The sequence below is a fragment of the Pseudoalteromonas sp. A3 genome (genome assembly GCF_025942345.1).
In the GTDB taxonomy this organism is placed as follows: Bacteria; Pseudomonadota; Gammaproteobacteria; order Enterobacterales; family Alteromonadaceae; genus Pseudoalteromonas; species Pseudoalteromonas atlantica.
The window spans coordinates 57,979-115,649 of record NZ_JAPCKL010000012.1 but is presented as its reverse complement, the minus strand read 5'-3'; the positions used below and the strand labels follow the sequence as shown (position 1 = coordinate 115,649).

Sequence of the window (57,671 nt, the reverse complement as noted above, 5' to 3'; positions counted from 1 at the left end):
CGCGCCTTAATTTAAAACTTAATGGCCGCGATCCAGATGATGCATTTAGCTCAGTGCCATACACTAAAGGTCAGCTATTTTTAATCTACCTAGAAGAAAAATACGGCCGTGATAAGTTTGATGACTTTGTTAAGACCTACTTTAATGAGTTTGCATTTAAATCGCTGACTACTGCGCAATTTGTTACTTACTTAAAAGCCAACTTAATTGAAAAATATCCAGGCGTTGTAAGCATGGATAAAGTGAATGAGTGGATTTTTGAGCCAGGTTTACCAAGCGATGCACCTAACCCAACATCGGATGCGTTTGATAAAGTAGATACAGCAAGCGCAGCATGGTTAAAAGGTGAAACAAGCGCAGCACAATTACCTACGGCTCAGTGGACAGTGCACGAATGGTTACACTTTTTAAATAACCTACCACGTGATTTAAGCTTAGATAAAATGAGCGAGCTTGATAAGCAATTTAACTTAACGCAATCAACCAATGCAGAGCGCGCGTTTGCATGGTTTATGTTAGCGGTAGGTAATGGTTACCAACCTATTTACCCAGCGCTTGATAAGCATTTATCAGGTATTGGCCGCCGTAAATTAATTGTGCCGTTATACAAAGCACTTATTAAAAATGGTAAGCGTGAGTGGGCACATGATGTATACATCAAAGCACGCCCAGGCTACCACCCACTTGCACAAGGCACCATTGACGCTTTATTTGATAAATAAACAATCTGTGCCAACCCTAAAAGTGTTTAGACCTTTAGGGTAAAACAGCAAAACCATTAAAAAAGGCCGATTTATCGGCCTTTTTTAATACTGTAATTTTCTCAAGCTAAAAACTGTAACTAAGTTCAGCGCAGTTAGCGCTTAACATTAGTAGGTGAGATAAGTTTATGATTCAGCGCCTTGGTTCGTTACCTTTTCTAAAAAGGCCTTTCGCTCAGCAATAGTTGCTTGCTGCCACCAAAATTCTAGCATTTGCGGTGCACTTGGCATGCCTTTGCCATTAATAGGCGCAATAGGCTTAATAGGTTGGCTTGGACGCGTTGGACCCGCTGGCACCGTATTTTGTAAAGCAGGCTTTTGACTTGCAAGCTGTGTATTTGAAATAACACTAAGCGGCTGTGCCACAGACGCGCCCTTTGCTTTTAAACTTACCTGTGGTGCCTCAGCAAATATTTTCGCTGATACCGCGTTATCGGCACGATTAAACACCATGTCGTAGTCTTTGTTATCGTCAATAGTAATATCTACCCAAAACGGTTCAGACTCTATTACCTCATGATCGTCAAAGCCTAGCTCGTATAAATCGGTGTATTTTAATTTTAATCGATAAGACCCAGGGGCAAGTTCAATGTCGTCAACGCGGCTAAATAAAGAGCTTTCAATCACTCTTTCGCCGACTTGTAAAGGCACTAACTCTTCAGGAAAGTGAATATTTCCGGCACTTACTGACATACTCATCAATAGTGCCGCAGCTGCAGTTATTAACATTGGTTTACGCATAAAAACTCCTTTATTTGTTTTGAGTTTGACACTGCAAACAAAATTTGTCATTAGTGACTTTAAATTCAACCCTTACACTGAAACGATTATGAGCACAGAAACAATATTTACAAAAATTATTAACCGCGAAATTCCCGCCGACATTATTTACGAAGACGACACCACCCTTGCATTTAAAGATATAAACCCGCAAGCCCCTTTTCATGTGTTAATTATTCCAAAAAAAGCAATTGCTACTATCAATGATATTAACAGCGAAAACTCACATTTAGTTGGAAATTTATACGAGGTTGCTGCTAAATTAGCCAAGCAATTTAACTTTAGTGACGATGGCTACAGAGTAGTAATGAACTGCAATAAACACGGCGGGCAAACCGTGTATCACATACATTTACATATGCTTGCAGGCAAAGAAATGGGCTGGCCTCCGTATCAAGAAGCTAAAAAATTAAAAATTTAATAATAAAAATTCACTGGAATTATTAGTATTTAGCTAGTTACAAATGTTATGGTTTATCATGTATATAAAGTGAAAAATAATTACTTATTTGCAACATTTTATGTTTAAATAATCGTAAAATCGTACTTGTTCACAAGGCGAAACCCGACTTTCTAATACAAAAGGTGTGGAAGTCGTGATAAACTTAACTAGTCAGCTTTATAAAAAGAGTATAAAAACATGAGCAGTTCAGCCTTTTTGTTATTAGATCAAGAGCCAATTAACACCATTGGCATTAACGTTTTAGAACCTTTGTTAAAAACGCAAGGCCTTGACGTAACCACGGGTACAAATATTTTAGATGTACCAGAAGGGACTCGATTACTGTTCATTGAAACATCAAGTAACGATGCATGGGGTAAACTAAAAGAACAGCTAGTTAACCTGCGCACCAAGTGCGATATCGTATTATTTAACCTAGACGAAAACCCAGAGCTCGCTAACCGCGCGCTGTTGAGCGGTATTCGTGGCGTGTTTTATACGACAGATAACGCTGATGTATTAATGAAAGGTATTCGCTTACTTTTAGAAGATCAGCTTTGGTACAGACGTGACATTATGTGTAATGCATTAAACCGCATGCTGCAGTTTAATAAAGACGCACTACACAAGCTGACCGAAGGCGATATAGAGCCAATTAAACTCACTAAACGAGAAAAAGCAATAATCTCGTTAATGAGTAAGGGTTCTAAAAACAAAGAAATTGCTGAAGATTTAAGCATCAGCCCGCACACAGTTAAAACACATTTATACAGCGCATTTAGAAAAACTAAATGTCGTAACCGTATTGAGCTACTATCTTGGGCTCAACAAAACATTCCAGACGAAATTCGTTAATCAATTTCGTAATTTAAAAACAGGCACTTATGGTGCCTGTTTTTGTTTATGCTGCATGCTTGTTAAATTAATCGCTTTTTATTACTCTATTTAAAGTACCCATTGCTGGAACCTCTATGCTCGACTCATTTACCCTCTTTTTTGCCAGCATTGCCGTTATTATTGTAATGACCCTTCTTAACTTTTTAACATGGCGTACCAACAAAAGTACCCCAGGTACTCTGCTTTATATTTTTTACCCGGTTTTATTACTAGGCGCAGTAATTGGCTTTACGCTGATTGGCAAAACACACAACCTTATTGTGATTAGTATTGCCAGCAGTATGATGTTTGGCGCATCAATTGTGCACAGCTTGGCCATATGCCAATTTTTAGATTATCGGGGTATTGGATTTAAGCTATTGTGCTCCTTTACCGCGTTTAGCGCCGTAATGTTGGGGTATTATTCTTTTATTGACCCTTCTTTACGCGAGCGTATTTACGTCTCGGATGTACAGCACATTGCAGAAGCCACTTTTTTGCTGTTTTTATTTATTAAATATGCCCGAAAGCCCTACCCAAATGGCACCATTGTTTACATTTTAATATTAACTTTAGTTGGCCTGAGCTTTATTAGCCGCTCACTATTTATGGTTAATATTGAACAACCCCTGCTATTGCAAAGCCCATGGTTTAGCAGCTTACTGTTTTTAAATGGCGTTATTGCACCTATGTTTTATGCCGCCGGTATGGCGCTTTTGTGTAATGAACGCAGAGAAAAAAACCTTAACAAGCTAGCCGACAAAGCCCAAAAAGATTTAGAAATTAGAGGCCTGTTTTTATCAACGATTAGCCATGAAATTCGCACCCCCCTTAATGGCATATTAGGCAGCGCCCAATTGGTTATGAACCAAAGCACCGATACCCGCAATAAAGCCTATTGTGAGGCCATTATTAATTCAGCCGAGTCATTAAACTTACTGGTTGATAAAGTGCTCGACTACGCAAGCCTAGATCAAAGTGATGAAGCACTTTACGAAGAAGACATTGAATTTAAAACCTGGTTAAACAATTTATGTTTATTGCTCAGCCCATTAGCGGAGCAAAAACAACTTAAGTTTGAACTGGTATGTAATATCCCTGAACAAGCCTGTTACTACTGCGATCAGCAAAAATTAAGGCAAATTATTATTAACCTTGTTGGTAACGCCATTAAATTTACCGACCACGGTATAGTAAAAATTCAGGTTGATTTAATAAGCGACAGGCAACTTGAGCACACCATAAAAATTAGCGTTAAAGACTCAGGCCCTGGTATCGAAAAAGACGAAATAGCCTACTTAACCGAACCCTACGTACAAAGTAGCGCCGGCAAAGAAAAAGGCGGCACCGGCCTTGGGCTTGCCATCACCAGCCGCTTACTAGAAAAGCTAGGCAGCCGTTTAGAAATAACCAGTCAACTAGGCACTGGTAGCGTATTTAGCTTTACCACCACCTTTACGCTAGGGGAGCTTAGTTTGGTAGAGCAGCGCCATCAAAACAAAGACTACTTAACCGGCCTTGAAGTACTGCTAGTCGAGGATTTAGATTTAAATCAAAAAATTGCCATTGAATTTATGGCCGAAGATGAGCATAAAATAAAGCTCGCCAAAGATGGCAAAAGCGCTATTGAACTGCTGCAAACGCATCACTTTGACGTTATTTTACTGGATATGAACCTGCCAGACTTTACCGGCCAAGAAGTATTAAAACGTTTGCAGCGTTTGGAGCATAAAAACCAGCGCACGCCCGTACTGGCTTTTACAGCAAGCTTAAGCCCTGATGAGGTAAAAGAATACTTAGCTCTGGGAATAAAAGACATAGTAGGCAAACCAATTAAGCAGCAAAAGCTTCGCCAAGCACTGAGTGATTCACAATCCAATCAAACTGCAAATATAGCTGTAGAGCTAGTAGACACCTTATACGACGAAACCGCAGCAGAAACGCTAACTAGCTCATTTAGTGAGGATGAAGTGTCGTCGATTTACAATGAATTTGTACTCTCAGCACGGACTAAACTAACCCGATGCCAAGAACTTATTGACCAGCAACCAGAGCAGTGCATTAAATTATTGCACCGCCAAGCAAGCACCGCGCTGCAATTAGGCTTTAACCGTTACGGTATTGAGCTTAAAAAAATAGAGCGCCGCTTGCTTGATAACAAACCCCATAACAACCTGTTAGATGAGGCGTTAGAGCTATGGCAGCGCAGCCTAGAACAATACTTAAAGTTTGTACGTGGGCAGTTGAGTTAGCATTGAAAAGCATATACCTTGGATGCTTTAGTTTATTTATTCAAACCTGGCAACTTCTTCAAAGCTTAGCCCAGTAAAGCCGTGCGCTTGCAAAGCACAAAATAGATTTAGAGAAATGTCTCTATCACTTACACGAGAGTCAAGAACATAAGTACCTTCAAATCGATCCTCTGGAATTTTAAATATACAACTATGCTTTGGTAGTTTTTCTTTTTTGAATACCGCTTTTTGTAATCCAATATTTAAACCTGGTAGCATAAAAGTACTCATTTCAACATCCAAAAATCCCCTTATTGTTCTAGTGACATTATAAAAGTACCAGTTTTCATCACCTACATAGAAAGGTAGTAACTCTCCCGAATCTTCAAAAATATCTGCCAGTTCATTTGCTACGTGCTCTTTTATAGCAAGGCCTTGTAAATTTATTGCTGTAATATCACCTATAGGTGTTTTTTTTTCTTGATTGTAATGCGCACTAAAATTTATTAATGTTGACTCTTTTGATGAACCATCAGGCTTCCATAGGTCAGGCTCACATAAAGATTCGCTATCAGGAAATATGACTCTGTAATGGTTAACGTTTGGCGTGATTTTATAAATAACTTTACTCATTAGTACCCATAAACTCCATTTTGTAGCGATATAGCAATTGATTGTAAAATCGCTGCACATTCACTACGTGTATTTGCTAACGATAGTTGATTAGTAATATTTAGATAATATAACTCTGTATGAATTTTTGCATGATTAGAAGCGTCAGGCATAGCTGGGTGAGGAACGTAGTTTTCGTTCTTTGGCAAAAAGACTCCATTACTTGGATCATCTATTCGAATTTTAAATTTAGCAAGTATCTTTCTAGCAGCTCGCGCCAGCTCATGAGTACCAGATACAATCGCATGGGTAGCCGTATTTGGTGGCTTTTTACCAGCTCCTGTTGCAGACATATATCTTGCCATTCTTTGCGGCCGGTGTTTTTCTTTCAAAAGAGCTTCTGTTGTTGTTCTATTTGCCATCTCTGCATAACGAGAATATGCTAATAAACCAAACTTAACACTCCTAGTAGCTATCTTATTATAAAGGCGAGCAGCATGTTGAGCAATTTCAGCTTCAGTAAGTTTACGTTCGGTCTCTTTTAAAGTTTTCTCCAACTCGTTTGAAATAAGTGTTTCTGAGTCTCTAAACTTATAAATAACACCTGATTCTCTTATACTTTGGCGTAACCCTTGAAGGAGTTCACCAGGTTCTACTTGAACAGCTGTAATCAAAGATTTATCCATGTAACGTCCCTATAATTTTAACTGACAACATAGTATTTTAAATAACTTTTTATTTCAATCAACAACCTCGCTACTTAAGTTTATCACTAGAAAACCACTTTATTTAAATACCTAACCTTCCATACTTATCATCAAAACGCTCTATGTCACTTTCATCTAGTACGGTGCCAGTTTGTACTTCAATGACAATTAGCGGCTCTTTTTGATTGTTCGCTAAGCTGTGTATTTGTTTTGCTGCAATGTAGCAAGATTGGTCGTGGCTAAGTGTTAATGCTTGCTTATCAATACGTACATCGGCAATCCCCGATACCACTACCCAATGCTCTGCACGATGCTGATGGCGCTGCGTTGAAAGTTTAGCCCCGCTGTTTACGGTTATTTTTTTAACTTTAAACCCTGCCCCTGTTACTAAAGTGCGGTAATTGCCCCAAGGCCGATACACAACCTGATGGTGATTGAGTTTATCACTTTGGCTAACCGCTAATTGCTTGAGCAATAAAGGCAGACCATCGAGCTTGTTTTTATTGGCAACGAGGGTGGCATCGTGGGTATGAATAATAGCTAAGTCGCTAACCCCAAGGGTAGCAACGCTGTGATCGTCTTCGCTTAAAACAAAATTATTAGTACTATTTTGCGCGCTATGGCTATCGTTTTCATTATTGCCATGTGCATCTTTTTTAATAAGGCTAGCCAAGGCACTAAAGCTGCCTACATCACTCCAATTAAGAGCAACAGGCAGCACTGCTACATTATTACTGCGCTCTAAAATGGCGTAATCGATAGAGTCACTTGGGCAATTTTTAAGTGGCTCACTTATCGGCCTTGTAAATCCTAAATCGTCAGAGAAATTAGCCGCCGCGCTTACACTGTGTGCAATTTTTGGTGCAAAGCGTTCTAGCTCATTTAAATAGGCTTGCGGTGTAAATAAAAACATCCCGCTATTCCAGCTATAACCGCCTTGAGTTAAATAATGCTCAGCGGTAGCCAAGCTTGGCTTCTCTTTAAATGCAGCCACTTTATAGCAATTTGAGCCTGCTATTTTACTACCTTGCTTAATGTAGCCAAACCCAGTGTGGGGCTGTGTTGGTGTAATTGAAAACGTGACCAGCATACCTTGCAGGGCTAATTCAATTGCATCATTTAGTTTAAGTGTGAGCTCAGTAAAGTTGGATATATGATGATCGGCAGGCATCACCAGTATTGGCCCAGTTATGCCTTGCTGTAAAGCGTAGTGTGCTGCCAGCGCAATAGCCGGCGCGGTATTTTTACCCTGCGGCTCTAACAAAAGTGCATGAGGAGTAGCCTGCGCACTTTGCTCAGCAGCAATAAAGCGGTGCTGTTCGTTACAAACAAGTATTGGCTTTGCAAACCCCTCGCCCGATACACGCGCTAACGTGCTTTGTAATAGTGAGTGTTTGTTATCAAGCAGAGGTAAAAATTGCTTAGGCATAGCTTGGCGAGAAAGCGGCCATAACCGTGTGCCAATGCCGCCCGCTAAAATTACCGGTGTTATAAGGGTTGTATTCATAAAGCCGCCAATAAACATATCAGCGGCTATTTTAGCACTTTATTGGCTAGGCGCTAATGCTTAGCGATTTATACCAAGGTAAACGCGTCGGCATCTAAATAAGCAGGAAACGAGGCTTTAAAATCATCGAGCGGTGCTTTTTCAAGTGTTACGGTAAGTAACTCTTGTGTATTGTCTTTTGCTTTGGCGATCGTATCGCCTTTAAAGTCGTACACAGCCGTGCCGCCATTGTGCGCAACACCATTGCCATCGTCGCCAACACGGTTAACGGCTACTACATAACATAGGTTTTCCATAGCGCGCGCCATTAATAGCGTATCCCAAATATGACGACGAACTGCAGGCCAGTTAGCAACGTTTATCATTACATCGTAATCATTATTGTTGCGCTGAAAAACCGGAAAGCGCAAGTCGTAACATACTTGTGGCAGTAACTTAAAACCGTTAATTTCAAACGTTTTACGCGCTTGTCCTGCGACAACGTAATCGCCCTCACTGCCTAAGCGAAATAAATGACGTTTATCGTAATAATTTACCTCGCCACTTGGGGTCACCCAATAAAAGCGATTCGCTTTTTTATCGCCTTGAGCAACCAAAACCGAACCTGCAATAACGGCTTTATGTTTATGTGCTTGGGTTTTTAGCCAGCTCAGCACTTTGCCATTTTCGGGCTCTGCGCAATCAAGGTTAATAGCAAAGCCTGTGGCGAAGGTTTCGGGTAGTAAAATTAAATCAGGTTGAGCGCTCATCGCTGCTAATTTTTTATCAAACATGGCTAAATTGGCGTCTTTATCAAGCCAATGCAGCGCACTTTGAACGAGTGTAAGCGTTAAAGTTGACATAATATTTGCGCGGCCTCTATTAAGGTTTCATCGTTTTTAGCAAAACACAGTCGAATCACTTTATCATTTGAAGGTTGCTTATAAAACACACTTAAAGGAATAGCAGCAACCCCAGCTTGCTCTACTAACCAGTGGCAAAAATCCACATCATTAAGATCAGACACTTCACTGTAATCGAGCAATAAAAAGTACGTACCTTGGCTTGGTAAAATATTAAAACGGCTGTCACTTAAGTGCTGTGCCAGTAAGTCGCGCTTTTGCTGATAAAAATTACTCAGCTCATCGACATGCTCGCCTTGTTGTTCAAGCATGTCGGCCAATGCGTGTTGTGCAGGTGTAAAGCTTGAAAAAGTAACATACTGGTGTATTTTTCTAAATTCAATAGCAAGCGGTGCAGGCGCAATACAGTACCCCATTTTCCAGCCGGTACTGTGAAATGTTTTGCCAAAGCTTGATATAACAAAGCTTTTTTCACGCAGCTGCTCATCACAAAGCATGCTTAAGTGCTTATCGCCATCAAAGGTAATATGTTCGTAAACTTCATCACTTATTACATATAAATCGTGGTCGCTTACTAACGATTTAAGCGCGTTTATATCATGGCTTTTAAGTATTTTTCCGCTTGGGTTGTGTGGCGTATTAATAATTATAGCGCGCGTGTTTTTGCTCACTGCGCTGCGAACAGTTTGCCAATCAATAGCATAATCGGGTGCATGCAATGCAATATGAACTGTTTTACCGCCAGCAAGCTCAATGGCAGGCTGGTAAGAGTCATAAGCGGGGTCAAACACAATGACTTCATCATCGGGGCGTACTATAGTTTGAATAGCCACAAATAATGCTTCGGTGGCGCCCGACGTTACCGTAACTTGCTCAGCTGCATCAATGTTAGCCGCATATTTACGCGAAACTAAATTTGCTATTTGTTGCTGTAAACGGGGCACACCACTGGATGGCGAATATTGATTAACCCCTTGCTGAACATAAAAATTTAGCTGGTTTTTTAGTAATTCTGGCGCATCAAACTCAGGAAAACCCTGCGATAAATTTATTGCCGAATGCTGACTTGCCAAGCCACTCATTTGGCTAAATATACTAACACTTAAATTTGGTAATTTACTTTCAAACACGACAGGCCCTTAATGATGGTTTTGCGCTTAAAGCGATGCTATCATTGCTTAAAACAGAAGTATAGCCGTCTAAAATTAAATAGCTTTATATCAATTTGCTTAATTAACTGAGCTATTTTGAGGTAGCAAAAACGCAGCTCGCGTTTGGTTTAGCGCCTCAAATGCATTAAGTATTATTACGCATTGGTATTACACTCATTGGTGAGGAATGTATGCACAACAATACCGCTATTTCGCAACTTATTGAAGCCGGAAAATGGATCAGTCAAAAAGGCTGGGTTCCCGCCACCGGCGGAAATTTTTCGGCGCGCACCGCAACAGGGTATGTGGTTACCGCTAGCGGCTTTGATAAAGGTCAGCTCGGTACACACACATTCATTGAGCTTGATCATCAAGGTAATCGCACTAAAGGTGCTGGCAACCCATCGGCCGAAACGCAATTGCACTTAGGCATGTATAAGCTTATTCCGCACGCAAACGTGGTGCTGCATACTCACTCAGTAGCAGCCACCGTACTATCGCGTGTAATTAAAAGCCATGCATTAAATTTAAGCGGTTACGAAATGCAAAAGTCACTCAGTGGGGTAACTTCGCATTTAGATACGCTCAGCATTCCTATTTTTGAAAACGACCAAGACATAGACCGCTTAAGCTTGCTGCTTAGCGATCACCACTTACATACACCCATTGAGCATGCAGTGTTAATTCGTGGGCATGGCGTTTATGTAGTAGGGCGTAATTACAAGCAAGCACTTCGCCATTTAGAAGGGTTAGAGTTTTTATTTAGTTGCGAGCTGGAACGGTTAAAAATAGAAGGTATTGGGGCACAGCTATAATGATAAAAGCAATTTTAACTGATATTGAAGGCACCATAACACGTATCTCATTTGTAAAAGAGGTGCTGTTTCCGTATGCAGCCAAGCAACTAGCAACGTTTATGCGCTTAAACGAAAATAAACCCCATGTCGCTGAGCAAATAGCGGCTGTTAAAGCCATTATTAATGAGCCAGATGCCGATATAGAAAATGTCATTAGCGTGTTACTAAAGTGGATTGAAGAAGATAAAAAAATTACCCCTTTAAAGCAAATACAAGGGCTAATTTGGCAAACGGGCTACGAGCACGGTGATTTTAAAGGCCACCTATACGCAGATGCGTTTGAGTTTTTACAAGCTCAGCATGCTCAAGGCACCGCACTCTATGTCTATTCATCAGGCTCGGTAAGGGCGCAGCAGTTACTCTTTAAATACAGTGACTATGGCGATATTCGCCCCCTGTTTAATGATTTTTTTGATACCAAAGTCGGCGCAAAGCAAGAGCAAGCAGCCTATAACACTATAGTTAACCAGCTCCCTTTTAGTGCTAACGAAATCTTGTTTTTAAGTGATGTGGCAGGTGAGCTTGATGCAGCTAAAGCCGCAGGGCTTAAAACCTTGCACTTAATACGTGATGGCCAAGCACAAAGCGCGCACCCATACGTACATGACTTTAGCACAGTTAAATTGGAGCAATTTGCATGAGCCAATTAACAATTTATGCTAACAACAATCCAAGTAATGCGCTGGTAAACACCCGCGATTTAAGCGAAATTACTCAGCAATTAGCAAAGGTAAATGTACGTTTTGAACAATGGCAAGCAACCGCACCCATTAATGAGCACACCACAAATGAGCAAATTATCGCAGCGTATAAAAATGATATAGCACGCTTAAAAGCGCAAAATGGCTACCAAACGGTGGATGTTATTTCGCTTGCAAAAGGTAATCCTGCAGCGGCACAAATGCGAGAAAAGTTTTTATTTGAGCACACTCATAGTGAAGACGAAGTTCGTTTTTTTGTAAAAGGCCAAGGGTTATTTTGCCTACATATTGATGCCAAAATTTACCAAGTATTATGCCAGCAAGGTGACTTAATTTCGGTCCCAACTCTTACCCCACATTGGTTTGATATGGGGAGCGACCCTGAGTTTACCGCCATTAGATTATTTAATAATACCGAGGGCTGGGTTGCAAAAAGCACCGAGTCTGAAATAGCGAAGCAGTTTCCGTTGCTCGCATAGCAAAAGTAATACGCTCCACAAAGGGATAAGTGGAGCGCTGTTTAAAAACTACTTAAGCGCTGTTAACGCCCCACTCTCTACATCACTTTTATTGTAAACACCGGTATCTAACACCCAAGCTGTTATTAGTTTTGCAGGTGTTACATCAAATGCGGGATTATACACATTGGCATTAGTGGGTGCCCACAGCGCCTCACCAAAACTGCCACTTACGCCGCGTACCTCTGCGCTATTTCGCTGCTCTATTGCTATATCGCTACCGTGAGCTGTTTGTGTATCAAGCGTAGTTAAAGGCGCGACAACATAAAAAGGAATATCATGAAAATGGGCCAATACAGCTAAATTATAAGTTCCCACTTTATTAGCAAAGTCGCCATTAGCAGCAATACGATCGGCGCCTACCACTATTTTATCTACCTTGCCTGCGGCCATTAAGCTTGCTGCCATATTATCGCAAATAAGCGTATACGGTACTTGCCAGCGCTCAAGTTCGAACGCGGTTAAACGCCCGCCTTGCAACAAGGGCCGCGTTTCATCAACCCACACATGTATATTGCCGTGTTGTTGCTGCGCTTTGTAAATAACGCCTAATGCTGTACCAATACCAGCAGTCGCTAATGCGCCGGTATTACAATGGGTTAAAATATTGTCGCCGCTGTTTATAAGCTCAGCTCCGCGCGTTGCCATGCGCTCACATAGGGCAATGTCTTCAATAAAAAGGCGCTCTGCGCTGCACACCACTGCTGCTACAAAGTCATCGCTTTTAAGAGCCTCTCTTAATGTAGCCATACAATGCATTAAATTAACAGCGGTTGGCCTTGTGGCTTCAAGCTCATCAATTGCTTTTGCAAGCGCCGCTTGAGTTCCCCCCTGCTGCGCTAAATGAGCAACCAGCAAACTCGCACCTAAGCCTATTAATGGTGCGCCACGAATTTTTAAACTGATGATCAGCTCCTTCATCGTCTCAACACTATGGCATTCGTGCCATACCTGCTGATGAGGAAGTAAATACTGGTCAAGCACACTTAATGTGCCGTTTTCATATTTTAAACTGCTTGCGATTAGGTTTTGCATGGTGAGGCTGCTTAAATAAAATGCGTAAGGGTATTTTACATCAGTTTGAATAACTCTCAAGTTAGACTTGTAGACATCTAAACATTTAAAGGTATAGAATGCCCCAAAAGGTTATTTGAGAACTCACTATGGCTAACTATGTCGCGTTTAATGCGCAGCGCGCAATTGAATATGTAAATTCGCTAATTGACTCTAAGCAGTATGATTTTTTTAATGCTGGCGCACCCTTAACTGCGTACGAATTTGGTGACGGTAACCTTAATTTAGTATTTAGAATTAGCGATGAGCACCATAACAGCATTATTTTAAAGCAAGCACTGCCTTATGCTCGTTGTGTAGGTGAATCATGGCCGCTCACGCTTGATAGAGCCCGTATTGAGGCGCAAGTGTTACTTAACCATGGCGCTATTTGCCCACAAAATACCGCTAAAGTACTGCACTATAACCAAGCTTACGCACTTACTATTTTAGAAGATTTAGGTCACTTAAAAATATTGCGCACTGCGCAAAATAACGCGGAGCAATTTCCTAAGTTAGCCGAGCACGTAGCTACGTATTTAAGCCATACCGGGTTTTATAATTCAGATTTTTACCTAACCGCCCAGCATAAAAAGGCCCTCGTACAGCAATTTACTAATCCTGAGCTTTGCCAAATTACAGAAGATTTATTTTTTAGCGATCCGTATACAGATCACGAACGCAATCACTTTGACGAGCAACTTACTACACATGTACACGCTTTGCGCGATAACACGGCACTTAAGTTAGAAGTTGCGAAATTAAAAGCTAATTTTTTATCTAACCCGCAAACATTGCTGCACGGCGATATGCACAGCGGCAGTATTTTTGTAGATACCAATACCACTAAAGTGATTGACCCCGAGTTTGGCTTTTTTGGCCCTGTTGGCTTTGATATAGGCTCTTTTATTGGCAATTTACTATTAAATTACTGCGCACAAGCAGGGCATATTGAAGAGTTTGTAGCACGACGAAACTATCAAACGCATTTACTTAGCTGCATTGTTGAAAGCTATAATTTATTTGAGCAACAATGGTTAGCTTTAATTGCCAACCACAGCACAGATCGCACCCTTAATACCGAGGGCTACCCACTGTACTTTATGAAAACCGTATTACAAGACGCCATAGGTTATTGTGGAACAGAACTAATTAGGCGCACCATAGGGCTCGCGCATGTGGTAGATATTGACAGCATTGAAGATGAAAATACGCGCCTTGCAGTACAAAAACAAACGCTGAGCTTAGGTGAGCAACTTATTTTAAATGCCAAAAGCTGCGACAACAAAGATGCCTTTTTTAGTTTATTAATAAGCCAACTAAATTAAAAAAGGCGCCAAAGCGCCTTTTTTATACTAATACCGTTATTGGTAGTTTTCGTAAATTTTATCGAGCGGCTCCGACAGCCCACTTTCTTGCACTATACGCACGTGTTTACGCCTTAATTCCCGCGCACTCGTTACACCACATGAGTGGGCAATTAAACCAGCACCGTAATGAATATATTTATTATAATTGGCAACCCGCTGAGCTTTATCGGCAACATTTAAACCACGCTGTAGCCGCTCGTTATGGGTAGTTACACCGGTTGGGCAGGTGTCTTTATTACATTGCATGGCCTGTATACAGCCTAACGCAAACATATGACCACGCGCAGAAACAACAAAATCAGCCCCCAAAGCAAGCGCCCATGCCACCTTAGAGGGTACAATTAACTTACCCGATACAATGACTTTAACCCGCCCTGTTAAGCCATGTTTTTCAAGCATATTAACAACCAGCGGTAAGCTTTCGCGTAGCGGTAAACCTACCGAATCTAATAAGGGTTGTGGCGCTGCGCCCGTACCGCCATCGGCACTATCAATAGTGATAAAGTCCGGTGCTGATTCAAGCCCGCGATGGTTTATTTCTGCAAATAGCGTTTCTAGCCAAGTGTAATCACCAATAACGGCTTTAAAGCCGGTAGGTTTGCCTGTGGCGTTTCGCACTGTGGCAATCATATCTAATATGTCGCTTGGCTTTTTGATTTCTGGGTGCCCATTTGGGCTAATTGAATCTTTGCCCTCAGGGATGCCCCTTATTTTAGCAATTTCAGCATTAACCTTTTTACCAGGTAACATACCGCCTTTACCTGGTTTGGCACCTTGGCTTAATTTAAGCTCAAACATTTTTACGTTTTTATGCGCCGCAATTTCTTTAAGTTTATCGATACTTAAATTTCCAAGCTCGTCGCGCACACCATATTTAGCCGTACCAATTTGAAACACCAAATCGGCTCCGCCCTCTAAGTGATAAGGACTTAACCCGCCTTCACCAGTATTCATCCAGCAGCCGGCTAATTTTGCCCCTTTTGATAACGCTCTAACAGCCGGTTTTGAGAGCGCGCCGAAGCTCATTCCCGATATATTAAACAATGAGTTAGTGGTGTACGGCGTTTTACAATAAGGGCCTAAAGTTACATTACTTGGGTCCAGCGCCTCTTCATCTAGGGTAGGAAAAGCACAGTTCATAAACATCACTGTACCTGTTACCTCTAAGCTTTGCGTGGAGCCAAATGCAGCGGTACGATCGACATCTTTTGCAGCACGATACACCCAACTACGCTCTGCTCGGTTAAACGGCATTTCTTCTCTATCGAGGGCAAAAAAGTACTGCCTAAAAAACTCGCCTTGGCGCTCAAAAAAGTACCTAAAGCGACCAATAACCGGGTAATTTCGCCTAATTGCATGCTTTGTTTGAGTAATATCACGAAAATAAAAAACAATAACGGTAAGTACAATTAATCCTAATGCAACAATAAAAATACTCGCAAATACATCAATACTAAAAATAATAAAATCGCTCATCCAAGGCCCCTTGATGGCTGTTTTTAAAATAAAAAAGGTGTTGCGTCAAAATGACACAACACCTTTCGTTGTTCAAGGTTTATACCTTTAGATAATTAGCTTTGCGTGTTTTCAAGCTCAGCTTTTATATACAAACGAACTTGCTCTTCAAGCACTGATAACGGCACTGAACCATGACGCAATACTTGATGATGAAACTCACGAATATCAAAACGTGGCCCAAGCGCTTGCTCGGCCTCTGCGCGTAAACGCTTGATAGTCAGCTCGCCAATTTTGTACGACAAAGCTTGCCCCGGCCACGAAATATAGCGGTCGGTTTCGGTTTTAACATTGTGTAAGGAAAGCGCTGTGTTTTCGCTCATAAAGTTCATAGCGCGCTCGCGGCTCCAACCGTACATGTGCATACCTGTATCAACCACTAAACGAGCTGCACGCCACATTTCATAGGTTAAACGGCCAAATCGGCTGTATGGGTCTTGGTAAAAGCCTGCTTCTATACCTAAGTATTCAGAATAAAGCCCCCACCCTTCACCAAAAGCCGAAAGGTAGGCATCACGTCGGTAGCTTGGTAAGTTTTCAAGCTCTGCATTAAGCGATATTTGTAAATGATGCCCTGGTACGGCTTCGTGTAAGGTCAGCGCCTCTAATACATACAATGGGCGCTTATCTAGCGCATATGTATTTACCCAATAATAACCCGCTTGATCGCTTCGGCTCGAGCCAACATAGCGACCGGTTGTATATTTAGGGGCTATACTTGCAGGTACAGGTGCAACGCCATAGGGCATACGTGGCAGTGTATGAAATAACTTAGGCAGCTGCGCGTCCATTTTTTTAGCTATATAAGCAGCTTCTTTTAATAGCTGCTCTGGAGTGGCGGCGTAAAATTGCGGATCGGTACGTAAAAAGTGGATAAAATCGGCAAACGTGCCTTCAAAACCTACTTCTTTAATTATTTCCTGCATTTCACTGCGGATACGCGCCACTTCAGATAACCCCAGCTGATGTATTTCATCAATGCTCATATTTGTGGTGGTGTAATACTGTGCGCGGTTTTTATAAAACGCCTTGCCATTAGGGGTTTGCGAAATACCAATCGTAGTGCGTGCACCTGGCTGATATTGCGTAGTAAAAAATGTTAAATATGCTTTGTAAGAGGCAATAACATCGTTTTTTATGATGCGTTTAGCTTTTTGCTGTATCGCTTTAAAGTCGTTTTCACTTAGCCCTGCTGTGTTCGTTTTAAATGGGGTGTAAAAGTCTGACTGCGTTACATCATCTACTATGTATGCGCTTATTGAGTCTTCATACCCGGCTAATACCGCTTGTGGTTGAGTAAGCCCCGTTTCGAGCCCCTTTTTCATCCAATGTATATTTTGCTCAAAAAAGCGCGGCACTTGTTCAAGGCGGGCTAAATACGTTTCTAACTGTTGCGGTTGCTTGTATTGCGAACTATTAATCATATAAGACAAGCTAGAATGGAACCCATACTCAGAAGTTAGCGGCATGTAGTGCGCATTAAATGCATATTCATCAACACTGTTTTGTACTTGCGCACGAATAATACTGAGGTTAATACTGTTTTCACTTGAAAGCTCATCGCTATCAATTGCATCTAAACGACTTAATAATGCTGTTTTTTCCTCATATTGCTGCTTTAAAAATTCAGCCGATAAATTAGGTAATAAATAGCCATCAACCCCTTCAGGCTGAGTGTAGGGATTAACACGTTTGCGGTAATCAACAATACTTTGCGCCACTTGTTCAAATTGTGTGTTTGCGTTGGGGCTTGTTAATGTACATGCGCTTAGTGTGCCAAAAAGTGATAGCACAAGCAGTGTGCGGCAAATTCGCGGGGGTAAGGAATAATTCATTTTAGTTTTACTTAACCATACAATAGATTTCACAAAACTATCGTAGGCTGAGTAAATAGCAAGACAAATGCGATTAATCTCAATAACACACGCTTAATTGGAGCGCGTAAAATAAGCTGAACCCGCCTAAATTAAGCTAAATACGTGCTCTTTGATGATAAAATCAGCTATTAGGCAGCAAAAGTAAAAAATTAAGTTCACTAATACTGGTTTTTACTTTTAAATAGCCTGCTTAACGATTATTGTAGTAAAAAAATAATAAAGCTTGGATGCATTGCCGCCTCATTGAAGACTTATTTTAATGTGTAATTTAATGCGTACTTAGTTGGTAGTTAAAATGATGTTCCATGATTCCATGGCTGTAGCTCAAGAAAAAATGACGAATGTATGCCTGTTTTTAGAACGTCATACGCTGCCTCCCTCTCCGTTAAATTACCACGTTGCCTATACCTATATTAGTAAAGTAAATCCTCAGCTAAATAACGCCATAGACGAGGCCATTACTAATAAAGCCCAAATTGATAGTATTTTGATTGAGCAGCTCTACTTTGAGTTTTTAAACGAAGGGCATACCACGCAAGTGGCAATGATTAATAACGTAAATGGGGTTATTGATTCACTGTCGCGCAATGCGCAATCAACCGAAAAACAAATTGTTAGCTTTGCCGGCCAAGTAAGTGAGTGCATGCACACGCTTGATGAGAATAATATAGAGCAAAGCCGCCAAGCACTCGATACGTTAAACACCCAATCAGCCACGTTACTTGAGCAACACAAGCACTTCAAACACGAGCTATATAAAGCTAAAAAGTTACACGAAAAAACCCAAAAACAGCTGGCGCAATTACGTAAGCAGCACATTATTGACTCACAAACGGGGCTGTATAAACGTCATTATTTAACGCAGCAAACCCAACTATGGAGCAACCAAGACAAATCAATTTGCGCAATTGCTATTCAAATAAATAATTTAGATCATTTTGTAGATAATTACGGCGATATAATTGGCGAAGTTATTTTGAACAAAGTGGCTAAACAAGTAAAAAAATATGTCTTTCAAAGTGGTTTACCTGGGCGTACAGCAAAGGACCAATTTACCGTATTACTGCCAGATATAGACCCCGAAACCGCCAATGTTATTGCTGAAAAAGTGCGTAATGGCGTAGAAAAACTTCGTTTTGTTAGCTCAAAAAGCGGCACTAAGCTGCCTGGCATTAACTTATCTTTAGGCATAGCGCAGCAACTCAAAAATGATGACTTTAACCAGTTAGCTAAAAAAGCCTCGCAAGCGGCATTTAAAGCACGCTCACTGGGGCAAAGTAGCTTTACAGCTGGCCACTAGGTTTTACGCTAAATTACCTGATAAATCATATTCAAATTGCACCTGCAGTATACAATCAAGTACACTAGTCTTTATTGCCACGATAGAGACTAACCATGAACGAAACAGAGCAAAAGACCACGCATTTTGGCTATAAAACCGTAGCCGAAAACGATAAAGCCTCAATGGTTGCAGACGTATTTCACTCGGTTGCAGCAAAGTACGATGTAATGAACGATTTAATGTCTTTTGGTGTACATCGATTATGGAAACGTCAAACTATAGCCAGCTCAGGTGTGCGCAAAGGTCACCACGTCCTTGATTTAGCAGGCGGCACTGGTGACCTAACAGCAAAATTTAGCCAACTAGTTGGTGACACCGGCCAAGTAGTTTTAGGTGACATTAACTCTTCAATGTTAAAAGTGGGCCGCGAAAAACTGCACAACTTGGGTTTAGTCGGCAATATCGACTACGTGCAAATGAATGCCGAAATGCTGCCATTTCCAGATAACAGCTTTGATGTGATCACGATTGCCTTTGGCCTACGTAATGTAACCGATAAAGACAAAGCCCTGCGCTCTATGTACCGTATATTAAAGCCAGGTGGACGTTTATTAGTATTAGAGTTTTCCAAACCTGAGCATGAAATTTTAAGTAAAGCGTACGATTTTTACTCGTTCAATCTATTACCAACTATGGGTAAAGTAGTGGCGAACGATAGCGAGTCATACCAATACTTAGCTGAGTCGATTCGTATGCACCCAGACCAAGAAACCTTAAAAGCAATGATGGAAGAAGCAGGCTTTGAACAGACAACGTATCAAAACCTAACCGGTGGTATTGTTGCACTGCACCGTGGTTTTAAATATTAAGGCAGGCAATTATGGCGTTTGAGCAAAAAAGCGAGCATGTAATCGCAGCAAAACCCGATTCGCAGTTTTTTATGTTACCTAATTTTGTACTTTCGCTTATAGAGCGAGTGCTTAATAAGGTACTGCAACTCGACGCCACCTTAATAGATAAGCTCAGTGCCGTTAAGCACAAACCATTAAAGGTCGAAATCCGCAATTGGCAGCAGCAAATAGTATTAACCTTTGATGGTAAACTATTACACCTTTACAGTGCCAGCGATGAAGATAGCGCAGAGTGTATGATCAGCGCAGATATAGATACTCTTATGGCGCTTAAAGACCCAGCCATGCTTACACAGCTCATTCGTCAAGATAAGCTAGACCTGCAAGGCGACTTAAACGTCGCTCAGGCGTACAGCGCCGCATTTTCTGGGCTAGATATAGATTGGCCTGAGCAACTATCGCACTATATTGGCGATGCGCCCGCACAACAACTTTACATACAGCTAAACGCTTTACGCAGTAAAGAGCGTAAAGCGCGTCAGCAAATTAGCACCACATTAACCAGCCTATGCCAAGATGAGCTCGCTGTAACTATTCACCCTTTAGAGCTTGAACAATTTAAACAACAAAACCGAGTGTTAAAAGGGCAAGTGGCCGCTATTGAACAACGCATAAATGCATTAATCAACTCTTCTAACACCAACAGCCGCTAAGGATTTTTTGTGTCGACTGCTCGATTGTATTACATCACTAAAACATTACTTAGCTACGGATTAGATGAGTTAATACCAAAACAAAAAATACCTTGGTACGCTAAAATTGCGCGTGGTAGCTTGTTTTGGTTACGTAACCAGCACAAAAATAAACCAGCGGGCTTGCGCCTGCGCTTAGCCTTGCAAGAGCTTGGCCCAGTGTGGATTAAGTTTGGCCAAATGCTTTCTACCCGCAGAGACTTACTTCCTCACGACATTGCGTTAGAGCTTGCTTTTTTGCAAGACCAAGTTGAGCCTTTTGAAGGCGAACTTGCCCAAAAAATAATTGAAAAAGCGCTCGAAATTAGCGATATAAACCAGTTGTTTAGTGAGTTTTCGCAAACCCCATTGGCCTCAGCGTCTATTGCACAAGTGCATACTGCTAAGCTAGTTGATGCCCATAACAATACCCAAGATGTTGTTATAAAAGTGATTAGGCCAAACATAAAAACACAAATTAATGCCGACTTAGCACTTATGGAAAAGCTCGCTAAAGTGCTTGCCAATGTACACAGCGAAGCAAAAAGGTTACGCCCTGTCGAGGTGGTCAAAGAGTATAAAAAAACCTTGCTAGATGAGCTCGATTTAATGCGCGAAGGCGCAAATGGCATCCAACTTAAGCGTAACTTTGAAGGCTCTGATTCGTTATATATCCCGGCTGTTTATAGCGATTATAGCCGCAGTAACGTATTGGTTATGGAGCGTATTTACGGAATTCCGGTCTCAGATACTGAGTCGTTAATTGCGCAGAATACCAATATGAAATTACTCGCTGAGCGCGGTGTAGAAGTGTTTTTTACCCAAGTATTTAGAGACAGTTTTTTTCATGCTGATATGCACCCTGGCAATATATTTGTCTCTCGCGAGCACCCTGAAAACCCCATGTATATTGGTATCGACTGTGGCATTGTTGGCACATTAAACAAAGAAGATAAACGCTATCTCGCAGAAAACTTTATCGCCTTTTTTAATCGTGACTACCGCCAAGTTGCTCAGCTACATGTTGACTCAGGCTGGGTTCCGCCCGATACCAGCATAGAAGAGTTTGAATTTGCTATTCGTACCGTGTGCGAACCTATATTTAATAAACCGCTGGCTGAGATATCGTTTGGCCATGTACTCGTTAATTTATTTAACACCGCACGCCGCTTTAACATGCAAGTACAGCCGCAGTTAGTATTATTACAAAAAACGTTATTATACGTTGAGGGCTTAGGGCGTCAGCTTTATCCTCAGCTTGATTTGTGGAAAACCGCTAAGCCATTTTTAGAAGATTGGGTAAAACAACAAGTTGGACCGTTATCAGTAATGAAACAAATGTATGCTAACTTGCCATTTTGGGCTGAAAAAATGCCAGAACTACCTGATTTAATTTATCAAAATTTAAAACGTAGTCCGCAAATACAGCATTCTCAGCCAAGTAAAGTGTCACACAAAGCGCTAGTACTTAGCCTATTTGGCAGTGCTACACTGATTGTATCGGCACTGTGTTATCTGCAGCACGACCTCATAGCGGCAGGCGTAACATTAGCAGCGTCTGCAATTAGCTTTATTGTGGCGTGGCGTAACACATAAACTAAGTGCTATTTATGCCACAGGGCGTATAATTAGTACTTAAAATAAACATTTAAGCATTTATCAGTTGGAGATAACCATGGGTTTAGGTGGCATTAGTATTTGGCAATTATTGATTGTTTTAGCGATTATCGTACTTCTTTTTGGTACTAAAAAACTACGCGGCATGGGTGGTGATTTAGGCGGTGCAGTAAAAGGGTTTAAAAAAGCCATGTCTGATGACCAAACTAAAGAGACTGAAAGCGAAAAAGCTGAGCAAATCCAAGAGTCTCAAAAAGCAGCGCCAACACAGACACAAAGCACTGAAAAAACCAAAGACGATACTAAGGTTTAAGCAATATGGGAATGTGGGAGCTCGTTGTTGTTTTTATTGTTGGCCTAGTGGTACTTGGCCCTGAGCGGTTACCGGTTGCCATTCGCACCGTAATGCGCTGGGTAAAAACCGTTAAGTCGATGGCCAACTCAGTTAAAGCAGAAGTGAGTGAAGAGCTACGCATACACGAGCTTCACGAAAACCTAAAAAAAGCAGAGCAACAAGAGCTTAAAGATTTAAGCCCTGAGCTACAACAATCGGTTGATGAACTGCAAAAAGCAGCGCAGTCGGTTACTCATAGCTATAAAAACACTTCAAGCACGTCATCTAACGAACAACTCGATGAAAAAAAGTGAAATTAATTCCCCTATTTGTGGTCAACTTATTACGTGGTATAAAAAATAATGTCTGAACAAGCTAAATCAGGGTACGTCGCTCACTTAATTGAGCTGCGCGATCGGCTTATTAAATCACTTTTTAGTATTTTAGTGATATTTATTGGCCTAGTGTATTTTGCCAATGATATATATGAGTTTGTAGCCGCCCCTTTAGTCGCACATTTACCAAGCACTGCCACTATGATAGCTACCGATGTTACGGCACCGTTTTTTGCACCGTTTAAGCTAACGCTATTTGTTGCCTTGTTTGGCGCTATTCCGTGGATATTGCATCAAATTTGGGGATTTATAGCACCTGGCTTATACCAACACGAAAAACGCATGCTAATGCCAATTTTGGCCTCGAGTATTTTGCTATTTTATGGCGGTATCGCTTTTTGCTACTTTATAGTGCTCCCTATTATATTAGGCTTTTTTACTAGTGTAGGGCCGCAAATGATGACCCTAGCACCGGATATTAGTAGCTATTTAGGATTTGTACTTAAGCTATTTTTTGCATTTGGTGTGGCGTTTGAAATACCCGTAGCCATAATGTTGCTATGTTGGAGTGGCGCTACAACCACGCAGAGTTTAAAGCAAAAACGCCCTTATATTGTGGTTGGTGTATTTGTTGTGGCGATGTTTTTAACACCGCCCGATGTGTTATCACAAACACTATTAGCACTTCCTATGCTGCTTTTATTTGAGCTAGGGTTAATTTTAGCGAAATTTTATAGCGCTAAAGAACAACAGGAATCTGAGGAATAAAATGAAAAAACAACTACTCTCACTACTGGTTTTACTAAGCGCACCGACGTATGCAGCGCAAGAAATTAACGTGCAAGCTTTGCAAGCATGTAGCTTTATTGAAAACGACTTTAACCGTTTACTATGTTATGACAACACAGTGGCAGGTAAACCGCTTACTAAACCTAGTGAGAAAAAAACCCTTACCCCACCAAAAGCCGTAACCAATGTATCGCCAAACGTAAGTGCACCTGTTGCAGCTGTTTCTAAAGCAGCGCCTGCTGCTAAAGCAGATGATTTTGGCCTTGAGCATAAAGAGATCACTAAAGATAAAGACGAAAATATCACAGCGTCAGTATCATCAGTTAGAAAAGCTCCTTATGGCGAGCTCATTATTACCCTTGATAACGATCAGCAATGGCGTCAAATTGGCTCTGACAGCCTTAAATTAAAAGAGTCAGACACAGTGATTATTAGCCGCGGTGTATTTAATTCTTTTTTACTTCGTAAAGATGGTCAAAACCGCTCAATCCGTGTGAAGCGCACTCAGTAATGACCTACACGTTAGTTGATGCCGGCGTTAATTTAACCAATCACCAGTTTGAAGGTGAGCATCAGGCCATTATTGCCCGCGCAAATGCCGCGGGCGTGCAAGCTATGTTACTGATCGGCTGCGATGTGCCTAGTAGCGAACAATCGCTTACATTAGCAAAACAATATAATCAGTTTTCTACTGCTGGCGTGCATCCACATGACGCCAAAGACGCCACCGATGAACTTGAAACCACTTTAACGCAGCTTGCTAGTAACGATTGCGTTGTGGCCATTGGTGAGTGTGGGCTTGATTATAATCGCGATTTTTCTCCTCGCGATATTCAGCGCAGCGTATTAAAACGCCAGTTAGCGTTAGCTGAAAAACTAAACCTACCTGTTTATTTACACGAACGTGACGCAAGCGAAGATATGCTAAATATTTTGGCTAACTATAACGTACGTGGCGTGCTGCATTGCTTTACAGGCAATGCCCAAGCACTTAAAGATTATTTAGAATTAGGCCTTTATATTGGCATTACTGGGTGGGTGTGTGACGAGCGCCGCGGTAAAGCATTGCAACAATTGGTGCCAAGTATCCCGCTTGAGCGGTTATTAATAGAAACCGATGCGCCTTTTTTAATTCCACGCACAATAACCCCTAAACCAAAATCACGTAAAAATGAGCCCGCCTATCTTAGCTATGTGTGTGAAACACTCGCTAAGCTTTATAACGTTGAACCAAGTACTATTGCCACCCATAGTACGGCTAACTTTTATAGCTTATTTGATATTGCAGGTCGCTAATGACAAGCCCAAAGGCGCTATTTAGCCTATTTATGCTCCTTTGTTCATTTTGCAGTGTTGCAAACCCCGTAATTTCTGAAAATTTTAAAGCAATAAAAATAGACACCCTGAGCTATTCGTTTACGCCCACCACAGCAAACAATGCCTACCATGAGGTTAGCGACTGGCAAACAGTAAGTGATAAGCCATTAAATTTAGGGTTTGAACAACGCCCTGTATGGGTCAAGTTTACAGTTAAAAATACCTTAAATAACAATATAAGCCCTATTTTATCGCTCGATAACCCGCTGTTAAATGAAGCGCAAATTTTTCATTTTTATAATTCAGCACTGCTCTCACACATGCAAACTGGCGATAACTTTAAGCTCTCATCACGGCTAATAAAAAGCGAATCTTTATTAGCAACCTTGAGGCTGCCGGCAAATAGTATTAACACCGTAATAATGAAGGTTAACAACAGTGCTGGGCTGCGCATCCCGCTGACTTTATGGCAACCAGATGCCTACCTAGCGCATAAAGGTAAGCTTAATTTAATTTATGGCTTACTCATTGGTTTTTTATTTTCATTGGCCATAAGTTGCTTGGTTTTGTATGGGTTTTCGCGCAAGTTGTATTTTGCTTATGCAGGCATTATTACGCTGACCTTAGGTGTGCTACTGGCTTATTTATGCGGTTTTGGCGCTCGTTATTTTCATCCAAATTCGCCTTCATTACAGCAAGTAATGATACCTGTTTTACTAATGCTCACTACGCTTGCTTTTGTGCCGCTACAAAAACAACTGTGCCAACCTAAAGCCTCTAAACTACTAAAATGGCAAACCATTGTTGCTAATATTTACGCAATTAGCCTGCTGTTTATGTGGGCTTTACCTAGCACAGTGTTTACCCCATTTAGCTTATTGGCGAGCCCGATTGTTATTGTTTATTGCTTGGTAAGCGCCTACATCTGCCAGCAAAACGCGCCTTCAAAACCAATTCAAGCACTGCTAATTGCACTCATGCTATTTTTACTTGTTATGGTGTACCTTATTATTGCTGTATTTGGCTTATATCCTTTAGGTAGAAGTAGCTTAGCTTTTGTTTTTATATGCTTTTTTGGTAGTACATTTTGCCTATGTTATGGCGTTATGAAGCGCTTTATTTTAGAGCGTGATGAACAAGTTATTGCTCAACAAACCTTGATTGCTGAAAATGCAGCCCAAGATACACTATTAAACGAGCGACTCGCGCTGCAAGCCCAAACACAAAAAGAATTAGAGTCGTTAGTTGATGAGCGTACCTTTGAGCTACAAGTCACTTTGCGTGAACTAGAGGATAAAAACCGCGAGCTTGAGCTACTTAATATGGAAGACGCGCTGAGTGGCGTTAAAAATCGTCGCTTTTTTGATAAAAAATTAGTGATGGAACTGCGTCGCTCTCGGCGTGAAAAAACGCCTTTGAGTATGATTATGCTCGATATAGACCGGTTTAAACGCGTAAATGATAACTACGGACACTTAACCGGCGACCAAGTAATACGCGCTGTAGCCGACATTATAAAACAGCATTTAAAACGCCCGTTGGATGAAGTGGCTCGCTACGGCGGCGAAGAATTTGTTGTTTTGCTACCTAACACCCCAAAAGAGGGGGCTGTTGATATTGCTGAAAAAATTCGCCAAGCCGTAGAGAGTAATACCGTAAACGTAGCCGGAACATCCGTAAAAGTAACCATTAGTGCTGGCGTAAACAGCGCTGTAGTAAACGATATTAGTAACCCTGAGCTATTTACAGACGACGCAGATAAAGCGCTCTATTTCGCTAAACAACATGGCCGAAATCAAGTAATTAGTTTTCCAATTCCACAGTAGGAGCTTAGTAACATGGCCCAATCAGGACTCGACCTTTTCCCATATACTCGCATGCGTAGAATGCGCCGTAATGATTTCTCTCGTCGCCTTATGGCTGAAAATCAGCTGAGTGTTAATGATCTTATTTACCCTGTTTTTGTGCTTGAAGGCAAAAACCGCCGCGAAGCAATTGAATCAATGCCAGGAATTGAGCGTTTATCAATTGATTTATTGCTTGAAGAAGCTAAAGAGCTTGTAGATTTAGGTGTACCTGCCGTCGCTATTTTTCCGGTAACCCCTGCTGACAAAAAGTCTTTGATGGCCGAAGAAGCCTACAGTGAAGATGGCTTAGCACAACGCACAGTTCGTGCTTTAAAAGAAGCTTTTCCTGAGCTTGGGGTTATTACCGATGTAGCCCTTGACCCATTTACTACTCATGGCCAAGACGGCATTATTGATGATGAAGGTTATGTAATTAATGACATAACCACTGAAATTCTTGTTAAGCAGGCGCTTTCACACGCCGAGGCAGGTGCCGATGTTGTTGCACCCTCTGACATGATGGATGGCCGTATTGGTGCTATTCGCGAAGCACTTGAAGCAGATGGACATATTCACACACGCATAATGGCTTACTCAGCTAAATATGCCTCTAGCTATTACGGGCCGTTTAGAGACGCTGTTGGCTCTGCAGTTAACTTGAAAGGGGCCGACAAAAAAACGTATCAAATGGATCCTGCCAACTCTGATGAGGCAATTCGTGAAGTGGCACTTGATTTACAAGAAGGCGCCGACATGGTGATGGTGAAACCCGGTATGCCGTACCTTGATATTGTTCGTCGTGTTAAAGATGAGTTTGGTGTACCTACTTTCGCATATCAGGTCAGTGGCGAATATGCAATGCACAAAGCGGCAATCGATAACGGCTGGTTGAGTGAAGAGGCCACAATTATGGAATCTTTACTGGCATTTAAACGCGCCGGAGCGGATGGTATTTTAACGTATTTTGCCAAGCAGGCCGCGCAATGGCTGCAAAATAAGTAAACATGTTATCAAAGGCGGTACGCCGCCTTAATTTTTTTACAATCATTAACATATTTGTATTCTTTTTGTCATTTAGATTGCCTAAACTGGTGTCCCATTTTGGGATTTAAATACACGGGAATAATAAAAAATGTTAAAAACGAAAATAACGCCACTGGCGCTTATATTAGCAAGCCTCAGTGCACCAGCCTCCGCCGATCTAATCATTTCTGAATACATCGAAGGCAGCAGCAACAATAAAGCGATTGAGCTTTATAACAATGCTGATACAGAGCTTTCTCTTGAAGGTTATACTTTAGGACTTTATTCAAATGGTAGTAGTTCGGTAGGTAACTCAATTGATTTATCAGGCACATTGGCTGCCAATACCACCTATATAATTTCAAACCCTAGTGCTGACGCTGCCATTCTTGATATTGCAGATGAAACCAGCACAGTAACTTACTACAACGGTGACGATGCCCTTGTTTTAACTAAAGATGGTGTGGTGGTTGATAGCTTTGGCCAAGTGGGTGTTGATCCTGGCTCTTTTTGGTCTGATGATACCGTACAAACTCAAAATAAAACCTTACGAAGAAAAAATAGCATCACAACGGGTCGAACTGACTCAACTGCAACTTTTAATCCTAGCGATGAATGGGAACAGTTTGATATTGACACCTTTGACGGCTTAGGCTCGCATGCTGGCGATGGTGGTACGGCTCCTGCGCCAGACCCTGAGCCAGAACCATTAGAACCGCTTGTATGTGGCGCAGATAAAACGCTAATTAGCGCTGTGCAAGGTTCTGGTGAAGCAAGCCCGTTAGTAGATACCCTTGTTGAAATTGAAGGTATTGTCACTGCCGATTTTCAAGGTGAAGATGGCTTAGATGGTTTCTTTGTGACCTCGCTTGCTGCAGATGTAGATAACGACCCAATGACCTCTGAAGGTTTGTTTGTTTACTTTACTGATACCGATGTAAATGTAGGTGACCACGTGCGCGTACAGGGTACGGTTGATGAATACTATGATTCAACACAACTTGCAGATGTAACACAAATTGCAGTATGTGGTACTGACGAAGCGGCCTCTGCAACCTCAATAAGCTTACCTTTAGAGAGCCAAGCTGACCTAGAAGCTTATGAAGGTATGCTAGTAAGCCTAGATCAAACACTTGTAGTTACTAACAACTACGGCTTAGGTCGCTATGGTGAAGTAGAGCTAGCCACTGAGCGTTTATATCAAGGCACTCAAGTTGCATTGCCAGGTGATGCAGCCAATGCTGTTGAAGCAGCTAACTTGACTAAAAAAATCTTATTAGATGATGGCTCTACAGCTCAAAACTCAGATCCAACGGCTTACCCAGCGCCAGGCCTATCGGCAGAAAATACTCTACGTACCGGCGATACTGTAAATGCGGTAACAGGGGTAGTTACATACAGCTTTAGCACGTATCGCATTCACCCAACAGTTACACCACAGTTTATAGCGACTAATGCGCGTGAAGATGCGCCTGAGCAAAGTGAAGAAGCCGATTTACGAATCGCCAGCTTTAACGTACTTAACTACTTTAACGGTGATGGCCAAGGCGGTGGTTTCCCTACTAGCCGTGGTGCAGACTCAGAAGAAGAGTTTGTACGTCAAGAAGCAAAACTTGTAAGTGCTATTAGTGCAATGCAAGCTGATGTTGTTGGCTTAATGGAAATTGAAAATGATGGCTTTGGTGAGTTCAGTGCTATAGCAAGTTTAGTAAATGCATTAAACGATGCTGACAGCGCTAACAACTACGCGTTTGTAGATTTTAACGTAGCCCAAATTGGTACCGACGAAATCACCACAGCCCTTATTTACCGCGCAGATAAAGTAGAAGAAGTAGGCACAGCCGCTATTACTACTGATTACCCGTTTGATTACAGCAACCGTGCACCAATTGCACAAAGCTTTAAGTCACTTTCAACAGATGAAGTATTTACTGTTTCTGTAGCCCACCTTAAATCTAAAGGTAGCTGTGGTGATGATAACAACGACGACCTAGGTGATGGCCAAGGCTGTTGGAATGAAATTCGTACCGAAGCTGCTGATGCGTTTACTGATTGGTTAGACAACAAACCTACTGGCGTAGATGACGAAGATATCATTCTTGTTGGTGATATGAACGCTTATGCAATGGAAGATCCAATCCGTAAGTTTGATGAAAAAGGCTATAAAAACATAGTCGCAGAGCTTGATGGCGATACACTAAGCTACTCTTATAGCTTCTCTGGCCGTGCAGGTAGCCTTGACCATGCTTTAGCAACCGAGTCTTTATTGAGCAAAGTTGTTGCAGCAAATGATTGGCATATCAATGCTGATGAGCCTATCGTGCTTGATTACAACCTAGAGTATAAAAGCGAAGGTCATCAATCTACGCTATACGCAGAAGGGCCATACCGTGCATCTGATCACGACCCAGTTATTGTTGATATAAAATCTGAAGTAGTACTTACCCCTGAAGAGCAAACACCGGTAATTGCACCTGATCAAATATTCACAGTAGATGAAAACAGTGCTGTAGGCACTGTGATTGGTACACTTGATTTTAGTGACCCTAACGCTGATGTATCACCTGTGGTTAAATTTATCGTATCAGGTAACGATTCTGTATCAATTAACGAGCAAGGTCAGTTAATTGTTGCAAGCGAAGTAGATTACGAGTTTGAAAATCGTATTACCCTTACAGTACAAGCAGAGGATAGTGTAGGTAACGTATCTGAAGCACAAACGGTTGTAGTAAGAGTAAACAACCTACGTGGTGATGACGATAACGACTCAGGCTCATTGCTTTGGTTATCTCTTTTATTAGCACCACTTTCATTAGTGCGCAGATTTAAGAAAAAATAACGAGTGATTTGTTTTAAAGCCGCATTTTTGCGGCTTTTTTTATGCTTATAAAAATGTAATTCAGACAAGCTTCAGTAAACAACCCTTAATATCTTCCATACCGTTTATTAACTATTAATAGAATTAGCCGCGCAACAAATACATTAAATGAGTATTTTTTACACATAAGCCGTAGTTAAAACCCTTTTTAATAAATTTAACTGTTGAAATGTAAACACTTTATTTACGGATTAAAAGTTGCACTATAAGTTCGTCACCCTTGTGTAGTAGTTAAGTAACAAACCCTAAGCGTAAAAATAAGTCGTGTTTTTATAAAGGAATGGAAATGAAACAATTAACCCAAACACCTCCTACTTGGCAGAAAAAAGCAACGCCATTATTGGGTCTACTTTTTATTTTTTCTGGCTGGGGCTATAGCATGCAGGCAATAGCAGCAAGTGTTGATGCAGCAATTCCGCAAGAAAGCCTATTTGAAGTAATAAGCGCCCGCGCTAAAAAACTAGCCGAACAAGAATATGCACCTCCAAAAAATATAGAGCTAGAAGCATTAAATAATATTGATTACCAAGATTACCGCTCAATTCGATTTAAGCAGGACAAATCAGTGTGGAAAGATGAAGGCCTGTATGAGCTACAACTCTTTCACCCTGGTTTTTTATATAAAACACCGGTAACAATTAATACCGTAGAAGGTGATTCAAAACGTAATCGCCTACCTTTCAGTACTGATTTTTATCAATACGATGGCACAGCCGCCTCTTTAAAAGACGAAATAGCAAAAAGCGTAGCCGGCACACAACTAGGCCATGCAGGCTTTCGCTTACATTACCCAATTAACACAAACGAATACAAAGATGAGGTAATGGTGTTTCAAGGGGCCTCTTATTTTAGAGTTGTTGGCCCTAATCAAGTATATGGTTTATCAGCACGCGGATTAGCAATCGATACCGCCGAAACATCGGGTGAAGAGTTCCCTATGTTTAAAGAGTTTTGGCTTGTTAAGCCCCAGGCTGAGCAAACTAACATCACTATTTTTGCATTGCTTGATAGCCCTTCGGTATCTGGTGCTTACAAATTTGATATTGACCCAACAACCAGCATGTTAGTTGATGTTGATATGCAAATTTTTGCCCGTAAAGATATTAAAAAGCTAGGCGTAGCCCCTTTAACAAGTATGTTTTACCACGGTGAAAACAGCACTAAGTTTTTTGATGACTACCGCCCAGAAGTGCATGATTCAGACGGCTTGTTAACACAGTCAGCTGATAACAAATGGGTATGGCGCCCGCTTAACAACCCAACACAGTTAAGCGTTACGTCGTTTTCGTACACCAACCCTAAGGGGTTTGGTTTAGCACAGCGTGACCGTGACTTTAACAATTACTTAGATACTGAAGCGCACTACCACGACCGTCCAAGCCTGTGGATAGAGCCAAAAGGTGAATGGGGAAATGGCCGAGTTGAGCTAGTAGAAATACCAACAGATACAGAAACGAACGACAATATAGTGAGTTACTGGGTGCCTGAAAAGCCAATGAAAGCTGGTGATTCATTAAAGCTAAGCTACAAAATGAGCACCTTTAACGCCCATTTAACTCAACACCAAAAGGCGCGTGTAACACGCACACGTATAGGTAGCGCAGCGCTGCCAGGTGAAGATAACCCACCACCGCAAAGTCATCGCCAGTTTACCGTTGACTTTGCAGGCCCCGATTTAAACAACCTGTCTGAAAAGCTAACTCTTGAAGCCGACATTCAGCTTACAACAGGTGAAGTAAGGGATGTAACAGTGCAAAAACTTCCTAAATCTCTTGGTTGGCGAGTAGCGTTTAAAATTGCACCACAGGACGATCAACCCGTAGATATGCGTTTATCGTTAAAACTTCGTGATAAAGAAATTAGTGAGGTATGGAGCTATGTTTGGTACCCAAATGACATCAAGTAATAAAGGAAAGGGCACACCAATGCCATTCAAAACACTGCGCGTATGGTTATTTGCTATTGCTGCACTCACTGTTTCAGGGTACGGCATCTCCATTATGTTTGAAATTTTAAGCTCAAACGGAATGACCTTGCTTGAATATGCGCTATTGGTTTTATTTTCAATAACCTTTGCATGGATTGTTACGGCATTTTGTAGCGGCACGATAGGATTTGTACTGCAATTATTTCGTATTGACCCGCTCACCCTTAGACGCATTAAGCCTATCGAGTTTGATAATGCCGCGCTTGCACAGCAAAAAACCGCGGTAGTTATGCCTATTTATAACGAAGACACACACCGTGTTATTGCCGGCTTTGAAGTGAGCTTACAATCGCTAAAAGAGACAGGGCAACTTGCCAATTTTGACTTTTATTTACTTAGCGACACGCAAGACCCTGAAATAGCACAAAACGAGCTAAGCGCATGGCATGCTTTATGTGAGCGTTTAGGCGATACTGCAAAACAGGTTTTCTATCGTCGCCGCGAAGATAATAAACACCGTAAAGTAGGTAACTTAACCGACTTTTGCGAGCGCTGGGGCAGCCAATACGATCACATGATTGTACTTGATGCCGACAGCGTAATGACGGGTAAATGTATGCTAGAGCTGACCACAAGCATGATCAACAACCCGCAAGCTGGCTTAATTCAAACTATCCCTATTCCAGTTCGTCAAGACACCTACTTTGGTCGTTTTTTACAATTTGCCTCAGTGCTTTACAGCCCAATGCTGGCAACGGGGTCTGCTTTTTGGCAAACCGACAAAGCTAATTATTGGGGCCACAATGCCATTATTCGTGTTGAAGCATTTATTAACTATTGTGGTTTACCTACGCTTGAAGGCAATGCCCCCTTTGGTGGCGAAATTTTAAGTCATGACTTTGTAGAAGCTTCACTACTGCACAGTGCAGGCTGGGATGTTTTATTACTTAGCGATATTGAAGGTAGCTACGAAGAAGTACCAAGTAACATTTTAGATTATGCCATACGCGACAGACGTTGGGTGCAAGGTAACATTCAGCACCTTGGCTTATTAGGCTCGTCTAAATTAAAGTTAATGAGTAAGTTTCACTTTTTATTAGGCGCAACCGCTTATATTTCATCACTTATTTGGTTATCTATGCTGGCACTAAGCACCATAGATGCGGTAACACGTGCATTAAATAGCGATGTGTACTTTAATCGGGTTTATCAGTTATTCCCAACGTGGCAAATAGCTAAAACAGACCTAATTGATTCACTACTTTATTTAACCATTATTATATTATTGGTGCCTAAATTAATGGGTGTAATTGTCACGTTAGTGCACAGAAATAAGCGCTTTGGCGGCTCGTTTAAATTAATACTAGGCTCAATAATAGAGACTGTATTTGCCATTATTGTGGCACCACTTATGATGGTGTTTCATGCTTACTTTGTAGTGTGTGTATTTTTGGGTAAAAAAGTTAAGTGGGATGCACAACCGCGCGAAGGCCGTATGGTACCGTGGAAAGAGGCGTTTAATTACACACTATTTTCTACCTTGGTTGCCATAGTATGGGGCGCTACAGCCTATTACTTTACGCCAGTGTTCTTTTGGTGGTTATCGCCTATACTACTTGGTCTATTACTTGGAGCGCCAATAATACGCTACACCAGTAGCATTAAGTTAGGTGTGCAACTGCGTAAAATGGGAATATTTATTTGCCCTAGCGAAGTTGATAACGACCCTATGCTAAACAACCTTAAAGTGCATTTAAAAGAGATTTCGGTACCAGAGCCTGGGCAATACCCTAAAACGGTGCCAGCCCTGCCACAAGAGCATTTAGTAGTTATGCCAATACAAAGCTTTAATAAGCCTCGCTTGCCAAAGATGAAAGCGCTAAGAGCTAAAGCAATTAAGAAGTTTAATTAGCGCAATGGGCACGCACTAAATACAAAAAGGAGCATGATTGCTCCTTTTTTTATACCTAAAATAAGCCGCTATACAACTTCCCTTGCATAACTGCGCCTCACTAACCCAAGTATAAATTACTGTATTAGGTGAGCGCTCTTACGCACTCTGTGCGAAGCTAAGCAGCCATTGCTCCTACGGTCATCACTTCAGCTTTAATTAAAGCATGTATAGCTCACCGCTTTAAGCAGCCTTTTATTTAGGCTGTCATTGTTGGTATTACTGTTTTTGAGAGACGCTAACTCAAAGAGTAATTAAATCGTAGGCAATAAAAAACCCGCAACATATGCGGGTTTTTTTAAAGAGTTACAGAGCTAATTACTTAGCTGCTTTTTTCTCTTTTTCTGCAGCGATTACAGTGTCAGCTACGTTTTGTGGACATGCTGCGTAGTGTGAGAACTCCATAGAGAACTGACCACGACCTGATGTCATTGTACGTAGTGAACCGATGTAACCAAACATTTCTGATAACGGAACGTCTGCTTTAATGCGAACGCCAGTTAAACCAGCTTCTTGGTCGCTTAGCATACCACGACGACGGTTAAGGTCACCGATTACGTCACCAACGTGATCTTCTGGAGTGAACACGTCAACTTTCATGATTGGCTCAAGAAGTTGTGCGCCCGCTTTAGGGATCGATTGACGGAAAGCGCCTTTAGCAGCGATTTCGAATGCGATTGCAGATGAATCCACGGCGTGGAAGCCACCGTCGAAAAGTTCTACTTCAACGTCAAGTACTGGGAAGCCAGCTAGAACACCTTCGTTCATCATTGACTTGAAGCCTTTCTCAACTGCAGGCCAGAATTCTTTCGGTACGTTACCACCAACAACTGATGAAGTGAACGTGAAGCCTGAATTCGCTTCGCCTGGCTTGATGCGGTAATCAATTTTACCGAACTGACCAGAACCACCAGATTGTTTCTTATGCGTGTAGCTATCTTCGATTTCACGAGTGATAGTTTCACGGTAAGCAACCTGTGGTTGACCAACAATAAGGTCTACGCCGTAAGTACGCTTAAGGATATCTACTTTGATATCTAAGTGAAGCTCACCCATACCTTTAAGGATAGTTTCGCCTGAATCTTCATCAGTCTCAACTTGGAAAGACGGATCTTCTGCAACCATTTTACCGATAGCAATACCCATTTTCTCATTACCGCCTTTATCTTTAGGCTGTACAGCAATCGAGATTACTGGAGTTGGGAATACCATTGGCTCAAGTGTTACTGGGTGCTTAGGATCACAAAGAGTGTGACCAGTTTGCACGTTCTTCATACCAACGATAGCGATGATATCGCCCGCTTGCGCTGAAGTAAGCTCTTTACGATCATCAGCTTGCATCTCAACCATACGGCCAACACGCTCAGTTTTACCAGTAAATGCATTAAGGATAGTGTCACCCTTGTTAAGCTTACCAGAGTAAATACGTACGAATGTTAACGCACCAAAACGGTCATCCATGATTTTGAATGCTAACGCTTTGAAAGGTTCGTCTGCAGATACAATTGCGTGCTCGCCGTTTTCGTTACCTTCTTCATCCATAAGAGGTTGAGGATCAACTTCTGTAGGAGCTGGTAAGTAATCAACAACAGCATCAAGGATTAATTGCATACCTTTGTTTTTGAATGCAGAACCACAGTATGTAGGGAAGAACGCAAGGTCACGAGTACCTTTACGGATACAACGCTTGATATCTTCAACTGAAGGCATTTCACCTTCCATGTACGCTTCCATTAGGTCATCGTCTTGCTCTACAGCAGTTTCAACTAGGAACTCATGGTATTCATCAGTTTTTTCTACCATGTCTGCAGGAACGTCAACAATTGAGTAGTTCTCAGGAAGACCGGTCTCATCCCAAACATATGCTTGTTTGTTTAAAACGTCTACAACACCTACGAATTCGTCTTCAATACCAATTGGTAAAGTCATAACTAATGGAACAGCACCAAGTACTTTTTGTACTTGCTCAGTTACACGGTAAAAATCAGCACCCATACGGTCTAATTTATTTACGAAAATAATACGTGCAACACCTGATTCGTTCGCGTAGCGCCAGTTAGTTTCTGATTGTGGCTCAACACCACCAGAACCACAGAATACACCCACACCGCCATCTAATACTTTAAGTGAACGGTAAACTTCAACTGTGAAGTCAACGTGTCCAGGAGTATCGATAACGTTAAAACGGTGATCTTTCCAGAAACAGCTTACTGCCGCAGACTGGATAGTAATACCGCGCTCAGCTTCTTGCTCCATGAAATCGGTAGTAGACTCACCATCATGTGTCTCACCGCTTTTGTGGATTGTACCTGTAAGCTTTAGGATACGCTCAGTAGTTGTGGTTTTACCCGCATCAACGTGCGCGAAAATACCAATGTTTCTGTACTTCGATAAATCTGCCATTAATTTTACTCTTAATAAAGTCGATAAATTATTCGGCGGGATTATAGCATTACTTAAAGCGAACATCACCATACAAGTCGCTTAAAATGCAATCAATTCAATAAAATTTTTCTAGATTTACATCAAGCACTGGTTAAATAGCACTGATTATTATGTAACCCATTAAAAATATTATGTTTTATTCTTGTAATCTGAAGAGCACTCAGTTACTTAATTATTTTGTAACAACGCTCTGGCCTGCCAATACTACCGTAGCTTTAATCTGCCGCTAGCGCGTTAGTTTTGATTAAAAACACTTAAAAATATAAATATTTCGCCTCAGTACAGCTATTTAATTGCCTCTTTATTGAGCAAAAAACTCCTTTTAAGAAATCAACTCGATTCGGTTTTCCTGTATTCGATGCTTTCGAATTATGTATGAAATTCTTAAATGACTAAAAAACAACACGAGTAATTACCATTGAAAGCGAATAAAAAACGCACTTAATAAAATAAGAATTATTTGCATTTAGGTGTTGACAGTTTATTAGATCTAACTGATAATCAATATCAACAAGACGGGAATGCATACCCACTTGTGACGGAATGAACTAATTTGTTTCTCGACCCTGAAACAACGTGTGGCGCACGTAAACAGCTATGGTTACTTGTTATGAACCGCAACGCCCCTTGATGTTGATGATAAGTAACCGCCCTACTATTTTACTTGCTACATTGCTCATATCGGTGACGGTAGATATGAAACTAAAAAAGCCCTTACGGGCTTTTTTTATGTCTGTAATTTAGTAAGTAACATACTCACATAAATTCACATATTAACGGCGGTTTTTACGTGCACGTGCACGGCGCTGTTTTTTCTCTTCTTCTTTAGCGGCTTTTTTGGCCTCTGCAGCGGCGCGTAAGTCAGCTACCATAATTTCTTCTTCTTCACGCATGGCTGGGGTTTCCATGGTAATACGGCCGATAATCCCATCACGTAATTCGTTAATCAGTATTTCAGACATTTTATAGGTGTCTATTTGGTTACCGCCACGAATACAACCACGCTTTTTACCAGCCATTTCTACAAACTCCCAGTCACTTTCTGGCAGTTGATCTATTTTATAGCGTGCTTTTAAAAGCTCTGGGTAGGCTTTTAATAAATACTCTGCGGTATAACTTGCCACATCTTCGTATTCAAGTGCTGTATCACGTATTGCACCGGTGGCACCTAAACGATAACCCGAGTTCTCGTTTTCTACTTTAGGCCACAGCATACCTGGTGTGTCGTAAAGCATAATGCCGTCTTCAAGCTTAATACGTTGCTGCGCTTTTGTTACCGCAGGCTCGTTACCCGTTTTTGCAACTATGCGCCCAGCTAATACGTTAATTAACGTTGATTTGCCCACATTTGGAATACCCATGATCATGGCTTTAATTTGCTTATCGGCGCCCACTTTGTGTGGCACCAATTTTTTACAAAGCTCATTAATGCGGTGCACCTCAGCGGCTTTATCATGACCAAACGCGATGGCTTTAACGCCACTTTCTTGCTCAAAATAGTCTTTCCACGCTTGGGTCATTTTAGGATCGGCTAAATCAGCCTTATTTAAAATTTTGATGACCGGCTTGCCTTCACGAAGCGTGGTTACCATAGGGTTTTCACTACTGTAAGGAATGCGTGCATCAAGCACTTCAATGATCACATCCATTTGCGGCATTATTTCTTTAATCTCATTACGGGCTTTATTCATGTGCCCAGGGAACCACTGGATAGCCATTTTTAACTCCTAACATATAATTTGACGCTATTTTAACTGGCAATTCATTTAATTGCGCTATACTGGCGCAAATTTTTTTAGATTAGATATTATGGCTCTTAAATCTACCATTATTAAAGCGCAATTATCGTTAAGCGATATGGACCGCCACGTGTACCAAGATTTTAATTTAACGTTGGCACAGCATCCCTCTGAAACCGAGCAACGCTTGATGATTCGCTTATTAGCCTATGCGCTAAATAGTTGTGATGGCTTAGAGTTTACCAAAGGCTTAAGTGCCGACGATGAACCTGAGCTTTGGCATGTAAACTACAGTGAAGAGGTAGAGCTGTGGATTGAGCTGGGCCTGCCAGATGAAAAGCGTCTTAAAAAAGCCTGCAATAAAGCTAAAAAAGTGGTGCTATATACCTATGGCGAAAACAACCAAGCTATTTGGTGGCAAAAACATCAACCTAAATTGTACGATTTTAAAAACTTAAGTATTTTTAGCCTTGATTACGCCGCTACTCAGGCACTTGCAGATTTAGCCGACCGCAATATAAAACTTACCATTACCGTTCAAGATGGTGATGTGTGGGTCAGTTCTGATACGGCTAATATCGAAATAAAACCACAACAGTTAATGTAAATTGTAGGTAAGGGCGTATGAAAATAAACCACGTTATTGTATTACACGGCCTTTATATGTCGGGCTTTGTTATGCGCCCGCTCTGCTCTCGTCTTGAACAGTCTGGAGTTAAAGTACTGAATCTCACTTACAATACGCTCGACCCTAACTTAAGCACCATATTTAAACAAATTGATGAGTTTATTGGTGATGAGCCCTCTGCATTAGTATGTCACTCTATGGGCGGATTAATTGCCCGCGCCTACTTAGAGGCAGGCACGCCAGCGAGTCACCATGTCACTAAAGTGATTACGCTTGGCACACCCCATCAAGGCAGCCACATAGCGCAAAAGATGAAGCAAAAAGGGTTTGAAACCTTTTTAAAAAACAGCGTCGAGTTTTTACTCACTAAAAATGGTAACTGGCCGTTTAAGGCCAAGCTTTACAGTATTGCTGGCGATTTGCCCATTGGGTTAATGCCGTTAATTGTCAAAGGCAGTCAGTCCGATGGCACCGTTTTACTAGACGAAACCAAGCTTAAAGGCATGGCTGAGCATAAAGTGTTTCATTTAAGCCATACCAGCATGATTTATTCTCGCCAAGTGCTTGAATACATTATTAAGTGCCTTAACGAAGCAGCCTAGTCTTCGCCCGCCTCTGCTATTTTATAACTGATTAAAAATATCACCCCCAAAATAAGTGGCATTGGCGCGGCAATGTAGCCAAACGTGTCGGCATTGGCAAAACTTGCGCCTGCTAAATGCGCCACCAGCCCCAATACAAATGCTATAACGGCTATACCTACCACTATTAACTCTGCTTTATTTTGTTTTACTGTTTTTGCATCCATAATCGCTCTCCAATAAATTTAAGATATTTATTTTGCTTGAGTGAATTATGCGCTACAGCCATAAGCATTTACTGATTTAGATCAATACATCAAATAGCCAATATTCAACCTTGTAGAAAACTTGTTTTAGATCATAATTTATCCATGTTTTGTCTTTATTTTATTGTTAAGGGGTAGAATTTTAATAAATTCAACCCATCTATATTGTATGAGTGATTTATTGCGCTGCACGTTATTAATAGTTAAAACCTATTGCATTGACTGGTTTAAACAATTTTACTAATTAATAGCACTGAGCAATAATGATCATCAGTTCATAAATAAACGGTTCATCAAGGAGCAAGGTATGTCACAGGTAAATGCAATTGGTTTAAACAGCGCAAAAAGCGAAGACATTGTTAAGTCACTCAATACATTATTGAGCAGCTACCAAATTCAATACATGAATGCGCGCGGTTTTCATTGGAATATTAAAGGCCGTAACTTTTTTGAATTACACATTAAATTTGAAGAGATTTACAATCTTCTGCTTGAAAAAGTAGATGAAATTGCTGAACGTATTTTAACGTTAGATGGCGCGCCACTACATGCGTTTTCTGATTACTTAGAAGTAAGTGAAATTAAAGAAGCTAAAAACATTAGCGATGGTACCGCAGCTGTAGAAAACCTATTAGCTGGCTACAGCACTCTAATTAAAATGCAACGTGAAGTACTTACTCAAGCAGGTGATGCAGATGATGAAGGTACAGCGTCATTAATGGGTGATTATATTTCAGAGCAAGAAAAACTAGTATGGATGTTAAAAGCGTACTTAGACTAAGCTAAAAAATAAGCCCTCAAAAGGGGAGGGCTACAAATAGGGAGAATCGTAAATTTCTTTGCGATTCGAATACTATATTAGCGCCCCCTATTGACTAAACAACGCCACTGTTACCAGTGGCGTTGTTTTTGGTTTAAGCGGAGCATAAATAATTTTAAAGCAAACTAGCCCACCCTTTTCGCGCTTGCATTAAAAAGCCCCAGCAACGGCTGGGGCTTTTGTTAATACCAGCTCCTTAATTAAGTGAAGCTGGAAAAACTACAATTGTGCAGTATTAACTGCTTAAAATTTACTTCTAAAACCAATATAGAAGGTTTGTCCGATTGGGTCATACGTACCTGCGTCGGTTTCAGTACCTGTGCTTGAGCCACTTACACCTGAAAGTATACGCGGAGGCTCTTTATCAAATAAATTGTTAGCGCCGGCGTATAGCTCTACCGCGTCACTTATATGATAGCTTGCTTGTACATCGTGGTAGGTTACTGAGCCAATACCCACGCCGCCAGCAGGTATACCAAAGCCACTTAAGAATTGATCATCAAAGTCAGCAGCCCCTATGTAGGTCATGCTCCAGTTAAAATCAAAGTCATCAAGCTTATAGCCTAAGTTCCAGTTAGCTTTGTGTTCAGATGCGCCAATTTCACCAGCAAACTCATCTTTATCCGCACCCGGTAACGGAATAGTGTAACCGTCAATCAAGTAAGTGTATGCAAGGCGAGTTCTAAATGCGCCTGGGCCAATATCAGCAGAGTAAGTTAGTGTTAAATCAACACCTTCAGTTCCTAAACCACCACTATTTGATACACCACTGTCAATAAACTCAAGTGAACCTGCGCTATTATTACCAGAAGGGCCGCTACGACGAGTTATAAAGCTACAGAAGCTATCGTCACCACCGCCATAACATTGGTCTAAAATAAATTGGCGCGGTGTAGATACAATCGCATCTGTGATTTCTATATCAAAGTAATCAAGGGTAACGTCAAGGCCCGAAATTAGCTCCTCTGGGGTAAATACCACACCCACAGTCACAGAGTCGCCCACTTCTTCTTTTAAGTCTGGGTTACCACGGTTAAAACCACTAATACCCTGTAAATCAGACTGGTTAAGGGTAAACTCACCGTTTGATGCAATATTATTTGCAACACCCGCATCGGCACGACACGCATCACCTACAGCGCCACCGCCACTGTTTGTAACACCTATACATGGATCGTTTAAACCACTTGGGAATGTTTGCGAAGGCGGTGAAAATAACTCATCAATATTAGGCGCACGTGTAGAACGAGCACGGGTAGCACGAAGGCGTAAGCTATCCATCACTTCCCAATCAACACCTACGTTCCAGCTTTCTGTATTACCTACTGTTGAGTAGTCAGATAAACGGACTGCCGCGTTCATTGTTACCGCATCCAGCACTGGAATGTTAGCCTCAACATAGTATTCAGTTACATCAAAAGAACCTTCGGTTGCAGGAATTGCATTACCGGCATTTAAGCCCGCTTGCTGTAGGGCATCAAATTCACTACGAGAAAACTCTTCGCGGTATTCAAAACCAGCCGCAATACCTACCATACCCGCAGGCAGCTCAAATAAATCACCTGAGACATTACCGCCAATAATTTCTTGCTCTACCGACGTAGAAAGCGTACTTGGTGCACTTACAAAATCAATTGCACCTTGCGATAGTGAATTAAATCCGTAAATGTTTACTGGCGCACAATTAAAGCCACGCGCTGTTGCATCAATACAAATCGCTTCATCGGTAATGCCATCCGCATCTAAATCTTGGCTATCAATTACCGCCTCTAAACCTTGGCGAAAGCTTTGTACATTTACTAAGCCACCTGATACTTGCGACTCTTTCGTTTTACCGTACACATAGTAGGTATCGTAAAACCAGCTGTCGTTAATCTCACCCTGAAAGCCCACAGCTAAGCGGAATGTATCACGCTCTGCACGGGCACCACGGTTACCTACATCACTTAAGCGTTTTGCAAAAAAGATATCTCTAGCACCATCACCGTCGGTGTCTGTTGCTGCATTGTAGATATCATCTGGCACAAAGGCATTTCTGAGCATTTCGCCATTTACGTCAAACTCAATTGGCACGCGGCCATTGGCATAAATGTCATCTGAGGCAAACGGAAAAGGCTCTAACTCTGAAATAGTAGTACTAGATGCGTACGTCCCTTCAAAAAAGAAGCTGTGTTTATCTGTTAGCTCGTAACTACCATTTGAGGCAAATAAGTAGCGCTCTGTTGGTATAGCAATGGTACGTACGCCGCTTCGGTTAAAGCCGTTGGCATCTATACCGTCACCGCCATTGGTGCTAAACGAGTCTTGTAAGTTGTTGTTTGGATCGTAAGTAAAGCGTGTATCGCCTGCATCAAAACGCCCTTGTGGCGGAAATGATGAGAAAAACGGATTAACGGCTTCAAAAATAGAACCCGGGTTTGCCGCCGGATCGTCTTCAAAATAAATACCTGAAAATTGGTCTACTGCAGAGCGCTCACGATCGCGTGAAAACACGGCTCCTTGGTCTGAGTAGCCTAAGTGGAACATGGCTTGACCTTTGCCATCACCCGTAGTTAAACCCGAGGTAAAAGAAAACTGGCGCGATTCATCATCGCCTTCGCTTGATTCGCCGTATTGGCCTTCAAACTCTACGCCTTCAAAGTCATCTTTTAGTACAAAGTTAACTACACCTGCAACCGCATCAGAGCCATATACTGATGATGCGCCACCGGTCATAATTTCCACTCGCTCAATAAATTGACTAGGAATGGTATTTAAATCAACTGCCGAGCTACCAGGTACACCCGATACATAACGGCGCCCATTCACAAGTACTAAAGTACGGTTTGAACCTAAGTTACGCAAATCAACAGTAGCTACACCCGCGCTTGCAGTTGAAAAGTTAGAGTTAGTACGGCTAATAGCTGGAGAACCAAATGCTGGGTTTTCTAGCAGTAGGTTTTGAATGTTTAAAGAACCCGACGCATCTATTGCCTCGCCACTTACAACCTGTATAGGTGCAGATGACATCGCCTCGGCTGAACGAATACGAGAACCCGTTACTTGCACGCGTTCTATTTTTTCTAGTTCGTCTTCTTCTGCGGCTAAACCTTGAAAAGAAAAGCCAGCAAGCACTGTCGCACTAAGTGCTAAAGACAATGAAGATTTTTTAAATGTACGACTATCTAAGTTATTTATTTTTTTCATACTATAATGTCCCTGAAATGTTATTTTTGTAACTGGTTGGTTACAAACATTTCAACATTAAGTGGAATAATTTTAAGACACTATGCGCATTATTTAATAGGCATTTAGTCAGGTACAAACAGCAGGATATATGGGATGAAGGTACTTATCCCAGATTGTTATAAATTAGATTAAATTTTTTTTAACATTTTTTATTAAATACACGGTCTTTATAACTACACACTCTAGAGATGGATTCTTTATGATTACTTACTTTCATGCACTAATTAGAGTTAGCACGAGCAAATTTGCAACATTCTTAACTCAGCAGGTGCAAGCTCACCGTCACTTTGATTCGCAAACACAACTGCCCGAGCAGCGTTTAGATCAAATAGATACCTCTCGTTTTAATGTGCTTTTTTACGAATTATCTAATTTAAATGATCCTACTCAAATAGTGCACCTAACTGAATTGGCTAAAACAATGAAAGTGGTGGTGATTGCTAGGTCGGCTGAATTTGCTAATTTTGCGTTTGAAGTCGGCGCAGTCGATTTTTTAACCGTCGATGCAACCGCTTCAAGGCTTGAAAAATGCTTCGATAAGCTTATTCATTTATGCCCACTAGCCACACAAGCCGAGCGCTTGTTTAAAGCCGCATCTGAAAACGAGCAGCCCATTGCTGCACATATTGTTGTTAAAGATGTAGGAAAGGTACGTTTAATAGATATTAACGATATTGTATGGATAAACGGTGCGGGTAATTATGTAGAGCTACACTTTAATGGTAACAGCGCCCCCGTTTTACACCGTGAAACCATGAAAAACATTGAGCAACAGCTAGAGCCTGAAGGTTTTATACGTATTCACCGCTCCACGCTAGTTAGAAAACATGCCATAAAAGAGCTTATGCCAACAGACAGCGGCGACTATAAAGTGAAGCTTAAAAACAATATCTCGTTAAATTTATCAAGAAGGTACAAAAACTGCCTAGAGAGCATTATAAGCCCCGTAGCATAGGGGCTTGTAATTCTATTTACCAGTAGGTTTTAATGTATTCATCGTCTGGGTGATGATGTAGGTAACTTTCTGAGTCTTTATAAAAGTTAACTTCAATATCGCTGTTGCTCCAGACCTTCTCGAACATATTTTTAGCAATAATGTTTGCATATAAGTAATCTACGCGTTCGTAGCCACGCTCTTTTACGCTGGCAAAGTACGCCTCTAACGAGTCCATGCTATCTACAGTTATTAACTCAAATTCTTCTAAATTAACCACAACACACTTTACCGCGCCTTTGGGGTGCATACTTAGTTCGTTCACCACGCCATTCGTTAGTAAAGTAATTCCTTCATTATTAAAACTACCCATTAGCTTTAAATACATGGTGGGTGGCTGAGAGCAAATATAAAACTCTCCATGTGCTCCAAACATAAATAACCTTTTATATATCAGTGCTTCATTAAAGCTTAATACATTTTGCGTATTTTGCAGTTAATTTATAAGCGCAATAAAAAAGGCCATTTCGAGGGCTTTTTCTTCAAGGCTTTTAAAACGCCCAGATGCGCCGCCATGCCCTGCATCCATGTCGGTTTTGAATATCAGTATATTGTTATCGGTTTTGAGTTCTCGCATTTTTGCTACCCACTTCATAGGCTCCCAATACTGTACTTGAGAGTCGTGCAAGCCTGTGGTGACTAAAATATGCGGGTAATCTTGGGCGCTAATATTATCGTACGGTGAGTAGGCGGCTATTACATCATAAAAGTGCTCATCGTTTGGGTTGCCCCATTCATCATACTCGTTAGTGGTAAGTGGAATACTTTCATCTAGCATGGTGGTTAACACATCTAAAAATGGCACATGACACCCTACACCTAAGTAAAGCTCTGGCGCTTGGTTTAATACAGCGCCCATTAACAAACCACCTGCACTGCCGCCAGAGGCAAATACTTTGTTTTTATCACCGTAGCCTTGCTCTACAAGAGCCTTTGTAATATCAATAAAGTCGCTAAAGCTATTTTGTTTATGCTCTTTTTTACCTTGCTCGTACCAATGGCGTCCTAGCATTTCGGAGCCTCTTACATGTGCAATCGCATACACAAAACCGCGATCTAGCAAACTCAATGAGGTACTCGAAAAGCTCGGATCTATCGTGTAGCCATATGCACCATAGCCATATTGAAACAGCGGGTTAGTGCCATCTTTGGTAAAGGTGTCTTTTCTATAAACTAATGAAACAGGTACTTGCACGCCATCGCGTGCTGTCACGAATAAGCGCTCAGAGGCATAAAGTGCACTATCAAACCCGCCCAGTACTTGCTGCTGTTTTAACAATGTTTTTTTGCCTGTGGCTAAATCAACATCGTACAACGTTCCAGGCGTGGTTAGGCTTGAATAATAAATACGTACCGAACGTGCCTGTGGCTCGGGGTTCATCGCCACAGCGGCATAGTAACTTGGGTCGCTAAATTCAAGCGCCATGCGCTCTTGAGCATGGTTAATAACAACAAAGCGAGCTTGACCTTGCTCGCGCTCAGTTAATACTAAAAAGTCGTCAAATATCTCTACGCCTTCAAGCAATACATGCTCACGGTGCGCGGTGTGCTCTTGCCACTGCGTTTTATCTGCAATCGTTTCGCTTGTTGCCGTCATCAGTCTGAAGTTTTTAGCTTGCCAGTTGGTTACTATGTAATAAGTATCACCGTGTTTATCTATATCAAACTCATGCCCTTCTTCGCGCGGTAGTAATGCGTTAAATTCTCCTTGCGGGTTATTGGCATCGAGCACCCAGGTATCGTTTGTTTCGGTGGTGGCCAAATCTATAATAATAAGGCTCTCGTCACGGCTTTTACCCAAGCCCATAAAAAAGCTTTTATCGTGCTCTTCGTACACCATGACATCTTGGCTTTGCGCTGTGCCTAGTTCATGCCTAAACACCTGAAAACCCAGTAACGTTTGTAAGTCTTTTTTAACGTAAAATACGGTTTTATTGTCGTTAGCCCAAACAATTTGCCCTTCGGTGTTTTCTAAAACATCGCTGAGCATTTCACCTGTTTGCAGGTTTTTAAAATGTACGCTGTAAATTCTGCGCCCTTCGGTGTCTTCGCTGTATGCCATTAATTGCTCGCATGGGCTTAGCGCGACTTCACCTAGTTCGTAAAATTCATGGTTTTGAGCTAAAGCATTCACATCAAGAAGTAACTGCTTGTTATCGGTGTTAATACTTGTGCTTCTGTAATGGCGCGAATACTCATCGTCACCACGTACCTCTGAGTGATACCAGTACTTGCCATCTTTAACCGGCACCGTGTTGTCATCTTTTACGATGCGCCCTTTTAGTTCTTCAAAAATACTGTTTTGAAGTGGCTTTATTGCGGCTAGTTGCTCATCGCAGTATGTATTTTCGGCCGCTAAATGGGCGAGTATTTCTGGGTTTTCGCGCTCATCATCGCGCATCCAGTAGTAGTTATCGGTGCGCGTTTTATTGTGCATAGTTAATTGATGAGGTTGCTTTTTAGCAACTGGAAAACGAGCTAATGATTGAGAAGAAAATTCACTTAAAGACACAACAAAACCGTATAAAAAATAACAATGCAGGCAGTTTATCATAAAAATAAAAAAGCCCACTCATAGAGAGTGGGCTTGAGGTATAAGTCCAAATTTTAAAATTACTGCAATTTTATTCTTGTCATTACACCCATGGGAAGATGGTTTTTATTTTAAAAGCGTTAAGAGACCTTAGTCCAGGCCATTGCCCAGCTTTTTCCGATACCAGGTTCAAAGCTTGGGTCTTTATCATTATTGGTTCTGCAAAATTGGCTAAATGGCCATGCCTTACATTGGTATATATAACCGGTTTTAGGCTGCAGCACGCGAGTACCCGCGTTGTATTGCTCGCCCCCATTAGGGTATACAAAATCATATGCTTGGTTGGTGCACTTAGCGGGGGTATCGCACTTTGCAATGCAATGAAAATCAACCTTTGCCTTATTAATACCGCTACTTTCTAGGGCAAATATTTCGTTATCTCGATAGCCAACAACCAACCCTTGCTTGGTCATTCTACCTGCACTTACCAGGGGCACATGCACGTTTATATACTCAGCAACTAAGCGTGGCCAAGCATGAGGCTCACCTTGTTCTAAAGAGGTAATTTTATAATCAAACGATAAATCAACAAGCACTCCTTGCATGTCTGAAAAGGTTACACTAACCACATCCCCAATGAATAATTGAGTATGATGGTTTAAACAACCTATAGTTGACCATTTTCCACAGGCCAACGACGTATGCATAAACACAGTAACACCTTAAGAGTCACAAAATTTTATCCATATCATATGGATACACAAAAACGACACTGAGGGCAAGCAATACCGTATAAAAATTATGCAGCAGCCCCGCTATCGTAGTTTACACCTTAGACCGGAAACTTTGCGTCTTAGCCTTTCGACTAATTTGCCAACAGAAAAAAGTGATTATAAAACGTGCGCAAAGCTTATTCAAACAAAAGAATGTAACCGAGATTTTTATATAACCCTAAATAACTAAAAAGCCAACTTGTTAAAGTTGGCTTTTAATAGTTTAAGAGGTTTGGTTTATAGGGGCTTTTCGCCTAAATACTTTTCGAAAAGCCATTTTAAACACGCCGCCAATATCACCTAAAATAATGTACAAGCACGGCACCAATATAAGGGTGATTAGTGTTGCAAACATTACCGCAAAGCCTAGCGCTACTGCCATAGGGATTACAAATTTAGCTTGTAAGCTGGTTTCAAACATTATAGGCAGAACCCCTGCAAAGGTTGTAATAGAGGTTAATAATATTGCCCTAAAGCGTGCACAACCGGCTTCTATTACCGCGTTTTTAACGCTTACACCCTCTCGGCGTACTTGGTTTACGTAGTCGGTCATTACCAGCGAGTCGTTTATTACAACGCCAGCCGCGGCTATTAAACCAAAGCCCGACATTAAGCTAATGTCTAAATCAAACCAAAAGTGTCCCCAAATAGCCCCCGTTAAACTAAACGGAATAACCGACATAACAATAAGCGGCTGGGCATAACTTTTAAGTGGTACAGCAAGCAATATATAAACTAAAATCATGCCGCCTACAAAAAACAGCAGCTGCTCATTAGCTTGCGCTTGTTGCTCTTCTATTGCGCCACCTAGCTCTGATTTTACACTTGGGTATTCTTCTTTAAGTTGCGGCAGTAAGTTTTCTTTTACTTGCGAAACCACTTCGCCTGGCTCTATAGCTTCTTCATCAATACTGCCGTACACATAAACAGTACGATAACCGCCCTCACGGCGAATATAGCTAATACCCGGCGCTTCGGTTAATTCAACCACATCACCTAAAAGTACTTCACGCCCTTGCGGTGTAGTAACTACAGTGTGTTTTAGCGATGAAAACGCTTCGCGAGTCAGTTTAGGGTAACGTACCATTACTCTTACTTCTTCGCCGTTACGTATTACACGCTGTGCTTCGCCACCATAAAAACTAGCGCCTACTTGATTTGCAATGTTAGCAAGGTCGAGCCCTAAATCGTAAGCTACAGGTTTTAAGCTCATTTGCACTTCTTTGCTAGCAGGGTCAATGGTTGAACTTATATCAAACAAGCCTTTTTGTTGCTGCAATAGCTGAATAAAACGACGGCCTGCCGCATTAAGCGTTTCTATATCAGAGCCAAACAGTAAATAACCAAATTCGCCTTCGCCAGTGCCGCCACCGCCGCCAACATCATCTTCAATAGTGAGTGATTTAATACCGGCAATGGTTGGCATGGCTTCTCGCCAGCGGCGCGAAAGTTCAAACGCGTTATAAGGGCGTAAGTCTTCATCAACCAACGGCGCAAGTAACTGAGACTCCGTTCTGCCTTGGTTAAATACCAGTACATCACGAATTATTTTTTGGCCAAATTCACGCTCTGTTTCTTCATCAACTCTTAACACCATGGCTTCTACTTCACGAATAGCTGCAATAGTTTGTAAATCAGACACATTGTCATTCATTTCTATTTGAATTTGCGGAAAATCATGCGGCACTTTAGGAGTAGGTACAGTGCGTACTTTATTTGATGTGATCAGCGCAATGCTGATAAAAAACATAGCAATAAAGCCAAACAATACTGTCCAACGCCAATCTACACAACGCGATATAAAACGCTTATAAGGGCCATTTACAAAGCCAAAAAAGCGGGTATTAAACCTATCGCGCCAGCCCCCTTTTTTAATAGGTGAAAAGTGCGTGTGGGCAATGTGCGCCGGTAAAATAAGTTTTGATTCAACTAAGCTAAATACTAAACACAGCATAACTACTACGGCAATACCGTAAAAGAAGGCGCTTTCTGGCCCGCTTGAAAGTGTAAACGGGGCAAACACTGCAATGGTTGTTAGTACACCAAATGTAGCAGGGGTTGCTACACGGTTAGCACCACGGACGACGTTTTCAACTCCGCCTCCGCTTTTTTCAACCTCAGTATAGGCGGCCTCTCCTATTACTATGGCGTCATCTACCACAATCCCGAGCACCATAATAAAAGCAAACAACGAAATAATATTAATGCTTATACCAAATAAAGGCATTAGCATCATGGCGCCTAAAAAGCACACTGGTAAGCCAATCATTACCCAAAGCGCTAATTTAAAGCGCAAGAATAACGAAAGCATAATAGCGACTAATATTGCCCCTTGAAACAAGTTAGCCTTCATCATATCAAGGCGCGCATTTAGGTAGTACGTCATGTCCATTAAAGGCTCTAACCTAACGCCCGGTGGCAGCTGGGTATTTTTTTGCTCAATAAATGCTTTAACCGAATCGGCAACGGGGATCATGTTTTGATCTTGCGTTGCCTTTACCGACATATACACCGCGTTTTCGCCATTAAATTTAAAGTAGCGCTCGCCTTCGGTAAATTGGTCTTTAATAACAGCAATGTCTTGCAACAATACTTTAGCGCCGTATTCGCCTATTTTTACCGGAATTTGTCTAAACTCATCGCCAGAGTAATACTGGTTTTCAACCCGAACAGAAATAATCCCTGCATCTGTTGTTAGTTGCCCCGCCGAAAAATTAGCAGAGTAATTACGCACAGCGGTCATTACATCGCTTAGGGTTAAGTTGTATTGGCGCAAAGTGTCTGGGTCGATTTCAATGGCAATTTCATCAAGCGGCACATCGTTTTCTACCAACGACACGTTTGATAGCTGTAATAGCTCATCTTCAATTTGATTGGCAATTGGTTTGAGTTCTGTCAGCGGCAAATCGGCAACTAAGGTCATCCCTATAACATCTTGCCTAAACTCAATCTGACTTATGGTGACCGGTTCCATACCCGCAGGAAAGGTTGCAATACCATCAACACGCAGCTTTACCTTATCAAGTACATCGGTAAGCTCTGCATCAGTGTTAATTTCAAGGCTTGCTCTACCGCCATTTCTAAAGGCGCGGTACACGCCCTTTTTAATTTCGGTCACATCCTTTAGTGATTCTTCAATTTTTATAAGAATGCTTTCTTCAATTTCTTGTGGTGAGGCACCGGGGTAATTTGCCTCAACATTAATGTAGTTAATTTCTACATTAGGAAACATTTGGCGCTGAATGGTTAAGTAACTAATAATCCCCATGATGATGATAAAAACCATCATTAGGTTGGCTGCAACAGAGTTTTTAGCAAAATAAGCTATTAGCCCTGTTTGTTTTTTTTCAATTGATTCGCTCATTAATTTACACCTTACAACTGTTGCGCATCAGCGCCACTTTCGGTGTTTGTATTAGCGTTACTTGGCTCGCCCATGCCAGCCACTTTAACCTGCATGCCTTTTTGTGGGTACTCAGGTAACGTGGTAACCAACTTATCATCGGCGTTAAGTCCGCTGCTAATATAAAAGTACTCGCCTTCTTCTCTCACTACGGTTACTTTGCGCGGTTCAAGTTCTTGGTTTTCGTTAACTATCCACACCGTTTGGTTATTAACTAATGATTGCGGCAAACGGTAAATATTATTAAGCATGGCGCCTGCAAAATTAACCTGCACGTAGCTGCCAAATTTAATAGCCGGTTGCTGTGTTTTTAAGCCGTATGGGTCTTCAATACGTACCACTAAGCTGCTCATGCGCGTCGCGTTATCTACAATACCTAGGTCGCGGTCAATCACGCCTTCACGTGTAAAACTGTTTAAACCTTTTTGAATAATAGTGGCCTTAATGCCCTTAATTCGCTCCGGTAAAAATACGCTATCAAAACCAGCAATAGGAATAATAACCTCTGCTGTTTCTATATTATTTAAATCGGCCACTTGTGCGCCCATAGCCACAAACTGGCCTACCCCCACATTGCGGCTTATAACAAGCGCATCGTAAGGTGCTTTTATATCGCAGTTTTCTAAATCGCGTTGTGCTCTTTTTAATGCGGCTTGCGCAGATTTAACCGCTGCTTGGGCGCTTAGCACCTGCGGTTTACGTAAAAACAAGTCGGTACGTGCCTTACTCGGAAAACGCTTTGCTTCGTCTTCGGCTACTTTTGCCTGCGCTTGCTCTTCAATTAAGGCCGCTTTGGCACGCGCTAAATCGGCTTCGGCTACCAATACGGCTGCTTCGTAGTTGTCTTTTTCAATGCTAATAAGTGTATCGCCACGAGAAACCACGCCACCCGCTACAAAGTTAGGGTGCCAGCTAATTACTTCGCCCGACACCTGCGCCGCCAACTGCGTATTTTCTAATGGTTTTATTTCGCCATAGCTGTTTATTATTACTTGATGATTATTAGCTTCTACAGGCTCAACTTGCACGGTGGGGCGTGTATCTACTGCTGTTTTACTTTGATCTTCTTGTGCAATAGCGTTTATTCCCATAAAGCCCACTACACCAATGGCTAATGCTACAAATGGGAACACCCATCTCAGTGAATTTGATTGCATATCCTAATTACCTCATATTTCTACTAACACTATAATAACAGAGCGCAATAAAACATTAACCTGACATTTGTAAGCAACTGTTACAAATAAAATTGGGAACTAAATATAGCTCTGTACCCGTTAACAAACACCTGCTATTCATCGCATTTATTATATTTTGTTACAAACTTTTACTATTTAAAATCAATAAATTACAGGTTTAGGCTATTATTTCATCGAGAAGATGTGCGAACAAATTTTAATTTACGTACAGTCACACTAAATAAATAACAGCGAAAAAGATTATTACAATGAAATTAACAACCCTTGCGCTAACACTTAGTGTAGCGCTTAGCGGCCACGCACTGGCTAGCGATAAAAAAGAAGACAAAAAACCACAAACCCTAAGCGAAATGGTCGAAGGACAAACCGAATTTTCAGGTATTTTTAATTTATACCAAGACCCAAAAACCGGTGAGCACTTAATGGTGATCACCGAATCGCAGCTTAATACCCCTTTTGTATACTTTGCCCATACAGTCGACGGTGTCACTGATGCTGGGCATTATCGCGGTGCCTATAGAGAAACCAAGCTTATTGAGTTTAGAAAATACTTTGACCGCATAGATATAGTTAGCAAAACCCCTCGCTATAAATTTGATCAAAACAGTGCCATTGCCAAAGCAAGCAATGCCAATATTAGCGAAGCCGTTTTAGCCAGCATTAAAATAGAAAAAGAAGAACAAGGAAAAATAGCCTTTAAGGTCAACAAGCTATTTTTAAGTGAGGCGCTACACAAGGTATCACCAACGCCAAACCCAGCCGATAAAAAAGCTAAAAAACGCTTTAAAGTGGGTAAATTAAACAGCAAAAAGTCGCGTATTGTTAAGCAGCGTCCTTACCCAAATAACTTAGATGTGGTTGTAGACTACGTATTTAGTAATGCCAGCCCCACCGTGCGTGGTACAAGCGCAGTAAGCGACCCGCGCAATGTCTCTGTTAAGGTGCAGCACTCTTTTGTTGCATTACCAAAAAGCGACTATAAACCACGTAAAGATGACGCGCGCATAGGCTATTTCACCAATCAATTTGATCTAATGACCTCGACTGATTGGGCACCATATGAAGATGTTATTAAACGCTGGGACCTACAAAAGAAAAACCCTAGTGCTGAGCTTTCTGAGCCAGTAAAGCCAATTACCTGGTGGATAGAAAATACCACCCCAGTAGAGTGGCGCGACACAATACGCGATGCCGTACTTACTTGGAATAGCGCTTTTGAAAAAGCCGGTTTTAAAAACGCACTAGAAGTTAAAGTACAACCCGATGACGCAACCTGGGATGCTGGTGATATTAACTACAACGTATTACGTTGGACATCATCACCTAAACCGGCATTTGGTGGTTACGGGCCGGCTCTTGCCAACCCGCTAACAGGTGAAATACTTGGCTCAGACATTATGCTTGAGTTTGTGTTTATGAAAAACCGCTGGATTTACGACACGCTTTACACACAAGGCACAATGAGCCACGGCGAAAACCTGCACACAAGTGGCGATTTAAATTGCTCACTAGGCCATGAAATTCAACAAAACCTATTACTTGCTAAAGGCTTAGCAACAGGTGCCTCCATTGATGACAATGAAATGATTCGCCAAGGTTTAACTCAGTTAATTCTTCATGAAGTAGGCCATACACTAGGCTTAAACCACAATATGAAATCGTCTATTTTGTGGGATGAAAAAGAGATTCATGATAAAACCAAAACCCAAGGCATAGTTACAGGCTCAGTGATGGATTATGCGCCGGCCAACATAGCCCCCATTGGTGTGCAGCAAGGCGATATTTTTCAAACCAAACCAGGCCCTTATGACGACTGGGCTATAAACTATGGCTACAGCACAGCCCTTGAAGATGAAACCGCAGAGCGCGCACGCCTAAATACTATATTAGCGCGCTCTAGCGAGCATGCGCTTGCCTTTGGTAACGATGCCGACGACATGCGCGCACCGGGTCGCCATATAGACCCACGGGTAATGATAGGCGACCTTTCATCAAACCCTGCAGCCTATGGCGCCGACCGTATGGCGCTAATTAATAAGTTATTTACTGAGCTAAAAGATAAAGCCACAGTAAAAGGTGAGTCTTACCAACAACTGGTTACCTCAGCTAATAGTTTATTTGGCCAATACCGCTCGCAAGCGGGCATTGTTTCTCGCCAAATAGGTGGCGTATATGTTGAACGTGCCGTTGTGGGCGACCAGCATGCTGATAAACCCTTTACCCCCGTACCGCTTGAGCGCCAAACACAAGCAATGAACATACTTGCTAAATATGTATTTGCGCCAGATGTACTCACTAGCATGCAACCACTGTATAACTATTTACAGCAACAGCGTCGCGGCTTTAGCCATTATGGTAAAAATGAAGACCCTAAAGCGCACAAAATGATTTTAGGCATGCAAAAAACAGTACTTGCGCAATTGCTGCACCCTGCTGTTATGCTGCGTATTTCAGACACCGCGCTGTACGGTAACGAATATAGCCTAACGCAATTTATGGACGACCTAACTGCCAGTATTTTTGTTGATAGCAAAGAGAGCACGTCTATTAGCCGCAATCTACAAATTGAGTATGTAAATCAGCTTATTGCTATTGCAGGCCTAGGCAAAGCCAGTAAACACGACAATTTGGCAAAAACAGCCGCGCTCTATCAGCTAACGCAAATAGCTGATACCAGCGTAGGATGGGGAGCCGATACAGCAACTAAAGCGCATAAAAAGTATATTGATCACTTAATTGCTAAAGCGTTAGAAGCTTAATTAACTAAATCAAACAGGCCACGTAATACGTGGCCTGTTTATTTATAAATAAATTGTGCCTTTTAAATACCGCACGGCGTTACCGGTTAAGGTCACTGTATTTTCGCCTACTTCGCATTGTATAAAACCACCTCGGCTTGAAGCCTGATACGCGTTTAATTTATTTTTACCTAATTGCTGCGCCCAGTAGGGGGCAAGGCCGGTATGAATAGAGCCCGTAGCAAAGTCTTCTTCGCCACCACTTGCTGGCCAAAAATAACGAGACACAATATCGTACTCAGCAGAACTCGCAGTGGCGACCACATCAAGTGGATATAAGGTTTTTAACAAATCAGACTCAGTGGTTAAATCATGAATGTGTTGAGCATTTTCGTATATAGCAAAATATGCTTGGCGGTTTTTAAGCACCTTAATAGGTTGTATAGACAACCCTTTCAACAACGCATCGGGTATAGTTTGCACTTCATCTGGCGCTTGTTTAGGAAAGGTCATAGCAAAACTACCATCGCTATTTTTATTAACAATAAGCTCCCCTACAGCCGCGGCGTTAAAGCGCACTTGGCTAAGGTTGTGCTGCTCGCATAAAACATACGCAGCAGCGAGCGTAGCGTGGCCGCAAAAATCTATTTCCATTAATGGCGAAAACCAACGTATTGCAAAACTGCCATCTGCCTGAGGGCAAGTAAACGCAGTTTCAGAAACATTATTTTCAGCGCCAATATTAAGCATTAACTCATCACTAAGCCACGACTCAAGCGGGATCACAGCCGCGTAATTACCTTTAAATAACTCGCTGGTAAATGCATCAATTTGATGGATGGTGAGTTGCATAGGTTAACCCCCTAAATTAGTTATAAACAAGCCGAAGGTAATACATCTTTAGGTACTGTCGTTTTATTTTCACCCACAGCTTGCATCCCTACAACAGGTTCATCAAAACCACATAACCATGCAATAGGACTTGTGGGGCTATTAGTAACGACTGCGGGTCTAAAAGTTAAAACTGTATTTTGCAAAGGCTGCGAGGCTTTATTCCCCAAGCTAATGTTAATTGCACCGTTTTCTATGGAAATACCTGTCACTCGATTTCCTATTAAATATTTACTTTCAGGCACGTTTGCTTGTTTATTATTTTTAGGAAACGCTCTGTTTTCAATGTAATACGTAGTTACGTCTTCTCTAATTACTGCGGCCATAGCAAGCGGATCAACAAGTTCAGCTTTTTGCATATATTTACTGTATTGAGGTAAAGCAACGGCCGCCAAAATACCAATAATAGAAATTACGACCATCAATTCAATTAGCGTAAATCCTTTTGACTTCATAACACTTCTCCTAGCATAAAAATTGGTTGATAAGCCGCTTTCACAAATAAGTAAATTGACACAACAATGACTAATCCATACAGAATAACCAGCTTATTTATAAAGCCTTTAGCCTGCAAATTAAATTGTTCCAGCTGCTGCTCAAGTAACACTTTAAACTCTTCATGAGTTTCGTAGCCTAACGAATCACACTTAGCCAAATGTTTAGTTTCGACTATTGCGGCGTTTTCATCCTCTTTGAAATTTACCGCAAAGTTAAGCGTTGTAATTAGGCGATCGTATTTCTTAATTAAACT

The 57,671-nt window shown here is 41.5% G+C and carries 48 protein-coding genes and 1 riboswitch (2 of these 49 only partly in view); of the genes, 27 read left to right on the top strand and 21 right to left on the bottom strand.

The window, feature by feature from the left end:
• Nucleotides 1–722: the final stretch of a M1 family metallopeptidase gene (locus OIZ54_RS17115; protein ID WP_029774313.1), read on the top strand. 1,123 nt of this gene lie to the left of the window's left edge; the window shows 722 of its 1,845 coding nt (coding positions 1,124–1,845); its start codon lies off the left edge, out of view; it ends in the stop codon at nucleotides 720–722.
• 165 nt (nucleotides 723–887) lie between these two features.
• Here OIZ54_RS17115 and OIZ54_RS17110 read toward each other — a convergent pair whose 3' ends face one another.
• Complete coding sequence (locus OIZ54_RS17110) at nucleotides 888–1,502, bottom strand: DUF2057 domain-containing protein (protein WP_264390904.1); 615 nt, start codon at nucleotides 1,500–1,502, stop codon at nucleotides 888–890.
• Nucleotides 1,503–1,590: 88 nt separating this feature from the next.
• Between OIZ54_RS17110 and OIZ54_RS17105 the strand changes: the two genes are divergently transcribed.
• The 3 genes from OIZ54_RS17105 (at nucleotide 1,591) to OIZ54_RS17095 (ending at nucleotide 5,111) form a co-directional block, all read left to right on the top strand.
• Entirely contained in the window at nucleotides 1,591–1,962 is a 372-nt protein-coding gene (locus OIZ54_RS17105; protein ID WP_004587493.1) for a histidine triad nucleotide-binding protein, read from the top strand.
• A 219-nt stretch (nucleotides 1,963–2,181) separates the two neighbouring features.
• The gene (locus OIZ54_RS17100; RefSeq protein ID WP_004587492.1) at nucleotides 2,182–2,838 is read left to right on the top strand and encodes a helix-turn-helix transcriptional regulator; all 657 of its coding nucleotides are present in this window, start codon (nucleotides 2,182–2,184) and stop codon (nucleotides 2,836–2,838) included.
• Between the two features lie 116 nt (nucleotides 2,839–2,954).
• Nucleotides 2,955–5,111 carry an ATP-binding protein gene (locus OIZ54_RS17095; RefSeq protein ID WP_096740308.1) on the top strand — a complete coding sequence of 719 codons (2,157 nt, stop codon included), beginning with the start codon at nucleotides 2,955–2,957 and terminating at the stop codon, nucleotides 5,109–5,111.
• A gap of 36 nt (nucleotides 5,112–5,147) precedes the next feature.
• Here the strand turns inward: OIZ54_RS17095 and OIZ54_RS17090 are convergent, their stop codons facing one another.
• From OIZ54_RS17090 to OIZ54_RS17070, 5 genes are all read right to left on the bottom strand, one after another.
• On the bottom strand, nucleotides 5,148–5,723 hold the full coding sequence (locus tag OIZ54_RS17090) for a hypothetical protein (RefSeq protein ID WP_096740309.1): 576 nt from the start codon (nucleotides 5,721–5,723) through the stop codon (nucleotides 5,148–5,150).
• Nucleotides 5,723–6,388: an AHH domain-containing protein gene (locus tag OIZ54_RS17085; RefSeq protein WP_096740310.1), complete on the bottom strand. Its 666-nt coding sequence runs from the start codon at nucleotides 6,386–6,388 to the stop codon at nucleotides 5,723–5,725. The genes OIZ54_RS17090 and OIZ54_RS17085 overlap by 1 nt, the downstream gene beginning before the upstream one ends.
• 103 nt (nucleotides 6,389–6,491) lie before the next feature.
• Nucleotides 6,492–7,916: a mannose-1-phosphate guanylyltransferase/mannose-6-phosphate isomerase gene (locus tag OIZ54_RS17080; protein ID WP_264390903.1), complete on the bottom strand. Its 1,425-nt coding sequence runs from the start codon at nucleotides 7,914–7,916 to the stop codon at nucleotides 6,492–6,494.
• Between the two features lie 68 nt (nucleotides 7,917–7,984).
• Nucleotides 7,985–8,758 carry an amidohydrolase gene (locus OIZ54_RS17075; protein WP_055255456.1) on the bottom strand — a complete coding sequence of 258 codons (774 nt, stop codon included), beginning with the start codon at nucleotides 8,756–8,758 and terminating at the stop codon, nucleotides 7,985–7,987.
• On the bottom strand, nucleotides 8,746–9,888 hold the full coding sequence (locus OIZ54_RS17070; protein WP_248532845.1) for a methionine aminotransferase: 1,143 nt from the start codon (nucleotides 9,886–9,888) through the stop codon (nucleotides 8,746–8,748). Before OIZ54_RS17070 ends, OIZ54_RS17075 begins: the two co-directional genes overlap by 13 nt.
• 212 nt (nucleotides 9,889–10,100) lie before the next feature.
• Here OIZ54_RS17070 and OIZ54_RS17065 point away from each other — a divergent pair, with 212 nt between their 5' ends.
• The 3 genes from OIZ54_RS17065 to OIZ54_RS17055 are packed head-to-tail and all read left to right on the top strand — an operon-like array spanning nucleotide 10,101 to nucleotide 11,946.
• The gene (locus OIZ54_RS17065; RefSeq protein ID WP_004587487.1) at nucleotides 10,101–10,724 is read left to right on the top strand and encodes a methylthioribulose 1-phosphate dehydratase; all 624 of its coding nucleotides are present in this window, start codon (nucleotides 10,101–10,103) and stop codon (nucleotides 10,722–10,724) included.
• Nucleotides 10,724–11,407: an acireductone synthase gene (gene mtnC / locus OIZ54_RS17060; RefSeq protein WP_264390902.1), complete on the top strand. Its 684-nt coding sequence runs from the start codon at nucleotides 10,724–10,726 to the stop codon at nucleotides 11,405–11,407. The genes OIZ54_RS17065 and mtnC overlap by 1 nt, the downstream gene beginning before the upstream one ends.
• Nucleotides 11,404–11,946 carry a 1,2-dihydroxy-3-keto-5-methylthiopentene dioxygenase gene (locus tag OIZ54_RS17055; RefSeq protein ID WP_121638140.1) on the top strand — a complete coding sequence of 181 codons (543 nt, stop codon included), beginning with the start codon at nucleotides 11,404–11,406 and terminating at the stop codon, nucleotides 11,944–11,946. The genes mtnC and OIZ54_RS17055 overlap by 4 nt, the downstream gene beginning before the upstream one ends.
• A gap of 48 nt (nucleotides 11,947–11,994) precedes the next feature.
• Here OIZ54_RS17055 and mtnA read toward each other — a convergent pair whose 3' ends face one another.
• Complete coding sequence (gene mtnA, locus OIZ54_RS17050; protein ID WP_024033954.1) at nucleotides 11,995–13,020, bottom strand: S-methyl-5-thioribose-1-phosphate isomerase; 1,026 nt, start codon at nucleotides 13,018–13,020, stop codon at nucleotides 11,995–11,997.
• A gap of 128 nt (nucleotides 13,021–13,148) precedes the next feature.
• Here mtnA and mtnK point away from each other — a divergent pair, with 128 nt between their 5' ends.
• Nucleotides 13,149–14,366 carry an S-methyl-5-thioribose kinase gene (gene mtnK / locus OIZ54_RS17045; RefSeq protein ID WP_264390901.1) on the top strand — a complete coding sequence of 406 codons (1,218 nt, stop codon included), beginning with the start codon at nucleotides 13,149–13,151 and terminating at the stop codon, nucleotides 14,364–14,366.
• 36 nt (nucleotides 14,367–14,402) lie between these two features.
• Here the strand turns inward: mtnK and OIZ54_RS17040 are convergent, their stop codons facing one another.
• On the bottom strand, nucleotides 14,403–15,884 hold the full coding sequence (locus tag OIZ54_RS17040) for an FMN-binding glutamate synthase family protein (protein WP_004587481.1): 1,482 nt from the start codon (nucleotides 15,882–15,884) through the stop codon (nucleotides 14,403–14,405).
• Between the two features lie 95 nt (nucleotides 15,885–15,979).
• On the bottom strand, nucleotides 15,980–17,758 hold the full coding sequence (locus OIZ54_RS17035) for a DUF885 domain-containing protein (protein WP_264390900.1): 1,779 nt from the start codon (nucleotides 17,756–17,758) through the stop codon (nucleotides 15,980–15,982).
• A gap of 355 nt (nucleotides 17,759–18,113) precedes the next feature.
• On the opposite strand from OIZ54_RS17035, the gene OIZ54_RS17030 reads away from it, so the two are divergent.
• The 14 genes from OIZ54_RS17030 (at nucleotide 18,114) to mdoH (ending at nucleotide 34,643) form a co-directional block, all read left to right on the top strand.
• Complete coding sequence (locus OIZ54_RS17030; protein WP_121638144.1) at nucleotides 18,114–19,100, top strand: GGDEF domain-containing protein; 987 nt, start codon at nucleotides 18,114–18,116, stop codon at nucleotides 19,098–19,100.
• 95 nt (nucleotides 19,101–19,195) lie between these two features.
• Nucleotides 19,196–19,951 (top strand): bifunctional demethylmenaquinone methyltransferase/2-methoxy-6-polyprenyl-1,4-benzoquinol methylase UbiE, encoded by a 756-nt coding sequence (gene ubiE / locus OIZ54_RS17025; protein ID WP_004587478.1) that lies wholly within the window; start codon nucleotides 19,196–19,198, stop codon nucleotides 19,949–19,951.
• An 11-nt stretch (nucleotides 19,952–19,962) separates the two neighbouring features.
• Nucleotides 19,963–20,646: an SCP2 domain-containing protein gene (locus OIZ54_RS17020; RefSeq protein ID WP_121638145.1), complete on the top strand. Its 684-nt coding sequence runs from the start codon at nucleotides 19,963–19,965 to the stop codon at nucleotides 20,644–20,646.
• A 9-nt stretch (nucleotides 20,647–20,655) separates the two neighbouring features.
• Complete coding sequence (gene ubiB, locus OIZ54_RS17015) at nucleotides 20,656–22,260, top strand: ubiquinone biosynthesis regulatory protein kinase UbiB (RefSeq protein ID WP_138577397.1); 1,605 nt, start codon at nucleotides 20,656–20,658, stop codon at nucleotides 22,258–22,260.
• Between the two features lie 79 nt (nucleotides 22,261–22,339).
• Nucleotides 22,340–22,594 (top strand): Sec-independent protein translocase subunit TatA, encoded by a 255-nt coding sequence (gene tatA / locus OIZ54_RS17010; protein ID WP_004587475.1) that lies wholly within the window; start codon nucleotides 22,340–22,342, stop codon nucleotides 22,592–22,594.
• 5 nt (nucleotides 22,595–22,599) lie between these two features.
• Entirely contained in the window at nucleotides 22,600–22,929 is a 330-nt protein-coding gene (gene tatB, locus OIZ54_RS17005) for a Sec-independent protein translocase protein TatB (RefSeq protein ID WP_004587474.1), read from the top strand.
• A gap of 48 nt (nucleotides 22,930–22,977) precedes the next feature.
• On the top strand, nucleotides 22,978–23,718 hold the full coding sequence (gene tatC, locus OIZ54_RS17000; protein WP_264390899.1) for a twin-arginine translocase subunit TatC: 741 nt from the start codon (nucleotides 22,978–22,980) through the stop codon (nucleotides 23,716–23,718).
• A gap of 1 nt (nucleotide 23,719) precedes the next feature.
• Nucleotides 23,720–24,250, top strand: a complete 531-nt coding sequence (locus OIZ54_RS16995; RefSeq protein WP_264390898.1) for a hypothetical protein — start codon at nucleotides 23,720–23,722, stop codon at nucleotides 24,248–24,250.
• Complete coding sequence (locus tag OIZ54_RS16990; RefSeq protein WP_055255450.1) at nucleotides 24,250–25,035, top strand: TatD family hydrolase; 786 nt, start codon at nucleotides 24,250–24,252, stop codon at nucleotides 25,033–25,035. The genes OIZ54_RS16995 and OIZ54_RS16990 overlap by 1 nt, the downstream gene beginning before the upstream one ends.
• Entirely contained in the window at nucleotides 25,035–26,882 is a 1,848-nt protein-coding gene (locus tag OIZ54_RS16985; RefSeq protein ID WP_264390897.1) for a diguanylate cyclase, read from the top strand. Before OIZ54_RS16990 ends, OIZ54_RS16985 begins: the two co-directional genes overlap by 1 nt.
• A gap of 12 nt (nucleotides 26,883–26,894) precedes the next feature.
• Nucleotides 26,895–27,905: a porphobilinogen synthase gene (gene hemB, locus OIZ54_RS16980; RefSeq protein ID WP_264390896.1), complete on the top strand. Its 1,011-nt coding sequence runs from the start codon at nucleotides 26,895–26,897 to the stop codon at nucleotides 27,903–27,905.
• A 130-nt stretch (nucleotides 27,906–28,035) separates the two neighbouring features.
• The gene (locus OIZ54_RS16975) at nucleotides 28,036–30,765 is read left to right on the top strand and encodes an ExeM/NucH family extracellular endonuclease (RefSeq protein WP_264390895.1); all 2,730 of its coding nucleotides are present in this window, start codon (nucleotides 28,036–28,038) and stop codon (nucleotides 30,763–30,765) included.
• A gap of 325 nt (nucleotides 30,766–31,090) precedes the next feature.
• Nucleotides 31,091–32,710, top strand: coding sequence for a glucan biosynthesis protein (locus OIZ54_RS16970; RefSeq protein ID WP_264390894.1), 1,620 nt, complete (start codon nucleotides 31,091–31,093; stop codon nucleotides 32,708–32,710).
• Entirely contained in the window at nucleotides 32,682–34,643 is a 1,962-nt protein-coding gene (gene mdoH / locus OIZ54_RS16965) for a glucans biosynthesis glucosyltransferase MdoH (RefSeq protein ID WP_054983609.1), read from the top strand. The genes OIZ54_RS16970 and mdoH overlap by 29 nt, the downstream gene beginning before the upstream one ends.
• A gap of 357 nt (nucleotides 34,644–35,000) precedes the next feature.
• Here the strand turns inward: mdoH and fusA are convergent, their stop codons facing one another.
• Both fusA and ylqF read right to left on the bottom strand, forming a co-directional pair.
• Nucleotides 35,001–37,085 carry an elongation factor G gene (gene fusA, locus OIZ54_RS16960; RefSeq protein WP_126008601.1) on the bottom strand — a complete coding sequence of 695 codons (2,085 nt, stop codon included), beginning with the start codon at nucleotides 37,083–37,085 and terminating at the stop codon, nucleotides 35,001–35,003.
• An 815-nt stretch (nucleotides 37,086–37,900) separates the two neighbouring features.
• Entirely contained in the window at nucleotides 37,901–38,845 is a 945-nt protein-coding gene (gene ylqF / locus OIZ54_RS16955) for a ribosome biogenesis GTPase YlqF (protein WP_264390893.1), read from the bottom strand.
• A 91-nt stretch (nucleotides 38,846–38,936) separates the two neighbouring features.
• Here ylqF and OIZ54_RS16950 point away from each other — a divergent pair, with 91 nt between their 5' ends.
• Together OIZ54_RS16950 and OIZ54_RS16945 are read left to right on the top strand one after the other, a co-directional pair.
• Complete coding sequence (locus OIZ54_RS16950; protein WP_264390892.1) at nucleotides 38,937–39,473, top strand: YaeQ family protein; 537 nt, start codon at nucleotides 38,937–38,939, stop codon at nucleotides 39,471–39,473.
• Between the two features lie 17 nt (nucleotides 39,474–39,490).
• Complete coding sequence (locus OIZ54_RS16945; RefSeq protein ID WP_004585990.1) at nucleotides 39,491–40,096, top strand: alpha/beta hydrolase; 606 nt, start codon at nucleotides 39,491–39,493, stop codon at nucleotides 40,094–40,096.
• Here OIZ54_RS16945 and OIZ54_RS16940 read toward each other — a convergent pair.
• Nucleotides 40,093–40,302, bottom strand: a complete 210-nt coding sequence (locus OIZ54_RS16940) for a hypothetical protein (RefSeq protein WP_024033977.1) — start codon at nucleotides 40,300–40,302, stop codon at nucleotides 40,093–40,095. The two genes, OIZ54_RS16945 and OIZ54_RS16940, sit on opposite strands and share 4 nt — an antisense overlap.
• A gap of 346 nt (nucleotides 40,303–40,648) precedes the next feature.
• On the opposite strand from OIZ54_RS16940, the gene OIZ54_RS16935 reads away from it, so the two are divergent.
• Entirely contained in the window at nucleotides 40,649–41,122 is a 474-nt protein-coding gene (locus OIZ54_RS16935; protein WP_004585992.1) for a Dps family protein, read from the top strand.
• 282 nt (nucleotides 41,123–41,404) lie between these two features.
• On the opposite strand, the gene OIZ54_RS16930 is transcribed toward OIZ54_RS16935, so the two are convergent.
• Nucleotides 41,405–44,347 (bottom strand): TonB-dependent receptor domain-containing protein, encoded by a 2,943-nt coding sequence (locus tag OIZ54_RS16930; protein WP_064385953.1) that lies wholly within the window; start codon nucleotides 44,345–44,347, stop codon nucleotides 41,405–41,407.
• Between the two features lie 241 nt (nucleotides 44,348–44,588).
• Here OIZ54_RS16930 and OIZ54_RS16925 point away from each other — a divergent pair, with 241 nt between their 5' ends.
• Nucleotides 44,589–45,344 carry a LytR/AlgR family response regulator transcription factor gene (locus OIZ54_RS16925; protein WP_024033980.1) on the top strand — a complete coding sequence of 252 codons (756 nt, stop codon included), beginning with the start codon at nucleotides 44,589–44,591 and terminating at the stop codon, nucleotides 45,342–45,344.
• Nucleotides 45,345–45,360: 16 nt separating this feature from the next.
• On the opposite strand, the gene OIZ54_RS16920 is transcribed toward OIZ54_RS16925, so the two are convergent.
• From OIZ54_RS16920 to OIZ54_RS16900, 5 genes are all read right to left on the bottom strand, one after another.
• Nucleotides 45,361–45,759: a hypothetical protein gene (locus tag OIZ54_RS16920; protein WP_055255445.1), complete on the bottom strand. Its 399-nt coding sequence runs from the start codon at nucleotides 45,757–45,759 to the stop codon at nucleotides 45,361–45,363.
• Nucleotides 45,760–45,819: 60 nt separating this feature from the next.
• A complete protein-coding gene (locus tag OIZ54_RS16915; RefSeq protein ID WP_413680552.1) occupies nucleotides 45,820–47,937 on the bottom strand; it encodes a S9 family peptidase in 2,118 nt (705 codons plus the stop codon).
• A gap of 119 nt (nucleotides 47,938–48,056) precedes the next feature.
• Nucleotides 48,057–48,623, bottom strand: a complete 567-nt coding sequence (locus OIZ54_RS16910) for a hypothetical protein (protein ID WP_029772913.1) — start codon at nucleotides 48,621–48,623, stop codon at nucleotides 48,057–48,059.
• A 95-nt stretch (nucleotides 48,624–48,718) separates the two neighbouring features.
• A riboswitch (cyclic di-GMP riboswitch) is annotated at nucleotides 48,719–48,801 on the bottom strand.
• A gap of 111 nt (nucleotides 48,802–48,912) precedes the next feature.
• Nucleotides 48,913–52,053, bottom strand: a complete 3,141-nt coding sequence (locus OIZ54_RS16905) for an efflux RND transporter permease subunit (protein ID WP_264390890.1) — start codon at nucleotides 52,051–52,053, stop codon at nucleotides 48,913–48,915.
• A gap of 11 nt (nucleotides 52,054–52,064) precedes the next feature.
• Nucleotides 52,065–53,249, bottom strand: a complete 1,185-nt coding sequence (locus OIZ54_RS16900) for an efflux RND transporter periplasmic adaptor subunit (protein WP_121638152.1) — start codon at nucleotides 53,247–53,249, stop codon at nucleotides 52,065–52,067.
• Between the two features lie 290 nt (nucleotides 53,250–53,539).
• Here OIZ54_RS16900 and OIZ54_RS16895 point away from each other — a divergent pair, with 290 nt between their 5' ends.
• Complete coding sequence (locus OIZ54_RS16895; RefSeq protein ID WP_264390889.1) at nucleotides 53,540–56,050, top strand: zinc-dependent metalloprotease; 2,511 nt, start codon at nucleotides 53,540–53,542, stop codon at nucleotides 56,048–56,050.
• Nucleotides 56,051–56,092: 42 nt separating this feature from the next.
• On the opposite strand, the gene OIZ54_RS16890 is transcribed toward OIZ54_RS16895, so the two are convergent.
• The 3 genes in view from OIZ54_RS16890 to OIZ54_RS16880 are tightly spaced (at most 20 nt apart) and all read right to left on the bottom strand, a layout consistent with a single transcriptional unit that may run on beyond the window.
• Nucleotides 56,093–56,881, bottom strand: a complete 789-nt coding sequence (locus OIZ54_RS16890; protein WP_264390888.1) for a PhzF family phenazine biosynthesis protein — start codon at nucleotides 56,879–56,881, stop codon at nucleotides 56,093–56,095.
• Nucleotides 56,882–56,901: 20 nt separating this feature from the next.
• The gene (locus OIZ54_RS16885) at nucleotides 56,902–57,375 is read right to left on the bottom strand and encodes a pilin (protein WP_096740324.1); all 474 of its coding nucleotides are present in this window, start codon (nucleotides 57,373–57,375) and stop codon (nucleotides 56,902–56,904) included.
• A protein-coding gene (locus tag OIZ54_RS16880) for a hypothetical protein (RefSeq protein WP_096740325.1) crosses the window boundary here: on the bottom strand, nucleotides 57,372–57,671 show its end. It continues 525 nt past the right edge of the window; 300 of the gene's 825 nt are visible here — the last part of the coding sequence; its start codon lies beyond the right edge, outside the window; it ends in the stop codon at nucleotides 57,372–57,374. The genes OIZ54_RS16885 and OIZ54_RS16880 overlap by 4 nt, the downstream gene beginning before the upstream one ends.

Excerpts from the sequence above, each read along its gene's own strand:
- OIZ54_RS17110 (WP_264390904.1), bottom strand. The coding sequence starts at position 1,502 with ATGCGTAAACCAATGTTAATAACTGCAGCTGCGGCACTATTGATGAGT.
- OIZ54_RS17105 (WP_004587493.1), top strand. The coding sequence starts at position 1,591 with ATGAGCACAGAAACAATATTTACAAAAATTATTAACCGCGAAATTCCC.
- OIZ54_RS17100 (WP_004587492.1), top strand. The coding sequence starts at position 2,182 with ATGAGCAGTTCAGCCTTTTTGTTATTAGATCAAGAGCCAATTAACACC.
- OIZ54_RS17095 (WP_096740308.1), top strand. The coding sequence starts at position 2,955 with ATGCTCGACTCATTTACCCTCTTTTTTGCCAGCATTGCCGTTATTATT.
- OIZ54_RS17090 (WP_096740309.1), bottom strand. The coding sequence starts at position 5,723 with ATGAGTAAAGTTATTTATAAAATCACGCCAAACGTTAACCATTACAGA.
- OIZ54_RS17085 (WP_096740310.1), bottom strand. The coding sequence starts at position 6,388 with ATGGATAAATCTTTGATTACAGCTGTTCAAGTAGAACCTGGTGAACTC.
- OIZ54_RS17080 (WP_264390903.1), bottom strand. The coding sequence starts at position 7,916 with ATGAATACAACCCTTATAACACCGGTAATTTTAGCGGGCGGCATTGGC.
- OIZ54_RS17075 (WP_055255456.1), bottom strand. The coding sequence starts at position 8,758 with ATGTCAACTTTAACGCTTACACTCGTTCAAAGTGCGCTGCATTGGCTT.
- OIZ54_RS17065 (WP_004587487.1), top strand. The coding sequence starts at position 10,101 with ATGCACAACAATACCGCTATTTCGCAACTTATTGAAGCCGGAAAATGG.
- mtnC (WP_264390902.1), top strand. The coding sequence starts at position 10,724 with ATGATAAAAGCAATTTTAACTGATATTGAAGGCACCATAACACGTATC.
- OIZ54_RS17055 (WP_121638140.1), top strand. The coding sequence starts at position 11,404 with ATGAGCCAATTAACAATTTATGCTAACAACAATCCAAGTAATGCGCTG.
- mtnA (WP_024033954.1), bottom strand. The coding sequence starts at position 13,020 with ATGCAAAACCTAATCGCAAGCAGTTTAAAATATGAAAACGGCACATTA.
- mtnK (WP_264390901.1), top strand. The coding sequence starts at position 13,149 with ATGGCTAACTATGTCGCGTTTAATGCGCAGCGCGCAATTGAATATGTA.
- OIZ54_RS17040 (WP_004587481.1), bottom strand. The coding sequence starts at position 15,884 with ATGAGCGATTTTATTATTTTTAGTATTGATGTATTTGCGAGTATTTTT.
- OIZ54_RS17035 (WP_264390900.1), bottom strand. The coding sequence starts at position 17,758 with ATGAATTATTCCTTACCCCCGCGAATTTGCCGCACACTGCTTGTGCTA.
- OIZ54_RS17030 (WP_121638144.1), top strand. The coding sequence starts at position 18,114 with ATGGCTGTAGCTCAAGAAAAAATGACGAATGTATGCCTGTTTTTAGAA.
- ubiE (WP_004587478.1), top strand. The coding sequence starts at position 19,196 with ATGAACGAAACAGAGCAAAAGACCACGCATTTTGGCTATAAAACCGTA.
- OIZ54_RS17020 (WP_121638145.1), top strand. The coding sequence starts at position 19,963 with ATGGCGTTTGAGCAAAAAAGCGAGCATGTAATCGCAGCAAAACCCGAT.
- tatA (WP_004587475.1), top strand. The coding sequence starts at position 22,340 with ATGGGTTTAGGTGGCATTAGTATTTGGCAATTATTGATTGTTTTAGCG.
- tatB (WP_004587474.1), top strand. The coding sequence starts at position 22,600 with ATGGGAATGTGGGAGCTCGTTGTTGTTTTTATTGTTGGCCTAGTGGTA.
- tatC (WP_264390899.1), top strand. The coding sequence starts at position 22,978 with ATGTCTGAACAAGCTAAATCAGGGTACGTCGCTCACTTAATTGAGCTG.
- OIZ54_RS16995 (WP_264390898.1), top strand. The coding sequence starts at position 23,720 with ATGAAAAAACAACTACTCTCACTACTGGTTTTACTAAGCGCACCGACG.
- OIZ54_RS16990 (WP_055255450.1), top strand. The coding sequence starts at position 24,250 with ATGACCTACACGTTAGTTGATGCCGGCGTTAATTTAACCAATCACCAG.
- OIZ54_RS16985 (WP_264390897.1), top strand. The coding sequence starts at position 25,035 with ATGACAAGCCCAAAGGCGCTATTTAGCCTATTTATGCTCCTTTGTTCA.
- hemB (WP_264390896.1), top strand. The coding sequence starts at position 26,895 with ATGGCCCAATCAGGACTCGACCTTTTCCCATATACTCGCATGCGTAGA.
- OIZ54_RS16975 (WP_264390895.1), top strand. The coding sequence starts at position 28,036 with ATGTTAAAAACGAAAATAACGCCACTGGCGCTTATATTAGCAAGCCTC.
- OIZ54_RS16970 (WP_264390894.1), top strand. The coding sequence starts at position 31,091 with ATGAAACAATTAACCCAAACACCTCCTACTTGGCAGAAAAAAGCAACG.
- mdoH (WP_054983609.1), top strand. The coding sequence starts at position 32,682 with ATGTTTGGTACCCAAATGACATCAAGTAATAAAGGAAAGGGCACACCA.
- fusA (WP_126008601.1), bottom strand. The coding sequence starts at position 37,085 with ATGGCAGATTTATCGAAGTACAGAAACATTGGTATTTTCGCGCACGTT.
- ylqF (WP_264390893.1), bottom strand. The coding sequence starts at position 38,845 with ATGGCTATCCAGTGGTTCCCTGGGCACATGAATAAAGCCCGTAATGAG.
- OIZ54_RS16950 (WP_264390892.1), top strand. The coding sequence starts at position 38,937 with ATGGCTCTTAAATCTACCATTATTAAAGCGCAATTATCGTTAAGCGAT.
- OIZ54_RS16945 (WP_004585990.1), top strand. The coding sequence starts at position 39,491 with ATGAAAATAAACCACGTTATTGTATTACACGGCCTTTATATGTCGGGC.
- OIZ54_RS16940 (WP_024033977.1), bottom strand. The coding sequence starts at position 40,302 with ATGGATGCAAAAACAGTAAAACAAAATAAAGCAGAGTTAATAGTGGTA.
- OIZ54_RS16935 (WP_004585992.1), top strand. The coding sequence starts at position 40,649 with ATGTCACAGGTAAATGCAATTGGTTTAAACAGCGCAAAAAGCGAAGAC.
- OIZ54_RS16930 (WP_064385953.1), bottom strand. The coding sequence starts at position 44,347 with ATGAAAAAAATAAATAACTTAGATAGTCGTACATTTAAAAAATCTTCA.
- OIZ54_RS16925 (WP_024033980.1), top strand. The coding sequence starts at position 44,589 with ATGATTACTTACTTTCATGCACTAATTAGAGTTAGCACGAGCAAATTT.
- OIZ54_RS16920 (WP_055255445.1), bottom strand. The coding sequence starts at position 45,759 with ATGTTTGGAGCACATGGAGAGTTTTATATTTGCTCTCAGCCACCCACC.
- OIZ54_RS16915 (WP_413680552.1), bottom strand. The coding sequence starts at position 47,937 with ATGATAAACTGCCTGCATTGTTATTTTTTATACGGTTTTGTTGTGTCT.
- OIZ54_RS16910 (WP_029772913.1), bottom strand. The coding sequence starts at position 48,623 with ATGCATACGTCGTTGGCCTGTGGAAAATGGTCAACTATAGGTTGTTTA.
- OIZ54_RS16905 (WP_264390890.1), bottom strand. The coding sequence starts at position 52,053 with ATGAGCGAATCAATTGAAAAAAAACAAACAGGGCTAATAGCTTATTTT.
- OIZ54_RS16900 (WP_121638152.1), bottom strand. The coding sequence starts at position 53,249 with ATGCAATCAAATTCACTGAGATGGGTGTTCCCATTTGTAGCATTAGCC.
- OIZ54_RS16895 (WP_264390889.1), top strand. The coding sequence starts at position 53,540 with ATGAAATTAACAACCCTTGCGCTAACACTTAGTGTAGCGCTTAGCGGC.
- OIZ54_RS16890 (WP_264390888.1), bottom strand. The coding sequence starts at position 56,881 with ATGCAACTCACCATCCATCAAATTGATGCATTTACCAGCGAGTTATTT.
- OIZ54_RS16885 (WP_096740324.1), bottom strand. The coding sequence starts at position 57,375 with ATGAAGTCAAAAGGATTTACGCTAATTGAATTGATGGTCGTAATTTCT.